This is a genomic window from Burkholderia sp. MSMB2157WGS (genome assembly GCF_001532755.1).
In the GTDB taxonomy this organism is placed as follows: domain Bacteria; phylum Pseudomonadota; class Gammaproteobacteria; order Burkholderiales; family Burkholderiaceae; genus Burkholderia.
The window spans coordinates 115,078-170,524 of sequence record NZ_LPJG01000002.1 but is presented as its reverse complement, the minus strand read 5'-3'; the positions used below and the strand labels follow the sequence as shown (position 1 = coordinate 170,524).

Genomic DNA, 55,447 nt, shown 5'->3' with positions numbered 1-55,447 from the left:
CGCCGAGCGTGCGCCGTACGCGTCGTTGATCGTGCGTGCGAGGTCGTACTCGGTGTGGCGCACGCCCGGCTCGCCGGTCTTCGCCCAGCGCATCGTCTCGGCGATCGCCGCGGAGCTGCGCGCGAACGCGTCGCGAAAGTGCGCGAGCACCGCCGGCGTCTTGCTCGCGCGCATCGCCTCGACCGGGTTGAAATCGGCATGCCGCGCGTGCGGCCACACCCGCTTCACCGCGTCGACGAGCGCGCAGTTCACCGATTCGAAGCCATAGCACACGTGCTCGACCGCGAACTGCGCGAGGAAGCGCTCGAGCGCGGCGACGTCGCGCCGGATCACGTGCAGCGCCGGATACGAAGCGAGCGCGACCTCGCAGCAGTCGCAGCCTTCCGGCAAAAACAGCGCCACCTGATCGCCGATCGCGAACAGGAAACCGAGGTGCGACGACGTATTCGGGATGTGATAGCCGCGGCTGTTCAGCAGATACGCGAGATCGTCCGACGCGCAGGTGAAGAACGCCGTCTTGCCGTCCGCCGCGCCGGTATGCGCGGCGAGCCGGCAGTTCAGCGCGTCGAGGTTCTGCGCGACGCTCACGCCGGTCACCGTTGCCGGGATCTCGAAGATCGGCCGCTCGACGTTCCAGCCCGGCAGCGCGATCGCGCGATCGATCTCGCGATCGGCGAGGCTCGCCCAGTCGAGCGACGCGGCCTGCGTCTCATCGAACAGCCGGTCGCGCTGCGCGACGCTGATCCGCCGCGCGTCGTAGCCGACCCGCGCGAGCTGGCTCGCGTGCACGACCAGCCAGTCGGCCATCGCCTGCCAGATCGTCACGTCGATGCCGAGCTTCTCCACCCGCACGCGCGCCGGATCGCACTGCTCGTCGGCCTGGAAGTGATAGCGGCCGTCGACGAACAGCACGAACGGCGGCACGCCGAGCGCCTGCGCGGTCGCCACGCTCAGGAAGATCCCGCAGCCGGCCGAGCCGTCGAAGCCGGACACCGCGTAGCGCGGGTTGTTGCTGCGCGGCAGGTACTCGGTCACGTATTCGTCCTGCGACGTGATCACCACCGCGTCGAGTCGCGCGGCATCGAGCAGGCGCGACAGGCCGGCCTGGGTCTCGGCGACGGACGCGTCGTACGGGGGAAGGCCGGAGAAGCTGTATTTCAGTCGATCGATCATCGGATGCCCGTTATTCATTGTTGTCGGCGGCTGGCGGCGCGTCGCGGCATCGCGCCTGCCCGCCCGCGCACGTCGCCGCGGCCCAGGTCGCGCCTGGCGCGACGCGCGGCCGGGCCGCGCCGCGGTTCCGGCGGCCGCCCTCGGGAAATTTTCGTCTCACTTAACTTTGTTTGATGCGCGACAGAATCTAGAGCAGGCCGAAATCGAGGTCAAGCCAAAATTTTCGTAGGACTAAAATCGGCGCGTGGCCTGCGGATTCCGGCACAACGCCGATTCCCGATTCGCGCGGCGATGCCGCGCGGTACAATGCGCCGGCCTCCGCCCCGGCGACCGCCCCGCCGCTGCGCCCGCGCCCCGACTCGTTGCCACGAAAGAGATTCATGGATTCAGACCTCATGCGTATCGGCCAGCGCATTCGCCGCCTGCGCCGGGAAGCGAAGAAGACGCTGCTGGAAGTCGCGACCGAGGCGAACCTGTCGGTCGGGTTCCTGTCGCAAGTCGAGCGCCATCTGACGGGCATCTCGCTGTCGTCGCTCGTCAACGTCGCGAAGGCGCTGGGCGTGCCGCTCGGCACGCTGATCGCGCAGCCGCGGCAGGCGCAGCCCGATTCGCACGAGGGCAGCCGCAAGCCGTATGCGCTCGACGCCGCGTCGCAGTGGTACGAGCGGCTGTCCACCACGTTCGACGGCAGCCAGATCAACGCACTGAAGGTGCAGATGATGGAAGGCTACCGGTCGGAATGGGTCGCGCACGGCGGCGACGAATTCGTGTACGTGCTGGCCGGCCGCATCTGCTACACGGTCGGCAAGAAGAATTACCCGCTGGCGCCCGGCGATTCGCTGCACTTCGACGCGCGCAAGCGGCATCGCGTGGCCAATGTCGGCGACGGGCCGGCCGAGCTGATCACCGTCAGCACGCTGCCGCTGTTCGACGACAGTTCGGCGGAATCCGTGTCCGCGACGGCGGAAATCAGGCAGTCGAAGCCCGGCAAGTCGCGCGCGGGCCGCCGCGCGCCGGCGCCCAAACGGGATGATCGCGACGCTGCCGCGGCACGGCCGTCCAAGGTCGACGCAGCCGACAGGAAGGTATCGGCGAAACCGCGCGTGGCCGCCGGCAAACGCCCGGCGGCCGCGACGCCGGCGCGCAACAAGAAACCGTAACGGCCGACGGGCGCACATGCCGCGCGCGCGGTCGCGCGCCGACTATTCGCCGATCGCGAGCGCCTGCGCGACGGCCTGGATCCGCGCGCGATGCACGGCTTCCTTGATCTTCTCCGTGTCGGCGCCGATGCCGCGCGCGATCGCGCCGGCATCGACGCTGCGCGCGGCCGCGAGCGCGACGCGCAACCGCTCGGCCTGCGGATACGGCTGCGCATCGAGCCCGAGCCGGCCGCGCGCATCCGCTTCGCAGGCCTGCAGCAGCTCGGCGAAGCGCGCCGGCTTGCGCAGCGCGTCGCTGCGCTCGAAGAGCCGCACCAGCGCGGCCGCGCCCATTTCCATCACGCGATGCAGGTTGCCGTGCTCGCGCGCGACCACCAGCGCGAGATCGCGACATTCGTTCGGCACGCGCAGCCGCTCGCACAACGGCTTGAGCAGCTCGACGCTGCGGCTTTCGTGGCCGACGTGGCGCGGCAGCACGTCCGCAGGCGTCGTCCCCTTGCCGAGATCGTGCGTGAGCGCCGCGAAGCGCACCGCCAGCGAGTAGCCCTGCTTCGCCGCGTAGTCGACGACCATCATCACGTGCACGCCGGTGTCGACTTCCGGGTGGTAATCGGCGCGCTGCGGCACGCCCCACAGCGCGTCGACCTCGGGCAGGATGCGCGCGAGCGCGCCGCAGTCGCGCAGCACCGCGAACATCCGCGACGGCTTCGCCTCCATCAGCCCGCGCGCGATCTCCTGCCATACGCGTTCGGGCACGAGCGCGTCGACCTCGCCCGCGTCGACCATCCGCCGCATCAGCGCGAGCGTTTCGTTTGCGACCGTGAAATCCGCGAACCGCGCGGCGAAGCGCGCAATGCGCAGGATCCGCACCGGATCCTCGACGAACGCGTCGCTCACGTGCCGGAACACGCGCGCGCGCAGGTCGGCCTGCCCGTCGAACGGATCGATCACCGGGCCGACCAGCGCACCCTCCGGGCTCACCTCGCGCGCCATCGCGTTGATCGTCAGGTCGCGCCGCGCGAGATCCTCGTCGAGCGTCACGTCCGGCGCGTAATGGAACTGGAAGCCGTGATAGCCGGCCGCCGTCTTGCGCTCGGTACGCGCCAGCGCGTATTCCTCCTGCGTCTGCGGATGCAGGAACACCGGGAAATCCTTGCCGACCGGCCGGAAGCCCTGCGCGGTCATCTGCTCGGGCGTCGCGCCGACCACCACGTAGTCGCGGTCCTGCACCGGCACGCCGAGCAATTCGTCGCGGATCGCTCCGCCTACTGCGTAGATGTTCATGGCTGGGGTTCGTATTCGGCGATCACGTTGGTTTCGCGGCGCGCGGCATCGATCCAGCGCTGCACCGCCGGCAGCGCCGTCACGCGCGCCGCATAGCCGGCCGCCTCCGGCGACAGCGCCGGCGCATACGTGTTGAAGCGCATCACGACGGGCGCATACATCGCATCGGCGATCCCGAATTCGCCGAACAGGAACGGCCCGCCCGATGCCGCGATGCATTCGTTCCACAGCGCGTCGATGCGCGCGACGTCGGCGAGCGCCTCGGGCGTCGCGCCGCGCCCCGGCATCGACGCGCGGATGCTCATGCCCATCTGCGTGCGCAGCGCCGTGAAGCCCGAATGCATCTCGGCCGATACGCAGCGCGCATGCGCACGCGCGAGCGGGTCGGCCGGCCACATCGGGAATTGCGGATAGCGCTCGGCGAGCGTCTCGGCGATCGCGAGCGAATCCCAGATCGCCATGCCGTGATCGTCGATCAGGCACGGCACCTTGCCGGTCGGCGAGTATTCGCGGATGCGTGCGGCCGAGTCGTCGCGGCGCAGCTCGACCACGATCTCGTCGAACGGGATGCCGAAATGCGCGAGCAGCAGCCACGGCCGCATCGACCACGACGAGTAGTTCTTGTCTCCGATGACGAGCCTCATGATGGGGTTCCGAAAAACGCAAAAAAAGAAAAGGGCCGACCCGCGGCGCCGCGCGCGGGCGCTAGCGACGCGAGCGGAACCAGTCGAACCGCGAGCGCCTGGTCGCTTCGCCGAGATACGCGGGCGCAATGCTTTCCAGACTCGCGGGCGAGATCCCGAGTTCCGGCGCGAGCGGCCCCGACAGCACGTTCGGCACCGACATCGTCGCGAGATTGTCGCGCGTGAGCACCGGCTCGCCGGGCAGGCATTCGAACACGCTCGCCTGCAGCCGCGCAAGCGCGTCGGGCAGCCGCACGATGCGTGCCTGCCGGCCGACCAGCGTGCCGCAATAGCGCACCAGTTGCTCGAGCGTGTAGACAGTCGGGCCGCCGAGTTCGTAAGTCTTGCCGTGCGCGGCCGCGAGATCGAGCGTGTTGACGAACGCGCGCACGACGTCGCCGACGAATACCGGCTGAAAGCGCGCGTCGGGCATCGCGAGCGGCAGCACGGGCACCGTGCGCTGCAGGTTCGCGAACGTGTTGAGGAATGCGTCGCCCGGGCCGAACACGACCGACGGACGGAAGATCGTCAGCGCGAGCGAATCGGTGGCCGCGACCGCATGCAGCGCGGCTTCGCCGTCGCCCTTCGAGCGCTGGTACATGCTCGCGCCGTGCGAATCGGCGCCGAGCGCGCTCATGTGCAGCACGCGCCGCACGCCGACCTCGACGCATGCCGCGGCCAGCGCGGCCGGCAGCGCAACGTGCGCGCGCTCGAAGCCCGGCCCGTACGGCGTGCCGCGGCCGCCGTGCAGCACGCCGATCAGGTTGATCGCCGCGTGCGCGCCGGCGACGAAGCGCGCGAGCGTGCGCGTATCGAGCGCATCGAGTTCGACGATGTCGACCGGCAGCATCTGCAGGTGGCGCGCGTGGTCGCGCCGCCGCGTGCCGATCCGCACGTGCTTGCCGGCCTCGATCAGCGCATTGACGAGCCGGCTGCCGATGAAGCCGGTGCCGCCCAGCAGCGCGACGGTGTGGCGATCCATGTTCGGGACCTCCGAGGGGCTGTTCACGCTAATAACGGGCTTGCGCTGGCCGCCAGAAGGGCCGAGCGCAAGGATTGCGACGAATCGAATACTCGACGTATTCGCAAGGAGCATGACGCAGCGAGCGGCCCTTCTGGCGGCCAGCCCCATTCATGATTTTTCCAGGTCAGGGGAACGAGCCTGGCCGACCGCATTGCGGCGTCGCGCGTCGCTTGTTTGGCTCGGCCAAACGACGCTCCTTGCTTCTTGCACTGCAACCGGCCAGGCTCGTTCGCAAGCCCGTTATTAGCGTGAACAGCCCCTTAAACACTGCCGCGTCTCGCGCGGCAATGTGAAGATTGCTTATCAGGGCGAGATCATGCCTAGACGTTTCTTCAACGACTGCGGTTTGCCCTCGAAGAGCGCCGCGTAGTAGACGGTGTTCGACAGCACGTTCTTCACGTAGTCGCGCGTCTCGTTGAACGGAATCGTCTCCGCGAAGATCGCGCCTTCGACCGGCTGCGTCAACACCTGGCGCCACTGGCGCGGCCGGCCCGGGCCCGCGTTGTAGCCGGCGGTGGCGAGCACCGGCGAGCTGTCGAAGTTGTTGTAGATGTCCGCCAGATACCAGGTGCCGAGCTGGATGTTGGTGTCGATGTCGTGCATCTGCGCACGCGAGATCGTGCCCAGGCCGAGCTTCTTCGCGACCATCTGGGCCGTCGCCGGCATCAACTGCATCAGGCCGCCCGCGCCCACCGACGAACGCGCGCTGATGATGAAGCGCGATTCCTGGCGGATCAGCCCGTACGCCCACTCGACGTCGAGGCCCGTCGATTGCGCGTAGCGCTCGACGGTCGTGCGGTACGGCGACGGATAGCGCAGCGTGAAGTCGTGCTCGGCCTTCGTGCGGTCGGCCGTGTTGACCGTGCGGTCGAGCAGCTCGACGCGCTTGCCGTATTCGGCGGCCGCGAGCAGCTGGCGATCGGTCATCCCGCGCAGCGGCCAGTTCCATTCGCGATTGCCTTCGAGGCGCAGGTTCAGCGCGTAGAAACGCTGCGCGAGCGCGAAGCCGGGGATCTTGCCCATCGCATCGATCTCCGCATCGCTCACCTTCGTGCGCGGCGGGATCGTCGTGCGCTGGCCGAGCTCTTCGCCGGCCAACTGCCCGTAGAAGTTGAACTGGCCGGCGACCTGCTCGAATTCCTGGTTCGCCTGCAGCGTGTCGCCGCTCTGCTTGAGCGCGCGCGCATGCCAGTAGATCCACGCCGGATCGTTGCGCAGCGACGGCGGCATCTGCTCGATCGACCAGCGCACCATCGGCCAGTTGCCGGCGAGCAGCGCGGCGCGCGTGCGCCATTCGTAGCCCGGGTTCGACAGCGGCGCGTTCGCCGATTTCGCATACCAGACCGATGCCATCGGCGAGCGCTTGATCGCGCCCTGGTAGCCGATCGCGCCCCACGCGATCGCCTGTTCCTGCTTGGTCAGCGAAGGCGCGACCGTCGTCAGCATCCCGGCGGCGGCGTCCGGATCGTTGCGCGCCATGCGGCCGAGCGCGATCAGCGCGAGCTGATGCGACGCGGCATCGGGGCCGACGCCGCGCGCGAGGTACAGCGGCGGCGCGCTCGTCGCCTGGTCGAAACCGGCCGGGCGCGGGCCGAGCGCATCGACGATCTTGCCGCCGAGCGTCGTGTAGTTCTGCTCGTACGCGAGGCGCGCCTGCTGCCACACGTCGTCGCTCGTGAACTGCTGGTTGACGGCGAGCGCGGTGATCAGGTCGACGCACGCATCGCCGTAGTTCTTCGGCTCGACGAGCAGCGCGCGCGCCGCGTCGGCGACGTTCTCGTTGCGCGCCGCGCGCGATTCGAGCGCATAGCACTTGACCTGCGTGTCGTCGTCGAGCACGAAGCGCTTGTACTGGTCGTCGAAATTGCGCCAGTCGTGGCGCGCGCCGAGCACGAGCAGGTAGTCGTTGCGCAGCCGATCGGCGATCGCCTGGCCGTCGTAGCGCTGCAGGAACGACTGCACGGGCGCGTCCGGCGCATCGACACGCGCGCGGCCCGTCGAATCGAACAGCTGCGGCTTGATCTGGAAATACTCGACGTAGGACGGAACCGGATAGTTCGGGATCATCGACGCGAGCTGTGCGGCCTTCGCGGCGTCGTTGCGGCGTGCGGCTTCGCGAAGCTGCACGAAGATCTGGTCATCCCCGGGGAGCGTGTCGTCGTTCGGTGCGGCGCACGCGGCCGTGCCCGCGACGAGCGCGCCGGCCGAAAGCATCAGCGCGACCGCGCGATATACTCGAAAAAGGCTGTTCGACATCGTTATGAATGGAGCACGAAGTGAGCGAAAGCATAGCACGCAACCCTGTGCCGAACCCGAAGGTTGCGCTGCGCAAAACGCTGTCCGGCGCCCGTCGCGACGCCGCGTCGCAGCCCGCCGCGAACGCCGCGCTCGACGCGCGGCTGCGCACGCTGCTCGACCGTCTGGCGCCGCGCACGGTCGGGTTCTACTGGCCGCTGCCGGGCGAATTCGATGCGCGCGACGCGGTGCTCGCCTGGTGCGCAGCGGGGGCCGGCCGGTGCGCCGCGTTGCCGGTGATCGGCGAGCGTCACACGCCGCTCGCGTTCCACGCGTGGGACACGCACACGCCGATGCGCGAAGGCCATCACCGGATTCCCGAACCGGCGTCGGGAATCGTCGTCGTGCCCGATCTTTTGCTGATTCCGTGCGTGGGATTCGATCCGCAGCGCTACCGGCTCGGCTACGGCGGCGGCTACTACGACCGCACGCTCGCCGCGTGGCCGGGCGACGCGCTGCCCGTGACGGTCGGCATCGCGTACGAAGCCTGCCGAGTCGATGCGCTGCCGGCCGAAGCGCACGATCTCGCGCTGCACTGGATCGTCACCGACGGCGCGCTTTATCCGGCCGCCGGATAATGCCGCTGCGGGCGCAGCGACCGTCGCCGCCGGCCCGCGAGCGCGGCGCGGCGCCCGAGCGTTTCCGCGAGCGTTTCCGCAAGCGCTTACAGCGATGCCGCCGCGCGCGCGGCCGTGTCGTAGAGGCCCGAGGCATGACGCAGCAACTGCGCCGCGTCGCCGATCTGCTCGTTGGTGAGGCCGCTGTCCTTCAGCGTCTCGATCAGGCAGTGCTCGCGGACCTCGCGGTACTTCAGGCACAGGTCGCGGCCCGCGTCGGTCGCGAAGAAGAACACTTCCTTGCCGCTTTTCTCGCTCTTCACGTAGCCGCGGGCGATCAGTTTTTTCAGCGCATAGGTCGCGACGTGCGTATCCTCGATATTGAGCACGAAGCAGATGTCGGCGAGCTTCTTCTTGCGTTCGCGATGGCTGACGTGATGCAGCAGCGAGACCTCGACCGCCGTCATGTCCTTCGCCCCCGCCGCCGACATGCAGCGGACCATCCAGCGGTTGAACGCGTTGCCGGCCATGATGAGCCCGTATTCGAGCTCCGACAGCTCCGCGCTCGAATCGGAAACGAGGTGTTCGGATGACACGATCTTGGTCGCAGGACGCTTCATGGAAAGGCGGCGCAAGCCGGATGACAGGATGTGCCCGAGTGTACGCCAGAAGCCCCGGCCGACGGGCTAGGCAAAAACGCTTATTGATAAGTTGTCGATATTTTGTCGACAATGTGCGCTAACATTGCCGTCCGAACCGTGCCAGTCCGATGACGCAACCCCGCATTTATCCGCTCGGCGATGCCGCCCTCGTCTGCGAGGTGCCGCCGCCCGCCACGCTCGATTGCCAGCGCCGCGTCTGGGCCGTGGCCGAGGCCGCGCGCGCGTGGCCCGACGTGATCGACGTCGTCCCCGGCATGAACAACCTGACCATCGTGTTCGACGCGCTCGCCGCGACGGCCGACTCGCTCACGCCCGCGCTGCGCGACGCTTGGGAGACGGCCGACATCGAGCACGCGGACGGCCGCGAGGTCGACATCCCGGTCGAGTACGGCGGGGCCGCCGGCCCCGACCTGGCCGCCGTCGCCGCCCACACGGGCCTGTCGGCCGACGAGGTCGTCGCGCGCCACGCGGGCGGCACCTACGTCGTGTTCTTCATCGGCTTCCAGCCGGGCTTCGCGTATCTCGGCGGCCTCGACGCGTCGCTGCACACGCCGCGCCGCTCGGCGCCGCGCCTCGAGGTGCCGGCCGGCTCGGTCGGCATCGGCGGCGCGCAGACGGGCATCTACCCGGCCACGTCGCCCGGCGGCTGGCAACTGATCGGCCGCACGTCGCAGTCGCTGTTCGATCCGGCGCGGCCGCAGCCGACGCTGCTGCTGCCCGGCGACCGCGTCCGCTTCACCATTGCGGGAGTCGACCCGCGATGACCCAGAGCCACGCACCGGGCACCATCGAGGTCGTGCGGGCCGGCCCGCTGTCGACCGTGCAGGATCTCGGCCGCCGCGGCACGCGCCATCTCGGCGTCGCGCAGGGCGGCGCGCTCGACGGCCTCGCGCTCGAGGTCGGCAACCGGCTCGTCGGCAACCGCCCCGACGCGGCGGCCGTCGAAATCACGATCGGCCCCGCCACGTTCCGCTTCACGCGCGCCACGCGCATCGCGATCACCGGCACCGAATTCGGCGCGACGCTCGACGGCAAGCCCGTGTACTCGTGGTGGAGCCTGCCGGTCCGCGCCGGGCAAACGCTCGTGCTGCCGGCCGCGAAACGGGGCATGCGCGGCTACCTGTGCATCGCGGGCGGCATCGACGTGCTGCCGATGCTCGGCTCGCGCAGCACCGATCTCGCGTCGCGCTTCGGCGGCCTCGGCGGCCGCGCGCTGCGCGACGGCGACCGGCTCCCGGTCGGCGTGCCGCCGGCCGGCGCGGGCTGCCTCGCGGCCGATGCGCCCGAATTCGGCGTGAAGGCGCCGGCGTGGTGCGCGTTCGTGCGCGTCGACGAGCCGCCGCGCCGCCACCGCCCCGCGCACGCGCCGTGGGCGATGCCCGTGCGCGTGCTGCCGGGCCCCGACTACGCGTCGTTCGCGGCCGATTCGCAGCAGGCGTTCTGGGACGAGGAATGGCTCGTCACCGCGAACAGCAACCGGATGGGCTATCGGCTCGCCGGCGCCGAGCTCGTGCGCGAGCGCCCGGTCGAGCTGCTGTCGCACGCGGTGCTGCCCGGCACGATCCAGGTGCCGCCGAACGGCCAGCCGATCGTGCTGATGCACGACGCCCAGACCACCGGCGGCTACCCGAAGATCGGCACGGTGATCCGCGCCGACCTGTGGAAGCTCGCGCAGGCGCGGCTCAACCTGCCGATCCGCTTCGTGCGCACGACGCTCGACGCCGCGCGCGCCGCCCTCGTCGCCGAACGGGCGTACTTGCGGCAGATCGACGTCGCGATCGAGATGCGCGAGGAAGCGCGCCGCGGCGCCCAATCGCGCGCGGCGTGACAATGACGGAAGCGGCACGAAGGACGCGCCACGCAACCAGTGGACGAGGAACATCATGGAAATCGATCTGAATGCCGATCTCGGCGAAGGATGCGGATCGGACGAGGCGCTGCTCGACCTCGTCACGTCGGCGAACATCGCATGCGGATGGCATGCAGGCGGCGCGAATGCGATGCGCGACTGCGTGCGCTGGGCCGTGCAGAAAGGTGTGTCGATCGGCGCGCATCCGAGCTTTCACGATCCGGAGAATTTCGGCCGCAAGGAAATGCAGTTGCCGGCCGGCGACATCTACGCGGGCGTGCTGTACCAGCTCGGCGCGCTGTCGGCGATCGCGCAGGCCGAGGGCGGGCGCATCGCGCACGTGAAACCGCACGGCGCGCTGTACAACCAGGCCGCGCGCGATCCGATGATCGCCGACGCGGTGGTGTCCGCGATCCACGACTTCGATCCGTCGCTCGCGGTGTTCGGGCTCGCGAACAGCGTGTTCATCGCGGCCGCGCGACATGCGGGGCTCGCGGCGGTGGAGGAAGTGTTCGCCGATCGCGGCTACCGCGCGGACGGCTCGCTGGTGCCGCGCAGCCTGCCCGGCGCGTTGATCGACGATGAAGAGGCGGTGCTCGCGCGCACGCTCGACATGGTGCGCAACCGGCAGGTGCGCGCATTGAGCGGCGAATGGGTGCCGCTCAATGCGCAGACCGTCTGCCTGCATGGCGACGGGCCGCATGCGCTGGCATTCGCGAAAAGGATTCGTGCGGCGCTCGAAGCGGCGGGCGTCGACGTCGTGGCGCCCGGCGCGCTGCAGGCCGACGAAGGGGCTTAAGTCGTTCCACCTCCACTGGCGCCTCTTGCGCCTACGTGCAGCGCTTCTCGAGCAAGGCCGCGTCACCCGCGAGCGTCGCATCGGAAGGGCATCCGGCGCGGCATGCCTTCGCCGGTTTGCGGATTCGTCGCATCGTCGAACGAATACACCGGATTTCGCTCCCCTCAACATCGAAGGCTCTTTTCGGCAAGCTCCGTCCTTCGAGAGCGCGGCACGTCGGCTCCTTGATTCCTTCGACCTGCATCGAAGCATCGATTCGCCGGACGGGGCGGCTGGCGCTCGCGTCGCCCGAGAGACAGCCCGTCTTCCGCCGAGTTATCTCGAAAAAACCGTGAGAAATTCCATATTTTCAGACGATTGAACCGCTGTTAAGTTTGGTGCCGAGACAGTCAATCGGAATGGCCGATCGGTTTTCTCTCATTCAAAGGAGACTTGACTCATGCGGGTTCTGACGAAGGACGAAATCAACCAAGCCAGCGGCGCGATTACCTGCACGCTCAATCCGAATCCGATCAATCTCGCCGACCTCGCGATCGCAACGGCATTGGGGGCGCTGGCCGGCCCTCAAATGGCGATTCTCGCTGGCGGCGGCAATTTCCTCTCCCAAAGCTGGATCTGCCGGTTCTGACCCAGATCGAAGCCCCGATCGCCCCGGTCGGGGCAATTTGCGTACTCGGCCAGATATGTTCTGAACCAAACCGCTCGATCCAATGAAACTCCGCACGGTCACCGATATCCTCAAGAGATACTGGGTCTATGGCGTTTTTCTTGCCCCTCTGGCTCCCCGTTTCGGAGGCGGCTGGAAAGGTATCGTCCTTGCCGCGATCATCCGGTCGGCAATCGTTTCGATACCGTATGCAATTCTGTTCCACGCATTCTCATCGGAAAATATCTTTGGATGGCTAATCGTCAGCTCGTCCGCACTTCTTTACTCGATCTGGCAGGAATTTCGCGCGAGCCCAAAAAATCGGCATTGACATCGCGCCCCGTCAGAATGCTCGAATCGACTAAAACCGACGAAAACCCAATCGCAATGGATGCAGTGAAACGATTCATGATCCGCTGGATTCATTTCAATCCACTTGCACACCGCTTCGGAGGCGGGTGCACGGGAATCGTCATGGCCGCCACAGCAAAAACCGCGCTGTTCGCAATCATCCATGCCGTCGTACTCGGCGTCACCGATATCGGAACACTTTCGTCGTGGCTCGCTTCCACTGCAGTGATGTTTGTCGTCATGCTGGCAGGCGAAGTGCTCGGCCAATGGGTTCATCGACGCTAACCCCGACACGCACCGACCGGCCCCAGGTTGGACGGCACCGCCGAAATCAGGCTCTGTCCGAATCGACCACGCGGTCCGTCAGGCAATGAAAAGCAAAACCCTCGCTGCAACCCTGAAAAAACTGGCTCGGCACGGCATCTTTCTCGGTCCGCTTGCTCCTCGCCTCGGAGGGGGATGGATCGGCATCCTGGCTGGCGGAGCAGTCAGAGGCCTCGTATTTTCCGTACTGTCCGCACTGGCGCTGTACATGCTCGGCACATGGGAACTGTTCAAATGGAGCGTGGGGACCGTCGGTTTCCTCCTGTATTCGGTCTTGCTTGAAATAGACCTCAGCCGGCAATGACGGTGCCGACTGCTCATCGACGTGCTCGTTCACCGCGACATCGCATCGCGCTGGCAGGCAACCGGTTCGTCCCGCCCACCTTCCCATCCCCGGCCCTGCCGTGCATCGATCATCCCGAGCGCGATCGCTCGCGTCATGGCGTGCGTGCGATTCCTGACCCCGAGCATCCGCATCACGTTCGCGATGTGATTGTCGACCGTGCCGACAGCCAGCGTCAGCGCCGTCGCGATTTCCTTCGTCGAATACCCGGCGCCGAGCAACTGCAGCACGTCCCGCTGGCGTCCCGTCAACCGCACGTCGTCCCCCGCGTGCGCAGCGATCTCCGGATACGCGGGGCGGCCGTCGAGCACTGACTGCAATGCGTCGGAGAAATCGCCGAGCGGCACACCCTTGGCAAGGTAGGCGATCATGCCGAGGCGCTTCGCCTCGGCGATCCACGACGGTCGCACACCCGCCGTGACGATCGCGCATCGATCGGCGACACCCGACGCATGAAACTGCCGCGCAAACGGCAGCCCGCCGCCAGGCACCTCAAGATCCAGAAGAATCCGGAACCACGCGGGCGCGCGATGAAACACTTCCATCGCGCCGCTCGCACTGTGACAAATCGTGACGTCGAGCCGGGCATCGAGGTCCACCAGCGCACCGCCTATCGCATTCGCAACGATCGGATGCGCATCGACCACCAGCACCGGCAGGCGCTCCCGTCCTCGTCCGTTCATCCGTCCGCCCCTGTTCGTTCGCCGTGGTAGGACGTAGACGGTGCCATCTCGGGCATCTCGACACAATCGCATAGCGTCCATTGTGCTGAACCCGGACGGGTGGCGCCGGCTCATCGGGCAGGCTCGATTCGGCTTGGGAAGAGACGCCCGCCCGAGATGGCAGGCGAAGGAGCGAGTGCCGGCGTGCCCGACAAGCGAGGCGGTAAACGGCACATCGAGCTGGGCACGATCACGACCGGAACACATCGGCCGCACCAAAGAAAAAAGCGCCCTCGTGGCGCTTTTCCGTTGGCGCAATCGCTGCGGCTTCGCCGTCTGTCGATTCGCCCCCCGAAACCGTCTTTCGACGGTGACCGGAAAACCATTCCGGATTAAAAAACGTCCGCCGCCGCCCGATCACTGCCTTCCCCGGTCAGACGACGGAACGTCGCTTATGTGCAAGTCGGCCTGCATGCATGTGTTTTCGACGACGATTGGCCCCGCCGTGCATGCAGACTCTCCGCGGCCGCCACGTGCTTCATGTGCCGGCGACGCTCACCCCGCGCTTTATTTCTGCTACCCCGTAGAACTTATCTATTCTTTTCATTTTTTCAACTTGTGGGGTGAAGAATAGATATCGGCCGAACGGGATGTCAATCGTTTTAAACGCTATTTTCCGACGATTCAAGGGTTTTCCTTATCGAGCGACGCCACCGCGCAGGCGCCGTGGGCCGTGCGCGCGACGTCGATCAAACAGGGGACGATCGATGCGGGCAGGCGGGCGCGATCAGTTCGCGTCGACCCGGTATCCTTGCTGGCGCAACAATTCGAGCACGCCGCGCGGGCCACCCAGATGCAGCGCGCCGATCGCGACGAACAGCGGCCGGTTCGGCGCGGCGATTGCCGTCATCCGTGCAACGAAGCGCCGGTTGCGCTCGTACACGATCTTGTTGTCGAGCGACGCCGACAGCGCCTTCGAACGCGCGAGCCGCTCGCTCTTCGCGACGGCCCATGCGGAGATCGCATCGGCGTCGCCAATTCGCCACAGCCGGTGCAGCGCCTTGATGTCGTCGGCGTTCTGCGCGGGCGTCTGCACCATGTCCTGCGCGAGCATCTCGCGCTGCTCGGCCAGCGTCAGCCCGGTGAACGCGCGCATCTGCTCGGCGAGCGTCTCGAGCCCGATCACGCGGCCGCCCTTCTTCTTCAGGAACACGTTCTGCAGTTGCGCCTCGGTGCCGTATTCGGTCTGCAGGCCCGCCGACAGCGAATCGTAGGTCTCGACGACGAGCGCCGCGAGCCACGGCCGCATCTTGCGGATCTCGGCGAGCGCGGCCGGATTGCCGCGCAGGCGCGCCGCGAGCCGCTCCCACAGCGGCTCGGGCAGCAGGCGCTGCAGGCACGGGTAGCGGCACACGCCGTACTTCGACACGTCGTCCTGCGATTCGAGCAGGTCGTCGGGCGACAGTTCGAGCGCGAGCGTCGGCGACGCGGCGAGCGCCGCGAGGATGCGCGGCCGGAACGGCTGCGCGCTCGGGTAATCGGACGGATCGCCCGTGTGCAGCGTGCCGAGCACGTAGAGCGTGACCTTGCCCTTGGTCGCGACGTAGAAAGGCATGCGCGCCGGCTGCACGCGCACGGTGCCGCGCGATACCGTGCCGTCCGCTCCGGCCGGCGCGTGGAAGCCCGGCAGGCTCATGCCGGGCGGCGGAACCTGCGACGGATGAATCGGCGAAGTCGCCGGCGCACGCCCTTCGGCTCGCGCCGGCTCGACGGGCACCACGACGCTGGCCGCCACGCACGCACCGGCCAGCGCCGCGCCCGTGACGGTGTGCACGCTCCAGCGCCGCGCGTAGCGGTACGCGCGCAGCGCGCGCGCGCTGCCGGCCCCCGCACGGCGCACGCCGGACACGCGCGCCGCCAACGCTTCAGGCATTCTCCTCCCCGACCTCCTCGGCGCGATGGCAGGCCACGCGCCGGCCGTCCACTTCGCGCAATTGCGGCTCCTCTACACGGCACCGCTCGATCGCGTACGGGCAGCGCTGGTGAAACGCGCAGCCCGACGGCGGATTGAGCGGCGACGGCAGCTCGCCCTGCAGCTTGATCTGCACGCGGCGGTCTTCCTCGAAGATCGCCGGCGTCGCCGACATCAGCGCTCGCGTGTACGGATGGCGCGGCCGTGCGTAGATCGTCGCCTTGTCGCCAAGCTCGGCGACGCTGCCGAAATACATCACCATCACGTCGTCGGCGACGTGCTCGACCACCGACAGGTTGTGCGAGATGAACACGTAGCTCGTCTTGAACTGCTCCTGCAGATCCATGAACAGGTTCAGGATCTGCGCCTGGATCGACACGTCGAGCGCGGACACCGGCTCGTCGGCGACGACGATGCGCGGATCGAGGATCATCGCGCGCGCGATCGCGACCCGCTGGCGCTGGCCGCCCGAGAACATGTGCGGATAGCGCTTCGCGTGCTCGGGCCGCAGGCCGACCGTGCGCATGATCTGCGCGATGCGGGCGGCGCGCTCGGCGGCCGTCAGGTTCGCGTTGATCTTGAGCGGCTCGGCGAGCGTCTGCTCGACGGTCTTGCGCGGGTTGAGCGACGCGAACGGGTTCTGGAACACCATCTGCACGCGGCGGCGCAGGTCGGCGATCGTGTCGCGGCTCGCGCCGGCCACGTTCTTGCCGTCGATCGTCAGGCTGCCCGACGTGGGCGTCTCGATCATCGTGAGCTGGCGCGCGAGCGTCGACTTCCCGCAGCCCGACTCGCCGACGACGGCGAGCGTCTTGCCGCGCTTCAGCGAGAACGACACGCCGTTCAGCGCCTTCACCGTGCCCTGCCCGAACATCCCGCGCTTGACCGAATAGTGCTTCGCGAGCGCGTCGGCGACCAGCACCGTATCGTCGTCGCGAGATGCGTGGCGCGTTTCGTGGACAGCATTCATCGTGCGCCTCCGTTCAGGTCGAGGGTGGAAAGATTGAGCGGCTTGATGCAGCGCGCGCGCATCGCATCGTTGCCCGGCACCAGCGTGTCGAGCGCCGGCCGCGCCTTGCGGCAATCGTCGACGACGTACTTGCAGCGCGGCGCGAACAGGCACCCGGACGGGCGATCATCGCGGCCCGGCACCATGCCCGGCAATGCGGCAAGGCGACGCGCCCCCTGATTGTGCTCGGGAATCGCCGCGAGCAGCGCTTCGGTGTACGGATGATGCGGCGCGCGGAAGATGTCGGGCACGCGGTTGGTCTCGATGATCTCGCCCGCATACATCACCGCGACGCGATGCGCGACCTCGGATACCACCGCCAGATCGTGCGAGATCAGCACGAGCGCCATCCCGCGCTCCTTCTGCAGCTTTACGAGCAGATCCATGATCTGCGCCTGGATCGTCACGTCGAGCGCGGTGGTCGGCTCGTCGGCGATCAGCAGCTTCGGGTTGCACGCGACCGCCATCGCGATCATCACGCGCTGGTTCATCCCGCCCGACATCTGATGCGGGAACGACGCGATGCGGTTCTTCGCATCGGGAATGCCGACCTGGTCGAGCAGTTCGAGCGCGCGCCGGTGCAGCGCGTCGCCGCGCAGGCCTTCGTGCAGCTTCAGCACCTCCTTGATCTGGTAGCCGACCGTGTAGCTCGGATTCAGGCTCGTCAGCGCGTCCTGGAACACCATCGCGATGTCCTTGCCGACGATCTTGCGGCGCGCCTTCGGCGACGCCTTCAGCAGGTCGACGCCGTCGAACGTGACCTCGTCGGCCGTCACCTTGCCCGGCGCGTCGATCAGGCCCATCAGCGCCATCATCGTCACGCTCTTGCCCGAGCCCGATTCGCCGACGACGCCCACCACCTCGCCCGGCGCGACAGACAGGTTGATCCGGTCGACCGCGGGCAGGCCGTTGAAGTTCACCGCGAGATTGCGGATAGTCAGTAGATTTTGGGTCATGCCATCCTCCGCCGGGCCGCCCCAAGGAGGATGACCGCCCCCTTGGGGGGCAACGAACGAAGAGAGTGTGGGGGTCGTTTCATATCACGCCATCCGCTTCAGTTTGGGATCGAGCGCGTCGCGCAGCCCGTCGCCGAGCAGGTTGATCGCGAGCACCGAAATCAGGATCGACAGCCCGGGCATCGTCACGATCCACCACGCGTTGTCGATGTAGTCGCGCGCGGACGCGAGCATCGCGCCCCACTCGGCGGTCGGCGGCTGCACGCCGAGGCCGAGGAAGCCGAGCGCGGCCGCGTCGAGGATCGCCGACGAGAAGCCGAGCGTCGCCTGCACGATCAGCGGCGCCGTGCAGTTCGGCAGCACCTGCGAGAACATCAGGCGCAGCGTGCCGGCGCCGGCCACGCGCGACGCGGTTACGTATTCCTTCTGCAGCTCGCCGAGCGCCGACGCGCGCGTGAGGCGCACGTAGGCCGGCAGCGCGACGATCGCGATCGCGAACATCGTGTTGGTGAGGCCCGGGCCGATGATCGCGACGACCGCGACCGCGAGCAGCAGCGACGGCAGCGCGAGCAGCACGTCCATGATCCGCATCACCGGCGTGTCGGCCCACTTCTGGAAGAACGCGGCGATCAGGCCGAGCACGATGCCGGGGATCAGCGCGAGCACGACCGACACGAAGCCGATCCAGAACGACATCCGCGCGCCGAACATCAGCCGCGAAAGGATGTCGCGGCCCGCTTCGTCGGTGCCGAGGATGAATTGCCAGTTGCCGCCGGCGAGCCACGCGGGCGGGATCTTCACGTAGTCGCGGTATTGCTCGACCGGGCTGTGCGGCGCGATCAGTGGCGCGAGGATCGCGACCAGGATCAGCAGCAGCACGACGATGCCCGCGCCGACGGCGCCGCGGTTGCGCGAGAAATTGGCCCAGAACTCGCGCAGCGCGAGCGCACGGCCGCCGGCCGGCGCGGATTCGCTCGGCAGGGTATTTTGCAGATTGCTCATGGAATTACCTCGTGTGGCGGATGCGCGGATTCAGCACGCCGTACAGCAGGTCGACGACCAGGTTCACGACGATCACGAGCGTCGCGATCAGCAGGATGCCGCCCTGGACGACCGGATAATCGCGGCGGCCGATCGCATCGATCAGCCACTTGCCGACGCCGGGCCACGAAAAGAGCGTCTCGGTCAGCACGGCGCCCGCAAGCAGCGTGCCGATCTGCAGGCCGATCACGGTGACGACCGGGATCAGCGCATTGCGCAGCGCATGCACGACGACCACGCGCACGGGCGACAGCCCTTTCGCGCGGGCGGTGCGGATGTAGTCCTCGCGCAGCACTTCGAGCATCGACGAGCGCGTCATCCGCGCGATCACCGCGAGCGGGATCGTGCCGAGCACGATCGCGGGCAGGATCAGGTGGCTCACCGCCGACTTGAACGAGCCTTCGTCGGGCGCGAGCAGCGCGTCGATCAGCATGAAGCCGGTCGGATGCGGGAAATCGTATTCGACCGCGATGCGCCCCGACACGGGCGTCCAGCCGAGGTACGACGAAAACACCATGATGAGGATCAGCCCCCACCAGAAGATCGGCATCGAGTAGCCGGTGAGCGCGGTGCCCATCACGCCGTGATCGATGACCGAGCCGCGCCGCAGCGCGGCGATCACGCCGGCCGGCAGTCCGACCACGAGCGCGAACACCAGTGCGCACAGCGACAGTTCGACGGTCGCCGGGAAGCGCGCGAAGAATTCGCCCGCGACGCTGGTGTTGGTGATGATCGACATGCCGAGGTCGCCATGCAGCGCCCGGCCGACATAGTGGAGGTACTGCAGCGGCAGCGGCTCGTCGAGCCCGAGGCGCTTCATCGCCTCTGCGTGCATCGCGGGATCGACGCCGCGCTCGCCCATCATCACTTCGATGGGGTCGCCCGGTATCAGGTGAATCAGCGCAAACGCCAGGATGGTGATGCCGATGAAGGTCGGGATCACCATCCCCACGCGGCGCAACACGAATCTGAACATGATGCGTCTCGTATTTTCTTGTGGGAAATGTGCGACCGGCGACGGGAAGCTTTTGGCCTCCCGCCGCCGGATGAGTTAGCCGGTCTTCGCGACAGCTTACGACAGGCGTGTTACTTCACGCTCACCCCGTCGAAGCGGGCATAGCCGAGCGGTTCGATACGCATGTCGACCACGTTCTTGCGCACCGGCTGATAGACCGTCGAGTTCGCGATCGGCGAGAACGGCAGCTGCTGCGCGAAGATCTGCTGCGCCTGCGTGTAGAGCTTCGTGCGCGCGTCCTGGCCCGTCGTCGTGCGGCCCTTCTGGACCAGCTCGTCGAACGGCTTGTAGCACCAGTGCGAGAAGTTGTTGCCCTTGATCGCCTCGCAGCCGAGCAGCGTGCCGAGCCAGTTGTCCGGATCGCCGTTGTCGCCCGTCCAGCCGATCAGCATCGTGTCCTGCTCGCCGCCGTGCGCGCGCTTGATGTACTCGCCCCACTCGTACGTGACGATCTTCGCCTTCACGCCGATCTTCGCCCAGTCGGCCTGGATCATCTCGGCCATCAGGCGCGCGTTCGGGTTGTACGCGCGCTGCACCGGCATCGCCCACAGCGTGATCTCGAAACCGTTCGGATAGCCCGCCTTCGCGAGCAGCGCCTTCGCCTTCGCGGTGTCGTACGCGGCCATCTTCAGGTTCTTGTCGTACGACCATTGGGTCGGCGGCATCGGCGCGGTCGCGGCCTGGCCGGCGCCCTGGTAGACGGACTCGAGGATCGCCTTCTTGTTGATCGCCATGTCGAGCGCCTGACGCACTTCGAGCTTGTCGACCGGCTTGTGCTCGACGTTGTACGCGAGGTAGCCGAGGTTGAAGCCGGCCTGCGACGGCATGTCGACGTTCGGATCGGCCTTCAGCGTCGCGATGTCGGCCGGGCGCGGATAGCTCATCACCTGGCATTCGTTGCGCTTGATCTTCTGCACGCGCACGCCCGGATCGGGCGTGATCGAGAAGATCAGCTTCGACAGCTTCACCGCACCCTTCTTCCAGTAATCAGGATTGCCATCGAAGCGGATCGTCGCGTCCTTCGTGTAGCTGCGGAAGATGAACGGGCCCGTGCCGATCGGCTTCTGGTTGATGTCGGCGGCCTTGCCGGCCTTCATCAACTGGTCGCCGTATTCGGCCGACAGGATCGACGCGAATTCCATCGCCATGTTCTGGATGAACGGCGCGTTCGGCTCGGCCAGCGTGAACTTCACGGTGTACGGGTCGACCTTCTCGATCTTCGTGATCAGCTTGTCGAGGCCCATGTCGGTGAAGTACGGGAACGACACCGGGTATGCCTTGCGGAACGCGTTGTTCGGATCGAGCATGCGCTCGAACGAGAACACGACGTCGTCCGCGTTGAATTCGCGCGTCGGCTTGAAGAAGTCGGTCGTGTGGAACTTCACGCCATGGCGCAGGTGGAACGTGTACACCTTGCCGTCGGACGACACGTCCCACTTCTCGGCGAGGCCGGGCTCGACCTTCGTGCCGCCGCGCTCGAATTCGACGAGGCGGTTGTAGACGGTGAACGTGGCGGCGGTGAAATCGACGCCGGTCGTGAATTGCGCGGAATCGAAACCCGCCGGGCTGCCTTCTGAGCAGTAGACGAGCGTTTTGTTCGGGATCTGTGCGAATGCAGAGCCCGCGACGCCGAGCGATGCCGCTGCCACGCCTGCCATGGCGGTAACACGCAGGGTGTGCAACAGACGGTTGTATTCCATGTTTCCTCCAGGTCTCCAGATCGGAACCGGCCCCGCCAGGGGCCGGCGTACGCGGATATTACTTGAGCTAACGATGCGGCAACAAGCTGGAGAAAAAACTCTTCTGGATGCCCGCCGGGTTTTTGCCGATTTTTAGTGTGGGTAAAAAATGCGACAACGCGCGCGAGCGACGATTCCGTTCATTTCGCGGCATGTTTCGTTCGACGACTAAACAATTCGGGTGCGAACACGAAAGGGGCGACGCCCCGTTTCCTCCGCATTCCGCAGCACATCATTGCGTTTTGCGAAACGATTCGATGACCGTCTTCGAATCGTCACGTCGTCACGCCGGCGCATCGAGATCGGCGCTGCGCGCGGGCACGAACGCGACCGCGACGATCGACAGCGCGAGCCCCGCCATCACGTAGTAGGTCGGCGCGAGCGGCGTGCCCGTGACCTTGATCAGCCACGTGACGATGAACTGGCCGAAGCCGCCGAACAGCATCACCGCGACGTTGTACGCGATCGACAGCCCGGTCGAGCGCACGTTGGCCGGGAACAGCTCGGCGATCATCGCGCCGAACGGTCCGTAGTAGCCCGCGAGCGTCACCGACAGCACGGCCTGTACCGCGATCAGCCGCCCGATGCTCGGCGCCGCATCGAGCCACGCGAACAGCGGATACATCAGCGCGAGCGTCAGCACGAGCGACCACAGCGACAGCCCCTTGCGGCCGATGCGGTCCGACCACGCGCCGGCGACCGGCGACAGCACCATCAGCAGCAAGTTGCCGACGATCACCGCGTAGAACGACTCCGCATAAGGCAGCTTCAGTTGCTTCACCGCGAAGGTCGGCAGATAACTGATCAGCACGTAGATCGTCACCGTGAGCGCGATCACCGAGCCGAGCCCGCACAGCACCTCGCGCGGATGGCGCGTGAATACTTCGCCGAGCGTCGCGCGGCGCGCGCTTTGCTGCGCATGCAGGAATGCTTCGGAATCCGCGAGATGGCGGCGGATGTAGAAGCCGATCGGGCCGATCACGAGCCCGAGGATGAACGGCACGCGCCAGCCCCAGCTGCGCAGCGCGTCGTGCGACAGCCCGCGCGTGACGGCTGCGCCGACGAGCGCGCCGATCAATAGCGCGGCCGCCTGGCTCGCCATCTGCCAGCTGCCGTAGAAACCGCGTTTCGAGAACGGCGCGGCTTCGATCAGCAGCGCCGTCGCGCTGCCGAATTCGCCGCCCGCGGAAAAGCCCTGCAGCAGGCGGCCGAGCACGATCAGGAGCGGCCCGCCGATGCCGATCGCCGCATAGGGCGGCGCGATCGCGAGCAGGAAGATGCCGGCCGTCATCAGCAGGATCACGAGCGACAGCGCGGCCTTGCGGCCCGCGCGGTCCGCGTACAGCCCGAACACGATGCCGCCGATCGGGCGCATGAAGAACGCGACGCCGAACGTCGCGGTGGTGAGCAGCAGCGACGAGTATTCGCTGGTGGTCGGGAAGAACAGCTCGGCGATCACGACCGTCATGAAGCCGAACACCGTGAAGTCGTACCACTCGAGCGCATTGCCGATCACGGCGGCCACCACCGCGCGCCGGTTCAGCGCACGCTCGGGCCGGGTCGCTTTCGTTGAATTCGCAATCGTCGCCATGCGTGCCTCGTCCTCGTGAATACGCCGTGTCGGGCGGTTCGGCGCGCGGCGTGCCGCGGCGCGCTGGTGTGCAGCGAGTGTAGAAAGCGACGGAACCGTTTTCAAGCAATAAAAAACGCCCGCCATCGAACGACGGCGAGCGTGTTGCGGTTTTCGCCACAATGCGGCATCGCACGACGCCGCACGGGACTCAACCCATCTTCGAGAACGCGCTGCACCAGCCCTTCGCCGACACCTGCTTGCCGGGGAACGCGCCGCACGGGCCCGAAGCCGAGCCCTTCTTGCCCTGATACAGCATGCAGGCCGCGCAATCCTGGCCCGCTGCGTATTTCGGGTACTTCGTCTTGTCGACCTTCGCGGCATCGGCCTTGTAGCCGAGCGCCGTCGCGGTCGGATCGGTTTCCGACAGCATCGGCGCATCGGCCAGCGCTTCGCGCGACAGCGCCAGCGCGGACACGGCGCCAATGCTCGTGATCAGGAAACTCCGACGGGATGTTTTCATGGGGGACTCGCTCCAACGTTATCGGTTTGAAAGCCGTTCTGGCGACGGCGTACGACAGAATAACGCCCAAGCGGATAAATGTGCGCGCCGAAATGCCGGAGATAAGGGATTTCACACGGGCTCGTCCGGCCGGCCCGCGCGGCGGCGGGCCGTGCGTCACGCGCGCGACACCATGTCGCCGACGCGCTGCGCGAGCGCGAGCGCGGCGGTGAGCCCCGGCGACTCGATGCCGAACAGGTTCACGAGCCCGCGCACGCCGTGCTGCGCGGCGCCCTGCACGATGAAGTCGGCCGGCGGCTCGCCGGGCCCCGCGACCTTCGGCCGGATGCCCGCGTACGCGGGCTGCAGCGCACCGTCGGGCAGGCCCGGCCAGAATGCGCGGATCGACGCGTAGAACGCGCCCGCACGCGCCGGATCGACTTCATAGCGCAACGAATCGCACCACTCGACGTCCGGGCCGAAGCGCGCCTGCCCGCCGAGATCGAGCGTCAGGTGCACGCCGAGCCCCGCGCGATCGGGCATCGGATAGATCAGGTGCGAGAACGGCGCACGACGCGACAGGCTGAAATAATTGCCGCGCGCGAGATAGAGCGGCGGCACCCAGCGCGGGTCGAGGCCGCGCGTGCGGCGTGCGAGCGCCTGCGCGCCGAGGCCCGCGCTATTGATCACGCAGGCGGCGTCGATCTCGGTCGGCGCGGCGCCGCCGGTGCGCACGATGAAGCGCCCGCCGCGCAGCACGTCGATCGCTTCGACCGGCGATTGCAGCGCGCACACGGCGCCGTCGCGTTCCGCATCGCCGAGCAGCGCGAGCATCAGCTGGTGGCTGTCGACGATACCCGTCGACGGCGAGAACAGCGCCTCCACGCATTCGAGCGCGGGCTCGAGCGTCTGCGCCTCGGCACGCGTGAGCGGCAGCAGGTCGAGCACGCCGTTTTCGGCCGCGCGCGCGGCGATCGCCTTCAACTGCTTCACCTGCGCGGCGCTCGTCGCGACGAGCAGCTTGCCCGTGCGCCGGTGCGGCACGTGATGGGTGTCGCAGAATTCGTACAGCAGGTCGCGCCCGTGCACGCACGTCACCGCCTTCAGCGACCCGCGCGGATAGTAGAGCCCCGCGTGAATCACCTCGCTGTTGCGCGAACTCGTGCTCGTGCCGATCGCGTCGGCCGCCTCGAGCACGATCGTTTCACGCCCGTGCGCGGCGAGTTCGCGCGCGATCGCCAGACCGACGACACCCGCGCCGATCACGACACAATCCGTCTGCTCCATGGCTTTTCGCGCTGCTCGCGCATCGAAGGGAGAGGGAAGAATTGTACGTCCCGGTTCGCCCGCTTGCCGAACGCGCGCGCATCGTGTCGCGACGCTGCGGCCGACCGCGCACCCCGCGCCACGCGCGCACGCCGCAGCCGTGCGCGCGTGGCCGCGTCAGAAGCCGATCGGCCGGCGCTTCGCCGCGCCTTCGTCGGCGCGGATATCGGCCGGCGCGATCGCGTCGCGGCCGTCGAGCCGCGCGGCGCCGAACGCGTGCAGCAGCGCGCGGCGCATCGTGCGCGGCGGCGTCGCGGCCAGCACGTCGAGCGCGTCGTCGCCGAGCGTATCGGGAAAGCGCCGCCCCCACGCATGCGACGTCCGGATCTCGTCGTAGATCGTCTGCGCGATCCGTCGCGCGCCGGCCGCATCGGGCGGCGCGATCTCGTACACGTTCATCCGGTTGAGCAGCGGCTCGGGAATCGCGTGCGCGTCGTTCGCGGTCGCGATCCAGATCACGTTGCCCGCGTTGATCGGCACTTCCGCGAATTCGTCGACGAACGCGCGCGCGGTGTCGTGCTCGAGCAACGCATACAGCGCGCCGAGCGGATCGTATTGCGCATCGCTGCCGGCCTTGTCGATCTCGTCGACCGCGATCACCGGGTTCGCGTAGCTGCCGTTCACGAGCGCGTCGAACACCTTGCCGGGCTTCGCGTTCTTCCATTGCGACGATGCGCCCGACAGGATCCAGCCCGCCGTCAGCGAACTCATCGGCACGTAGTGGTACGCGGTGCCGAGCAGTTGCGCGAGCGCCTTCGCGAAATGCGTCTTGCCGATCCCGGGCGGCCCGAGCAGCAGGATCGGCATCAGTTCGAGCCGGTCGTCCGTTTCGAGACACAGCGCGATCTGCTTGCGTACGTCGTCGAGCGGCTCGCCGAAATTCGGCAACGCTTCGCCAAGCGCGTCGAACGACGGCATCCGGTTCGGCTTCACGCAGAAGCGCAGATTCCCCGTCTTGAGCATCTTCTCGTAGGTCGAGCGCAGTGCGTCGCTTGCGCTCTCGTTCAGGTCGCCCAGCGCCGTCTCGACCTGCTCGAGGTCGTACACCGTGCTGAAGGACGCCACCGCCAGTTCCTGTTTCACCATCGCCGTCGTCATACCTACCTCGCTGCACTTGCCGTCACATACTCATCAGACCCTTACGATTTCAGTGTAGCGATCCCGCATCGCCATGCAAGCAAGCAGCCGGGCGCGTCTGCTGCTAACAGCGCACGCACACTGCATGGCCGCGCGCCGCGGCGTATGATCGAACGTTCACGAGGCTCGCGCCGGGCTCGCCGATGGCGCCCGCGCGCCGCGCACACGCTGCCGCGCACCTCGCCTGACGCCTCGCCCGAAGGGTTGCCGATGTCCATCCCCGCTGCTTCTCCGCGCGTCGACGCCGACGCGATCCGTTCCGTCGACGCCGCGCTCAAGTCGCGTCGTTCGGTCCGTGCGTTCCTGCCGACGCCCGTGCCGCGCGAGACGATCGAGGCGATCCTCGAAGCCGCGAGCCGCGCGCCGTCGGGCACCAACATCCAGCCATGGCGCGTGTACGTCGCGACGGGTGCCACGCGCGACGCACTCGCCGCCGCGCTCACCGCGGCCTACGACGATCCGGCGCGCGACGAGAAATACGTCGCCGAATACGACTACTACCCGCGCGAATGGGTGTCGCCGTACATCGACCGGCGCCGCAAGGTCGGCTGGGATCTGTACGGCCTGTTGAACATCCGCCGCGACGAGAAGGCGCGCATGCACGCGCAGCACGCGCGCAATTTCCGTTTCTTCGATGCGCCGGTCGCGCTGTTCTTCACGCTGGACCGGGTCATGACACACGGCGCGTGGCTCGATTGCGGGATGTTCCTGCAAGGCGTGATGACGGCCGCGCGCGCCCGCGGCCTCGATACCTGCCCGCAGGCCGCGTTCGTGCCGTTTCACCGGATCGTCGCCGACCACCTCGGCATTCCGCCGAACGAACAGTTCGTCTGCGGGATGGCGCTCGGCCATGCCGACCCCGACGCGATCGAGAACCGTCTCGTCACCGAGCGCGCGAGCGTCGCCGAATTCACGCGCTTTTTCGCTTGAAAACGCATGACGCGGCCTTACCTGTCGAGCAGGACCGCATCGTGCTGCGAACCTGCCGCGGCGCGTCCCGTCACATCGCGACCGAAATCGATCGGGCGTAAGATGTGCGTCCGTTCCCCGCTATCCCGCGTTTCCGGAGACGTTTCATGCTGAAACACGGCCTGGCCGTCCTGCTTGCGAGCGTCGTGCTCGCCGCCCATGCGCAGAGCCCCGCGCCGGCCGTCGTCGCATGGGAAATCCAGGTGGTGCGCGACGGTCAGACGATCGACACGTTCCAGCAAAACACCACCGTGGGCCAGTCCCGCACCGATACCCATCGTTATCCGGCCGCCGTGCCGGTGGGCTGCGGCAATGCCGCGCGCGTCGTGCCGACCGAGCGCTCGCGCTCGGTGACGGTCGCCCCGCTCGCCGTCGACGCCGGCGCGAACACCGTGTCGCTCGGGCTCGACGTGCAGGAAACGCTCGACGACGAAAGCGCGCGCGGCGATCCGTGCTTGCCCGCGTCGCCGCGGCAAATCGTCGCGAGCCACCCCGGTCTGTCGGTCGGCGGCGAAGCCTGGACCGACTGGACGCTCGTCGAGCAGCATCCGCATCTCGTCTACCGTGTGCGCGCGCACGTCGCGAAGGACTGAGCGTCATGTCCGCCGACGCCCTCTCCCTGCCGTTCGCCGAACCGCACGCCGCGCCCGACGAAATCACCGCCGTCAGCTGGAACCTGCACAAGGGCCGCTCGCCGCTCGGCTTCACCGCGTGGAACGCGATGCGCGACTGGATGCAGTCGACGCACGCCGACGTGTATTTCCTGCAGGAAGCGATGGCGCGCCGCATGCCGCGCCCGATGCTCGCCCCGGGCTTCGGCGCGCCGATGGACGACGCGGTCGACGACGTGTGGCATTGCCAGGCCACCGAGATCGCGCAGGCGCTCGACTGGCAGATCGCGCTCGGGCCCAACGTGTTCAAGCCGTCGTGGCGGCACGGCAACGCGATCCTGTCGCCGCATCCGCTCGACCTCGGCGGCCGCTGGGACATCTCCGCGCACCGCTTCGAGCGGCGCGGGCTGCTGGTCGCGCGCGCGACGCTCGCGGGCGCACGCCCGGTCACGCTGCTGTGCGCGCATCTCGCGCTCACGCGCGCCGCGCGGCTGCGCCAGATGCACTGGATCGCGCACTGGATCGTGCGCAACGCGGGCGACGGCCCGCTGATGCTCGCCGGCGACTTCAACGACTGGCGCAACGATTCGGTCGCGCTGTTCGGCGAGATCGGGCTGTCCGAGGTCGCGACGCTGCTCGGCGAATCGGGCCGCACGTTCCCGGCGTTCTCGCCGGCGCTCGCGCTCGACAAGATGTTCGTGCGCGGCCTGACGCCGCTCGAATGGCGCGCACCGTCCGGCGAGGCTGCGTGGCTGTCGGACCATCTGCCGTACATCGCGCGCCTGCGCCTCGATCCGCAGTAAGCCGCCCGGTCGGGCGTGCCGCCGGCCGCCGCGCCGCCGGAACGCGTCGGCCTCGGCGCGAAACGGGCGGCCGACCGATGAAAGTTCGTTGAAAGGATATGTTGCGCCAAATCCGCGCGGCCGCGGGGGTCAAGCCCGCGATCCGCGTCAACAGGGTAAAATAACGAGTTCCTCAAACGTCTGTCATCGAGAAGGCGCGTGTCCGACGCGCCGGCCGGCCGATCCGCGATCGGGCCGACGCACTCGGTTTTTTGCCCGTTTTTGGGCCCGTTACACGCGTCCGCTACGCGCGTCCGTTTTCAAAGCCATGAGCAAATACGACACCGCCACCGTCCAATCCGTCCATCACTGGACCGACACGCTTTTCAGCTTCACCTGCACCCGCGAGCCGAGCCTGCGCTTCAACAACGGCGAATTCACGATGGTCGGCCTCGAAGTCGACGGCAAGCCGCTCGCGCGCGCCTACTCGATCGTCAGCCCGAACTACGAAGAGCATCTCGAATTCTTCAGCATCAAGGTGCAGAACGGCCCGCTGACGTCGCGCCTGCAACACCTGAAGGTGGGCGACAAGGTGCTGATCGGCAAGAAGCCGACGGGCACGCTGGTGGCCGACAACCTGCTGCCGGGCAAGACGCTGTGGATGCTGTCGACGGGCACGGGCCTCGCGCCGTTCATGTCGATCATCCGCGATCCGGACATCTACGACCGCTTCGACAAGGTGATCCTGACCCACACGTGCCGCCTGAAGGGCGAGCTCGCGTACATGGACTACATCAAGCACGACCTGCCGGGCCACGAGTACCTGGGCGACATCATCAAGGAAAAGCTCGTCTACTACCCGACGGTCACGCGCGAAGCGTTCGACAACGAAGGCCGGATCACCGACCTGATCGCGACGGGCAAGCTGTTCACGGATCTCGGCGTGCCGGCGTTCTCGCCGGAAAACGACCGCGTGATGCTGTGCGGCAGCACCGCGATGCTGAAAGACACGACCGACCTGCTGAAGCAGGCCGGCCTCGTCGAAGGCAAGAACAGCGCGCCGGGCCATTACGTGATCGAGCGCGCGTTCGTGGACTGATCGATCCCCCAATTTGCGCGTCATCAAGAACCGGAGCGAAAGCTCCGGTTTTTTTTCGTCCCTACTTGGCGAATTCGTAACAAACTGGGACCATTCCATCTCAAATAGTTACATTTTGATACGTCATCGCAGGGTGCTCGGGCGTCAGTGTTTTTCCTACAACACCTTCATTCCGATTATTCACATTTACCCTTAAATGACCGCCTGACATGATCTTTCCGGAAATTTTGAGATATTATTCGGCGCGCGTGGTTGCCGTGCGGATGAGCGTGGAAGGGTCGGATGCAAGTGTTACAAGACGTAACTTTTGTTACTTCGGCATGGAGCGATTCCGTGGCGGCGACCGTCATCGAAACGGCAGCCAGCCCACGCAGCCAGCCGGTGTCTGAACCGCTTTCTGACAGCAGGGAGAGTCATGGATACGTCGCTTAACGCGCCCTTGGGCGCCCACGCCCCGTTCCCGTCGCGGCAGCGCATGCCCGGCTGCGCTGCCACTCCGCCCATGGCCGACGAAGCGTCGGGACGCAACGCGTCCGCCGCGCGGATCGCGGCACTTTCCGCCCAGCTTCTCGCCGCCGACGAAGCGGCCCGCCGCCATTTGGCCGGCGAGCTGCACGACGGGCTCGGCGCCGAATTGACCGCCGCCCGCTTCGCACTCGCAAACGTTCAAACATGGCTGCCGGCCGACGCGCCGGAAGCCTGCCTGCGCGCGCTGGCGCTGGCGCAGCAGGCGCTCGACGCCGCGACCGACGCGAATCGCCGGCTCATCGACGAGCGTGGCGCGCCGGCGCTCGACGCCGGCATGGTCGGTGCGCTGTCGTCGTGGATCGACACCCATGCGGCGCGCACCGGCCTGCGCACGAGCTTCGTGTGCGCGGCCGACGCCCGCCTGACGCAGCTCGCCGGCGCCGGCGCGCTCGCGGTGTTCCGCGTCGCGCAGGAGGCGCTGTCGAACGTCGCGAAACACGCGCGCGCGACGTCGGTCGACGTCCGGATCGTCACCGACGGCACGCATCTGTCGCTGAGTGTCGCCGACGATGGGACCGGTTTCGCCCGGCATCGCCGCAACGGCTACGGCCTGGCCGGCATGCGCGCCCGCTGCGAGTCGTTCGGCGGCAGCTTCGAGACGGCCACGCCGGCGACCGGGCGCGGCACGCGCGTCACCGCGCGCTTCGCGTGGGCTTCGCTGCTCGGGGTGCCCGGCGCGGCACGCCGCACGTCGCTTTCGTGAGGTCGCGATGAGCCTGAACATCCTGCTCGTGGACGATCACGCGATCGTCCGGCAAGGGATCCGCCAGTTGCTGATCGATCGCGGCGTCGCGCGCGACGTGACCGAGGCCGAGAGCGGCGGCGACGCGATGGCCGCCGTCGACAAGCAGGAATTCGACGTGATCCTGCTCGACATCTCGCTGCCCGACACGAACGGCATCGAGGTGCTCAAGCGCCTCAAGCGCAAGCTGACGCGCACGCCGGTGCTGATGTTCTCGATGTACCGCGAGGACCAGTACGCGGTGCGCGCGCTGAAGGCCGGCGCGGCCGGCTACCTGTCGAAGACGGTCAACGCCGCGCAGATGATCGGCGCGATCCAGCAGGTCGCGGCCGGCCGCAAATACGTGAGCCCCGCGATGGCCGAGGCGCTCGCCGAATACGTGTCGTTCGAGAACGAGCCGCTGCCGCACGAGAAGCTGTCCGATCGCGAATACCAGACGCTCTGCATGCTCGCGTCGGGCAAGCGGCTCACCGATATCGCGAACACGCTGTCGCTGTCGGTGAAGACGGTGAGCGTGTACCGGTCGCGGCTGCTCGAGAAGATGCGGCTGTCGAACAACGCGGAACTCACGTTCTACGTGATGAGCAACCGGCTCGTCGACATGGCGCCCACGGCCGGCGCCTGATCCGATCCCCGGCCCCCCTCGAATTCGTCCGATCCCGCGACGCGGCGCAGGCCGCGCCGCGCACAAACGCTTGTTTTATCGGACGATTTCGCGGCGCCCCGCTGCGCCGCAGCGGGGCTTGTACGCCAAATCGGCTAAAATTATCGGTTTTCACTCAGTTGGCGCGCCGTGCCTGCGCGTGCTGGCGATTCATCCGCAATGTCTCTCTTCCGCAAGAAAAACGTCGATCGCATGATCGCCGGCGCGCAAGCCGCCGGGCTCAAGAAAGCGCTCGGCGCGATCGACCTCACCTTCCTCGGCATCGGCGCGATCATCGGCACCGGCATCTTCGTGCTGACCGGCACCGGCGCCGTCCAGGCCGGGCCGGCGCTGATGCTGTCGTTCGTGATCGCCGCGATCGCGTGCGGCCTCGCCGCGCTGTCGTACGCGGAGTTCGCGTCGACGATCCCCGTCGCCGGCTCGATTTACACGTATTCGTACGCGACGCTCGGTGAGCTCGTCGCGTGGATCATCGGCTGGGACCTGATGCTCGAGTACGGCCTCGCGTCGTCGGCCGTGTCGGTCGGCTGGTCCGGCTACCTGCAGTCGCTGCTGCAGGGCTTCGGCCTCACGTTGCCGACCGTGCTCACCGCCGCGCCCGGCGCGGTGCCGGGCGTCGTCACGTGGTTCAACCTGCCCGCGTTCCTCGTGATGATCGTGATCACGACGCTGCTGTCGATCGGCATCCGCGAATCGACCCGCATCAACAACATCATGGTGTTCATCAAGGTGTCGGTCGTGCTGCTCGTGATCGCGGTCGGCCTGTTCCACGTGACGCCCGCGAACTGGAAGCCGTTCATGCCGCACGGCTGGAGCGGCGTGTTCGGCGCGGCCGCCGTGATGTTCTTCGCGTTCATCGGCTTCGACGCGGTGTCGTCGGCGGCCGAGGAAGTGAAGAACCCGAAGCGCGACCTGCCGATCGGCATCATCGCGTCGCTCGCGGTGTGCGCGGTGCTGTACGTGACGGTCGCCGCGGTCGCGACCGGCATCGTGCCGTCCGCGCAGTACGCGAGCATCTCGCACCCGATCTCGTACGCGCTGCAGATCGCCGGCGAGAAGTGGGTCGCGGGCTTCATCGATCTCGGCGCCGTGCTCGGCATGCTGACCGTGATCCTCGTGATGAGCTACGGCCAGACCCGCATCATCTTCGCGATGTCGCGCGACGGCCTGCTGCCGGCGGCGCTGTCGCGTGTGCATCCGCGCTTCGCGACGCCGTTCCTGACGACCTGGCTGGTCGGCCTGTTCTTCGGGCTGATCGCCGCGCTGGTGCCGCTCAATGTGCTCGCCGAGCTGATCAACATCGGCACGCTCGCGGCGTTCTCGATGGTGTCGATCGCCGTGCTCGTGCTGCGCCGCACGCACCCCGAACTGCCGCGCGCGTTCCGCTGCCCGGGCGTGCCCGTGGTGCCGATCCTCGCGGTCGCGTCGTGCCTGTTCCTGATGCTGAACCTGCAGCCCGTCACGTGGGCCGCGTTCGGCATCTGGCTCGTGATCGGCCTCGCGATCTACGCGCTGTACTCGCGACGCCATTCGAAGCTCGCGCACGGCCACCCCGACGCGCACTGAGCATCCGCGATGGCGCGCCTTCCGCGGTGCGCCATCGCGAGCACCCCACGCGGGACGGCACCGGCTCCGCACGCCCCGCTCTCCCGAACCCTCGGCCACCGCGCGATCGCTGTCCGATCGTCGCGATCTCTTGCCCGATTCTCCGGATTTGCCTGCGCGGCCGGCGCGCCGCCTGCACGCGCGCGCCGGGCGGTTCATAATCCCGCCATCGAACGACGGCGCCGCACGACGGGCCGTCCGGCAACAGGAAAAACGATGGAAAGCGTCGATCTCGATGTACTGAAATCCAGCGCGCGCTGGCTCGAAGAAGGGCGGCGCGTGCTGCTCGTGACGGTCGTGAAGACGTGGGGCTCGTCGCCGCGCCCCGAAGGCGCGATGCTCGCGGTGCGCGAGGACGGCCTGGTGGTCGGCTCCGTGTCCGGCGGGTGCATCGAGGACGACCTGATCGCCCGCGTGCATGCGAGCGGGATCGCGGCCGATGCGCGCCCGGAAGCGCTCAAGTACGGCGTGACGGCCGAGGAAGCGCACCGCTTCGGGCTGCCTTGCGGCGGCACGATCCAGCTCGTGCTCGAACCGCTCACGCGCGACAGCGGGATCGCCGCGCTGTGCGCGGAAGTCGAGGCCGGCCGCCTCGTCACGCGCACGATGACGCTCGCGACCGGCCGCGCGTCGCTGTCGCCCGCGCAGGCGACCGACGGGCTCGCCTTCGACGGCGAACGGCTCGTGACGATCCACGGGCCGCGCTACCGGATGCTCGTGATCGGCGCCGGCCAGTTGTCGCGCTATCTGTGCCAGATCGCGGTCGGGCTCGACTACCAGGTGACGGTCTGCGATCCGCGCGAGGAATACACGGATGCGTGGGACGTGCCGGGCACGCGCGTCGTGCGCACGATGCCCGACGATACGGTGCTCGACATGAAGCTCGACGCGCGTTCGGCCGTGATCGCGCTCACGCACGACCCGAAGCTCGACGATCTCGCGCTGATGGAAGCGCTGAAGACGCCCGCGTTCTACGTGGGCGCGCTCGGCTCGCGGCGCAACAACGCGGCGCGGCGCGAGCGGCTGCGCGAATTCGATCTGAGCGAAGCGGAGCTGGCCCGGCTGCACGGGCCGGCCGGCATCTACATCGGCAGCCGGACGCCGCCGGAAATCGCGATCTCGATCCTCGCGGAGATCACCGCCGCGAAGAACAACGTGTCGCTGCCGACGATCCTGCAGGTCGAAGGCGCGAAGGCCGCACGCGAAATCGCGGCGAACGGCGGCGCGGCCTGCGGCCTCTGACCCACGGCGGCGGGCGGCCGCGCTCGCGCGGGGCGCCGGCGCCGGCCGGCGCGAACGTCGGTCAGGCCAGGCCGGCCGCCAGCGCGGCGGCAACCGAACCGACCACCAGCACGACGCCGACCGTGCGGCGCTTGTTCAGCTCGGTCCACAGCAGCACGCCCGTCAGCGACAGCAGGATCAGCGAGCCTGCGATCGTGTCCATCAGCAGCACCCAGCCGAGCTTCATCCCGACGCCGCGATGCAGGTTGTTCAGTGTCGTCAGGAACGTGTTGCCCGTGCGTTTCACGGACACGTAGCCGTTGCCGACCCAGTACTCGCCCTGCAGGTTCTGGTGCGGCCCGAACACGCCGAATTGCCAGTGTTCGGGCTGCATCACGCGCTTGTCGCCCCACGCGACCGCCTGCGCGGGCTCCTTGCGCATGCGGCCCGGCTTGCCGTCGAAATGCAGCTCCTGTTGCAGCCACTTCGTCATCGCGGCAGGCGTCTTCGGCACCGGATCCGGCAGCGCGATCTGCATTTCCTCGACCTGCGGCTCGCCGGTCGAAATCTTCAGCGGCGGCGCGCGGTGATTCAGCAGCACGCCCGTCACGCCGAACAGCAGCCCGAGCACCGCGCCCCACAGCCCGACCCAGCCGTGCACCTTGCGCAGCCACTTGATGAAGGTCGCGCGGCGCGAGCGCTGGCGGCGCGCGGCCAGTTCGTCGTCGGTCAGCGGGCGGCCCGCCGGGTGCAGCACGGTGACGCCGGCGAGCGGCAGGCCCGTCTCGGGCGGGTCGATCGTTTCGGGCGCGTTCACGCGAAAGTTTCCATTCGTTCAAAACGACGGGCGGCGCGCAGGGTGTGCGCGCCGCCCGGGCAGCATGAAAATGAGAATGGATATCATTACATAAATCGGAAGCCGGCTCAATCCGTGCGCATACGGAGCGGGAGGCACGGCGCACGCGCAAATTCGGACGAAAGGCACACGTTGCAATCCGAAGGCGAACGATGGGTGGAAAATACCGGCAGAACGATCCCGCAAGCCACGGACAGCCTTTCGTAAGAACCCGCCCGTCGGCAGACCGCTCAGCGCAGCGGCGGCAGCGGAAAACGCGGCGCGGCGGCGTCCGGCGCGGGGTCGGCGCGATCGAGCGCGTACAGCCACGCGAGCAGGTCCGCGACCGCCTGATAAAGCTGCGGCGGAATCCGGTCGTCGAGATCGACCTGCATCAGCAGCGACACCATCTCCGGCGCCGTATGCACGTACAACCCCGCATCGTGCGCGCGCGCGACGATCATCTCGGCGAGCACGCCGTAGCCCTTCGCCACCACGCGCGGCGCCGCATCGCCGCCTTTCGGATCGTAGACGAGCGCGGCCGCGCGCTTGCGGGACGTCATGCTCATGGCAGCGCCTCGTCGTCGTCGCCCGGCACCCGCGCGTCGGGGCCGCCGGCCGCGCCGCGCGCGTACGCGGCGGCGGCGGCCTGCGCGGCGAACAGGTCGAAGCCGTCCGGCCCGTCGTCGACCGCGCGGATCGACAGCCCGCCCACCCTGAGCCCCGATCCTTCGAGCCGCTGCCGCAGCGCGGCTTCGTGGCGCGCGAGACGGTCGGCGCCCGTCTGGTTCGCGCGCAGCCGCGCGACGAGCTGCGCGCCGTTCAGCACCAGTTCGGCATCGACCGTGCCGAGCGACGGCAGCGTCAGCGTCAGGCGCGTGCGCCACGCGATGCCGTCGCCCGTGTCGTCGCCGCCGCGCGGGGCGCGATGGCCCGGCTCGTCGGGCTCGATCGTCCAGTCGAGCCGCGCGCCCGGCCACGCCTCGCCGGTCCAACGGAACTGGTCGGTCGCGAGCGCGTCGAGCTGTTGCCGCACGAGCGGCACGGCGGCCGGATGCACGGTCGCGAGCGGCTGCGCCTGCGGCTCGGACGATGCGGCGGCCAGCTCGGCCCGCGCGGGCGTCCAGCGCGTATCGGTGTGCGCGGCCAGCGGATCGGCGGGGTCGAGCGGCGACGAAGCGCTCTGCCGGGCGGCCGCCGGCGCGGCCTGCGCCGGGTCGCGTGCAGGCGCGCCGCCGCCCTGGGGCGGCGGGGGCGCGCTGGCCCGTGCGGTGGCCGGCAGCGGCGGGCGCTGCGCGAGCAGTTCGTCGAGCACGTCGGTCGGCTCGTGCGGAACGGCTTGCGGGTCGGCCGGCGCGAGCGCGGTCGCGAGGCGCGCCTGCGGCTCGCGCAACAGCGCCGCGAGCGGCCGCTGGCCGGCCAGCCACTGCGCGAGATGGGATTCGTAGAAGAGGCCGCTTTCGCTCACGGCCTGCGCGAGCGCCGCGCGCAACGCCGCGACCGGCGGCGGCGCGGCCGCCTCGCGCGCCGCCGCGGTGGACGACGCTTCGGCGGAAGCGGGCGTAGAGGACGCCGCGGGACTGGACGCAGCCGGCACGCGCGCCGGCGCGGGCGTATCGGCGAGCAGCACGGCGGGATCGGCCAGCAGCGGCAGCCGACCGACGATCGCCGGCGTCGCATCGCCGCCCGAGCGCGAAATCGCGTCGAGCACGCGCCCGACCTCGGACAGCGCGGTCTGCGTGGAAGCCGGCGGCGCGGCGCTCGGGCCGCCGGCCGGCGGCGAGGACGATGCGCCGGCGCCGGGCGTGCCGACCTGCGAGGTCGCGCCGCCGCCAGCGGGCGCCGATACGGTGCCGGTCAGCAAGCTGTCGAGGCGGCTCGCCAGCAGCGCGGCCGCAACGGAGTCGATACCGGTCATGATCGGAGCCTGCTCACCTTGGGGTCCGTTTGCATCGGCGAACGGACCGACACATCGTTGCGAATCCGGCGCGGCACGCCGGCGCCGCCCGCGGGAACGGCGCGCGCCGCGTGCGGCGCCGGGCCCGGGCGCCTCGCGCCCGTCTCCCGGACGACGGCCCTACCCGCGCGCGCGGTAGAGATCGGTCAATACCTGGGTCGAGCGCCGCGCCTCGAACAGCGCGGACAGCCGCGCGACGTCCGGGCTCACGAGATCGCGGATCGCGGCGTCGTCGGCCAGGATGCGGCGGATCAGGTCGAGCTTGCGGCCGAGATCCGATTCGTCGAGCGCGACGCCCGGATCGGCCTCCTTCAATCCGTCCACGAGCTGCATGAATTCGGCCTGCAACCCCGGCAACGCGTTCCAGTCGGCGCCGCGCGCGGCGCACAGCATCCGGCTCGACACGGCGGCGAGCGCCTCGTAACGCGCGAAGTATTCGGCCTTGTGATTCATCGTGATGCTTCCGCTGCCTGTTGCGCGGCCATCCGCGCGACTTCCGGGGCGATGCCCGTCCATGCTTCCTCGAGCGTCGCGAGCAAGCCGTCGACCTCGACCAGCATCGCGTCGCTCGCCTGCGCGTTCGCTTCCAGCAGGCGCCGGCCGATATACGCATACAGCGCATGGAGCCGGTCGGCGATCTCGCCGCCCGCATCGCGGTTCAGCGACGCCTGCAGGCCGCTCTCGACGATCCGGATCGCCTTGCCGATCGCTTCGCCGCGCCCGGCTACGTTGTCTTGCTGCAAATGCATGCGCGCCAGCGCGATCGCCTGCCGCGCCCCCTGGTACAGCATCGCGATCAGCCGATGCGGGGAGGCGCCCATCACCCCGGTCTCGACGCCGACACGCGCGTACGCACTGGCTCCAGCGTGTCCTGGGGAAAACATGCGCTTCTCCTTTATTTGCCTTGGCTATGCGGGAGCCGCCGCCGTGCGTCGCACGGCGCGGCCTTCACCGGAGTTATCGGAAGGGATTTGAAAAGCTTTAGGTGCGCCGGGGCTGCCGGCGGGCCAGCGTCGCCGGCCCGTTGGCCCCGTTCCGCAAGCGCCGGATCGTCGTCGGAAGGCCGCGCCCGGATGCCCGTCGTCGGATAGCCGCCCCCGGATGCCCGTCGCCTCACACCGACATCTGCATGATGTCGTTGTAAGCGCTCACTAGCTTGTTGCGGACCTGGAGCCCGAACTGGAAGCCGATATTGGCTTTCTGCATGTCGACCATCACGTCGTTCAGCGAGATGTTCGGCGCGCCGACCTCGAACGCCTTCGCCTCGCCGAGCGCGCGCTGCTGGTCGCCGCTGATCTTGTCGAGCGACGCCTTCATCGCGCTCGCGAACGTGCCGGCCGTCGCCGCGCCCGAGCCGGCCAGCGCCGCCGTCGGGCTCGCGACGCCGCCGGACGCCTGCGCGGCCATCGACTGCATCTGTTGCAACACCGAACCGATTCCGCTGACGTTCGCAGTCATGCTGTCCCCAGACCTAGAGAAGTGACCCGGACGCGCCGGGCGTTTCCGCCGGCGCCGCACCACGCGCACCATGCCGGATCGCGAAAAAGGATAGCAGCGCGGCGCGCGTCAAAGCCGAGAAAGTACGGGGGAAACCCCGCTCTTTTCGGTCGATCGGAGTGCGCCGCGGGTCACGATAATCGCATCGTGTCATTGTCCGCCCGCTCGCCCGAGCGAGCTCAGTCGCCCCGCTCCGGAGAAACTCGACGCATGGATTCGCAGGCCAACTCGCTGATCAACCCAGACGCCCGCGCGGGCCTCAGCCCGGCGTCCGGCGCCGCCGCGGCCGCCGCGTTGCCGGGCGCGGGCGGCGCAGGCGCGGACTTCGGGCTGGGCGGCTTCGCCGAACGCATTCCCGGCATCTCGCGGATGAAGGGCAACCCGAAGCTGCCGTTCGTGATCGCCGTCGCGTTCGCGATCGCCGCGATCACCGCGCTCGTGCTGTGGAGCCGGGCGCCCGACTACCGCGTGCTGTACAGCAACCTGTCGGACCGCGACGGCGGCGCGATCATTGCCGCGCTCCAGCAGGCAAACGTGCCGTACAAGTTCGCCGATGCCGGCGGCGCGATCCTCGTGCCGTCGAACCAGGTGCACGAAACGCGGCTGAAGCTCGCCGCGATGGGGCTGCCGAAGGGCGGCTCGGTCGGCTTCGAGCTGATGGACAACCAGAAATTCGGCATCAGCCAGTTCGCCGAGCAGATCAACTACCAGCGCGCGCTCGAAGGCGAGCTGCAGCGCACCATCGAATCGATCAACGCCGTGCGCGGCGCGCGCGTGCATCTCGCGATCCCGAAGCCGTCGGTGTTCGTGCGCGACAAGGAAGCGCCGAGCGCGTCGGTGTTCGTCGACCTCTACCCGGGCCGCGTGCTCGACGAGGGCCAGGTGCAGGCGATCACGCGGATGGTGTCGTCCGGCGTGCCCGACATGCCGGCGAAGAACGTGACGATCGTCGACCAGGACGGCAACCTGCTGACCCAGACCGCGTCCGCTTCCGGCCTCGACGCGAGCCAGCTCAAGTACGTGCAGCAGGTCGAGCACAACACGCAGAAGCGCATCGACGCGATCCTCGCGCCGATCTTCGGCGCCGGCAACGCGCGTTCGCAGGTCAGCGCGGATCTCGATTTCTCGAAGATCGAGCAGACGTCGGAAAGCTACGGCCCGAACGGCACGCCGCAGCAGGCCGCGATCCGCAGCCAGCAGACCAGCAGTGCGACCGAACTCGCGCAAGGCGGCGCGTCGGGCGTGCCGGGCGCGCTGTCGAACACGCCGCCGCAGCCGGCTTCCGCGCCGATCGTCGCCGGCAACGGCCAGAACGCGCCGCAGACGACGCCGGTCAGCGACCGCAAGGACCAGACGACCAACTACGAGCTCGACAAGACGATCCGCCATACCGAACAGCCGATGGGCAGCGTGAAGCGGCTGTCGGTCGCGGTCGTCGTCAACTACCAGCCGGTCGCCGACGCGAAGGGCCACGTGACGATGCAGCCGCTGCCGCCCGCGAAGCTCGCGCAGGTCGAACAGCTCGTGAAGGACGCGATGGGCTACGACGCGAAGCGCGGCGACTCGGTCAACGTCGTGAACAGCGCGTTCTCGACCGCGAGCGACCCGTATGCCGACCTGCCGTGGTGGCGCCAGCCCGACATGATCGCGATGGCGAAGGAAGCCGCGAAATGGCTCGGCATCGCGGCGGCCGCGGCGGCGCTCTACTTCATGTTCGTGCGCCCGGCGATGCGCCGCGCGTTCCCGCCGCCCGAGCCGGCCGCGCCGGCGCTCGCGGCGCCGGACGAAGCGGTCGCGCTCGACGGCCTGCCCGCGCCGGAAAAGGCGGCGGAGGAAGCCGATCCGCTGCTGCTCGGCTTCGAAAACGAGAAGAACCGCTACGAACGCAACCTCGACTACGCGCGCACGATCGCCCGCCAGGATCCGAAGATCGTCGCCACCGTCGTGAAGAACTGGGTGTCCGATGAACGCTGAAGGCTTGACCAAGAGCGCGCTGCTGCTGATGTCGATCGGCGAGGAAGAAGCCGCGCAGGTATTCAAGTTCCTCGCGCCGCGCGAGGTCCAGAAGATCGGCGCCGCGATGGCCGCGCTGAAGAACGTCACGCGCGAGCAGGTCGAGGACGTGCTGCAGGAGTTCGTGAAGGAAGCCGAGCAGCACACCGCGCTGTCGCTCGATTCGAGCGAGTACATCCGCTCGGTGCTGACGAAGGCGCTCGGCGAGGACAAGGCCGGCGTGCTGATCGACCGTATCCTGCAGGGCAGCGACACGAGCGGCATCGAGGGCCTCAAATGGATGGATTCGGGCGCGGTGGCCGAACTGATCAAGAACGAGCATCCGCAGATCATCGCGACGATCCTCGTGCACCTCGACCGCGACCAGGCCTCGGAAATCGCGTCGTGCTTCACCGAACGGCTGCGTAACGACGTGCTGCTGCGGATCGCGACGCTCGACGGCATCCAGCCGGCCGCGCTGCGCGAGCTCGACGACGTGCTCACGGGCCTGCTGTCCGGCAGCGACAACCTGAAGCGCAGCCCGATGGGCGGCATCCGCACCGCGGCCGAGATCCTGAACTTCATGACGAGCGTGCACGAGGAAGGCGTGCTCGAAAGCGTGCGCCAGTACGACGCCGATCTCGCGCAGAAGATCATCGACCAGATGTTCGTGTTCGAGAACCTGCTCGACCTCGAGGACCGCGCGATCCAGATGGTGTTGAAGGAAGTCGAGTCGGAAACGCTGATCGTCGCGCTCAAGGGTGCGCCGCCGGCGCTGCGCCAGAAGTTCCTGGCGAACATGTCGCAACGCGCGGCCGAACTGCTCGCCGAGGATCTCGACGCGCGCGGCCCGGTGCGCGTGTCCGAAGTCGAGACGCAGCAGCGCCGCATCCTGCAGATCGTGCGCAACCTCGCCGAGAGCGGCCAGATCGCGATCGGCGGCAAGGCGGAAGACGCGTATGTCTGATTCGGCGAGCGAGCGCGTGGGCACCCTCACCGCGTACCAGCGGTGGGAGATGGCGTCGTTCGACCCGCCGCCGCCCCCGCCGCCGCCCGACGACGCGGCCGCCGCCGCCGCCGCGCTCGCGGAGGAACTGCAGCGCGTGCGCGACGCCGCGCACGCCGAAGGCCATGCGGCCGGCCACGTCGAAGGCCAGGCGCTCGGCTACCAGGCCGGTTTCGAGCAGGGCCGCGAACAGGGTTTCGAGGCCGGCCGGGCCGACGCCCGCGAACAGGCCGCGCAGCTCGCGGCGCTCGCCGCTTCGTTCCGCGAAGCCGTATCGGCGGTCGAACACGATCTCGCGTCCGACCTCGCGCAACTCGCGCTCGACATCGCGCAGCAGGTCGTGCGCCAGCACGTGAAACACGACCCGGCCGCGCTGGTCGCCGCCGTGCGCGACGTGCTCGCGGCCGAGCCCGCGCTGTCCGGCGCGCCGCATCTCGCGGTGAATCCGGCCGACCTGCCGGTCGTCGAAGCGTACCTGCAGGACGAACTCGACACGCTCGGCTGGAACGTGCGCACCGACGCGTCGATCGAGCGCGGCGGCTGCCGCGCGCACGCCGCGACCGGCGAGGTCGACGCGACGCTGCCCACCCGCTGGCAGCGCGTCGCCGCCGCGATCGGCAAGGTGAGCGCGTGGTGACGCGCGTGCCCGACGCGCTCGCGCACGACGGCATGACGCCGCTCGAACGCGAGCTCGCGCTCGCGTCGTTCGGGCCGGCGGCCGCGCACGATCCCGCCCACGACACCGCGCCGCATCCAGCGGCCGCAGCCGTCGCCCCGTGCGCGCCGCACAATCCGCATCTCGCACACTGGCGCACGCACCTGAACGGGCTCGCCGCGCGCAGCCGCCACGCGCTGCCGCTGCGGCCGTGCGGACGCCTCACGCGCGCGGCCGGCCTCGTGCTCGAGGCGATCGGGCTGCGCCTGTCGGTCGGCGCCGAATGCACGATCGAACTGCCGCCCGGCAGCACGCTGCCGCACGCGGAAGCCGAAGTCGTCGGGTTCGCCGGCGACCGCCTGTTCCTGATGCCGACCACCGACGTCGCCGGCGTCCTGCCCGGCGCACGCGTGTGGCCGCGCGAAAGCACGCCCGTCGCCGATCCGCTCGCGGGCGCGAAGCGGCTGCCGGTCGGCTGGGAGATGCTCGGGCGCGTCGTCGACGCGTCGGGCCGCCCGCTCGACGGCCTCGGCCCGCTCGCGTCGAAGGTCGACGCGCCGCTGTCAGCGCCGTCGATCAACCCGCTCGATCGCGAGCCGATCCATCACGTGCTCGACGTCGGCGTGCGCGCGATCAACGCGCTGCTCACCGTCGGCCGCGGCCAGCGGATGGGCCTGTTCGCGGGCTCCGGCGTCGGCAAGTCGGTGCTGCTCGGCACGATGGCGCGCTACACGAGCGCGGAAGTGATCGTGATCGGCCTGATCGGCGAGCGCGGCCGCGAAGTGAAGGAATTCATCGAACAGATCCTCGGCGAGGACGGGCTCGCGCGCTCGGTCGTCGTCGCGGCGCCGGCCGACGTGTCGCCGCTCTTGCGGATGCAGGGCGCCGCGTACGCGACGTCGCTCGCCGAGTATTTCCGCGACCAGGGCAAGCACGTGCTGCTGCTGATGGATTCGCTCACGCGCTACGCGATGGCGCAGCGCGAGATCGCGCTGGCGATCGGCGAGCCGCCCGCGACGAAAGGCTATCCGCCGTCGGTGTTCGCGAAGCTGCCCGCGCTCGTCGAGCGCACCGGCAACGGGCCCGAAGGCGGCGGCTCGATCACCGCGTTCTACACGGTGCTGACCGAAGGCGACGACCAGCAGGACCCGATCGCCGATTCGGCGCGCGCGATCCTCGACGGCCACATCGTGCTGTCGCGCGCGCTCGCCGAGGCCGGCCACTATCCCGCGATCGACATCGAGGCGTCGATCAGCCGCGCGATGACCGCGCTGATCGACGAAACGCATCTCGACCACGTGCGGCAGTTCAAGCAGATGCTGTCGCGCTACCAGCGCAATCGCGACCTGATCGCGGTCGGCGCCTACGCACCCGGCCGCGACGCCCAGCTCGACCGCGCGATCGCGCTCTACCCGCGCATCGAAGCATTCCTGCAGCAGGGCTTTCGCGAATGCGCGCCGTTCGCATCGAGCCTCGCCGCGCTCGATGCGCTGTTCGACGCTTACGGAGGCTGATCCCGATGGCTCACGGCTTTCCCCTTCAGTTGCTGCTCGACCGCGCGCAGGAAGACCTCGATTCGGCCGCGAAGCAGCTCGGCACCGCGCAGCGCGACCGCACCGCGGCGGCCGAACAGCTCGACGCGCTGCTGCGCTATCGCGACGAATATCACGCGCGCTTCGCGCAATCGGCGCAGAGCGGGATGCCGGCCGGCAACTGGCGCAATTTCCAGGCGTTCATCGACACGCTCGATGCGGCGATCGCGCAGCAGCGCACCGTGCTCGCCGCGGCCGAAGTCCGCATCGACGAGGCGCGCCCGAACTGGCAGCAGAAGAAACGTACCGTCGGCTCGTATGAAATCCTGCAGGCGCGCGGCGTCGCGCAGGAAGCGCGGCGCGACGCCCGGCGCGAACAGCGCGACGCCGACGAACATGCCGCGAAGATCCTGCGCATGCGGGCCGACGCGGCCCGTTCGTCGTAACCGACCACCGCATTCGAACGAGAGAACCGCCATGCCTCCCCTGCCCCTGCTCGGTGCGCTGCTCGACACCGCCGGCGCCGCACTCAAGGCCGCCCGCGGCTCGAGTGCGTCCGCCGCCAGCGATGCGTCGGCCGCCGCGAGCGCCGTGCCGTTCGCGCAGACGCTGAAGCAAAGCGTCGCCACGCGCGGCGATACGGCCAACGCCGGTACGCCGGACGTGTCGACCCAACAGGTTTCGTCGAAGCCGGCCGCCGGCGCGAAGCCGTCCGGCACGAACGACGACGACGCGACCGACGATACGACCGCGAACGCCGCCGCCAACCCCGATGCCGCAGCACTCGCGGCCGCCGCCGCCGTACAGGCGCAACTGCAGGCACGCCCGGACCCTGCGACGCCGGCCGATGCGGCGAGCGCCGCTGCCGCCGCTGCCACGACGCAAAAGACGGCCGTGTCCGGCCAGCCGGACGCCACGGCGATGCTCGCCCACCACGCGAGTCAGGACGCTGCCGCCGAGCCGAGCGATCCGGCATCGAGCCGCGACGCACTGCAAGCGGCGCTCGCCAAGCTGACGGGCGGCGCGGGCGCGATCGCGATGCCGGTGACCGGCGCGGCCGCCTCCACCACGCCGACGGCGCCGGCAGCGACCGCGTCGACCGCCGCCGCGCCGCCGACACCGAAAGTGCCGACCTTCGACCGCACGCTCGCCGATGCGAAAGGCGCGCTCGCCTCCCAGCAGACGCCGACTCAGCTCACGCCGCAAGCGCTGCAAGCCGACGCGAACGCGCAGTCCGGCTCACAGCACGCGCTCGCGGCGGCCGGCAACGCGACGGACCCGGCCGCCAGCGCGACGCTCGCGGCCGGCGCAACGGCTGCTGCCGCCGCGCAGGCGAACCTGCAACTGTCGCCGGCCGCCGGCGCGATCGCCGCCGCCAACGCGCACGCGCTCGCGCCGCACGTCGGCACGGCCGACTGGACGGATGCGCTGAGCCAGAAAGTGGTGTTCCTGTCGAATGCGCACCAGCAGAGCGCCGAGCTGACGCTCAACCCGCCCGATCTCGGGCCGCTGCAGGTCGTGCTGCGCGTCGCGGACAATCACGCGCACGCGCTGTTCGTGTCGCAGCACGCGCAGGTGCGCGACGCGGTCGAAGCCGCGCTGCCGAAGCTGCGCGAGGCGATGGAAGCCGGCGGGCTCGGGCTCGGCAGCGCGACCGTCAGCGACGGCGGCCTCGCTTCGCAGCAACAGCAGCCCAACCCGCAGCAGACCTTCGCCGGCGGCCAGTCGTCGCGACGCGGGACCGGCGGACCGTCAGCCGTCGATGCACCCGCCGACGCCGCGCCATCCGCACCGGTCGCCGCACGCGCGAGCCGCGCCGGCCTCGTGGATACGTTTGCCTGAGCATGACCGCCGCCGTGCGCGCCGCGTCTAGCGGCCGTGCACCGCGGCAGCCGCCTCGCCGCGCGGCACGCCGCTGCGCCGCGCCGCGACGATGAAGTCTGCCGCGCGTTCGCCGATCATCACCGACGGCGCATTCGTATTCCCGCCGATCAGCGTCGGCATCACCGACGCATCCACCACGCGCAGCGCGTCGACGCCGCGCACGCGCAGTTGCGGATCGACGACCGCGCGCGCATCCGAGCCCATCCGGCAGGTGCCGACCGGGTGATAGATCGTGTCCGCATGCGCGACGATCGTCGCGCGCAGTTCCGCTTCGCTCTGGTCCGGCCGCGTGTACAGCTCGCGCCCGCCCTGCGACGCGAGCGGCGCCTGCGACAGGATGCGCCGCATCGCCTGCGCGCCGCGCACCAGCAGGTCGAGATCGCGCGAATCGCTGAAGAAGCGCGGATCGATCAGCGGCGCGTCGCGCGCATCGCCGCTCGCGAGCGCGACCGTGCCGCGGCTGAACGGCCGCAATGCGCACACGTGCAGCGAATAGCCGAAACCCCAGTGCATCTTGCGGTTGTGATCGTCGACGAGCGCCGTGCAGAAATGCAGTTGCAGGTCCGGACGCTCGAGCGACGGATCGCTCTTGATGAAGCCGCCGGCCTCCGCGACGTTGCTCGTCATCATCCCCGTGCGGCTCGAGAAATAGCGCGCGAGCGCCGGCGTCATCTTCGCGATGCCGCGCAGGCACACGCCGACCAGCTCCGACGAATTCACGCGCGTGTTGATGATGAAGTCGATGTGGTCGATCAGGTTCGTGCCGACGTCCGGCGCATCCTGCACGACCGCGATCCCGTGCCGGCGCAATTGCTCCGCCGGGCCGATCCCCGAGCACATCAGCAGTTGCGGCGAATTGAACGCGCCGGCCGACAGGATCACTTCCGCGCGCGCGCCGAGCGTCTCGATCCGCCCGTTGCGCGACACGACGACGCCGACCGCGCGCTTGCCGTCGAACCCGACGCGCAGCGCCGTCGCATCGGTGATCACGTGCAGGTTCGGCCGGTTGCGGCCGTAGATGTACGCGCGCGCCACGCTGCAGCGCGAGCCGTCGCGATGCGTGACCTGATAGAAGCCGACGCCTTCCTGCGTCGCGCCGTTGAAGTCGTCGTTCAGCGGATAGCCGGCCGCGTGCGCGGCCTGGATGAATCGTTCGGAGAACGGATTGCGAAAGCGCAGATCCGACACCGACAGCGGGCCGTCCGCGCCGTGCCACGCGTCGGCGCCGCGCTCGTTGCCTTCCGCGCGGCGGAAATACGGCAGCACGTCCTGCCAGCCCCAGCCCGTCGCGCCGAGTTGCGCCCACTCGTCGTAGTCGCCCGGGTGGCCGCGCGTGTAGATCATCGCGTTGATCGCGCTCGAGCCGCCCATCCCGCGCCCGCGCGGTTGATACCCGCGCCGCCCGCCGAGGCCCGGCTGCGGCACCGTCTCGTAGCCGTAGTTGGTGCCGAGCTTGAACGGCACCAGCGCCGCGATGCCGACCGGCATGTTGACGAGCAGGTTGCGCTCCGTATGCGAGCCGGCCTCGATCAGCGCGATCGTCGCATCGGGGCAGGCATCGGCGAGACGGCCGGCGAGGCTCGAGCCGCCCGAACCGCCGCCGACGATGATGTAGTCGTATTGCATGTCACGTCTCCGTCGTGTCATGGAAGGCGCCCGGCACCGCCGCGCGACCGCGTCTCCTCTTGTGTTCGGGCATTGTAGGAATGGCCGTCGCGTGCGCGGCGCGCGGATTCAAGAGCGATTCCTCTAAACGCCCGCGTGAACTAAATTTAAGATGTACCGATACGCTTCGCGCGATGTACCGGCCACGAGAAGCCGATTCGTCGCGAAACGGGAGGAACGACGATGCAGCGCCGGATTCTGCAGGCCGCGTGTCGACCGGGTGATCACGAGGTCGCGCGCGCGGCCCGTATTTCATTTCAAACGACGGCCCACGCGACGATGCTCGGCATCATGCGTGCGGTCGGTCGAAATCGAACGGCGCGTGTCGTCGTCGACCGTTTGGACGGTGAGTCGGCGCCGCTGCACGATGCACGGTGGCGCGCGGTCGCATACGCGTCGCGCTACCCGGTCGCGGTGCGCGGGCAGACGATCGCGAGAAGGTATCGCGTGCCCGCTCGTCACCGTATCGAGTCGCGCGCGCAGGCCGTGCGACACGATTTTCGGGCGCGCGCACCGTCGCGCGGATACGACGCCTGCCGCGTGCCGCCACCGGTTTTCGAGCACCCGTCGCATCCGGCCCCGTGCCGCGCGACACGCATCACCCGATCCGCGTCGCCGCGCTCGCCGAGCGTGCGCGTGCGGCGTGACGGCCGGCCGATCGGCCAGGCCCAACTGGAGGAGACGACATGAAGAACGACCTGCCCGAACTGGCCCCGCAAGCACTGCCGTCGGTCGATGCGCTGACGTCGCTGCTGCACGACCAGCGCGCGGCGTACCTGCGCGCACCGTACCCGGCATGGGACACGCGTGCGCAGCACCTGCGCGCGCTGCGCACGATGCTGATCGACCACGCGGACGCGCTCGCCGACGCGATCAGCGCCGATTTCGGCCATCGCGCGAAACAGGAAGTGCTGCTGTCGGAAATCTGGATGGCGAAGGAAGAGATCGACGATGCGCTGAAGCACGGCAAGCGCTGGATGAAGCCGATCCGCAAGCCGATGAACAAGTGGCTGCGCCCGGCGCGCGCGAAGGTGATCCCGCAACCGCTCGGCGTGGTCGGCATCGTCGTGCCGTGGAACTACCCGGTGCTGCTCGCGGCGGGCCCGCTGATCTGCGCGCTCGCCGCCGGCAACCGCGCGATCGTCAAGATGTCCGAACTGACGCCGCGCACGTCGGCGCTGTTCGAGCAGCTCGTCGGCAAGACCTTCGCGCGCGACCACGTCGCGGTCGTGAACGGCGACGCGGAGGTCGGCGCCGCATTCAGCGCGCTGCCGTTCGATCATCTGCTGTTCACCGGCTCGACGCACGTCGGCCGCCACGTGATGCGCGCGGCCGCCGACAACCTCACGCCCGTCACGCTCGAGCTCGGCGGCAAGTCGCCGGCGATCGTCGGTCCGAATGCGCGCTTCGACGCGGCCGTCGACGCGATCGTCGCCGGCAAGACGCTGAACGCCGGCCAGACCTGCATCGCGCCCGACTACGTGCTGCTGCCGCGCGGGATGGAAGGCGCGTTCATCGAACGCGCGCGGACCCGCTTCGCGAAGCTGTATCCGGACCTGGCGGCCAACGGCGACTACACGACGATCGTGTCGCCGCGTCACTACGCGCGCCTGCAGCAACTCGCGAGCGACGCGCAGGCAGCCGGCGCGCAATTGCATCCGCTGTCCGACGCGCAGTCCGATCCCGTGTCGCGCCGCTTCGTGCCGTGCGCGGTCACGCAGGCGCCGGCCGCGTCGTCGCTGATGCAGGAGGAGATCTTCGGGCCGCTGCTGCCGCTCGTGCCGTACGAGCGGCTCGACGAGGCGATCGCGTACGTCAATGCGCGCCCGCGTCCGCTCGCGCTGTACCTGTTCGACGAGGATCGCGGCACGATCGACCGCGTGATGCGCGAAACGGTGTCGGGCGGCGTATCGATCAACGAAACGCTGATGCACATCGCGTGCGGCAGCTTGCCGTTCGGCGGCGTCGGTGCGAGCGGCATGGGCGCGTATCACGGCTACGACGGCTTCGTGACGTTCTCGAAGATGAAGCCGGTGCTCACGCAGGCGCGGCTGAACGCACGCAACCTGCTCGCGCCGCCGTACGGCAAACGCTTCGCCGCGCTGATCAAGCTGATGCTGAAATTCTGAGCCGGCCGGGCCGCACGCATCGCGTCGCGGCCCTTGCGTGCCTGATGCGCGGCACCACGCCACGCCGCGCACGCAGCCGTCACACCGGCCAGAGCGGCCCTTCCTGCATCGCGCCGATTTGCTCGCGCAATTCGAGCACACGCGCTTCCCAGTAACGATGCGTGTTGAACCACGGGAAGGCGGCCGGAAACGCGGGATCGTCCCAGCGCCGCGCGAGCCACGCCGCATAGTGGATCAGCCGCAGCGTGCGCAGCGCCTCGACCAGATGCAGCTCGCGCGGCTCGAATTCGCAGAAATCCTCGTAGCCGGCGAGCAGGTCCGCCAGCGCGCGCGACGCGCCTTCGCGATCGCCCGGCAGCAGCAGCCACAGATCCTGGACGGCCGGCGCCATCCGGCTGTCGTCGAAGTCGACGAAATGCGGGCCGGCATCGGTCCACAGCACGTTGCTCGGATGACAGTCGCCGTGCGTGCGCAGCAGGCGAACCGCTCCGGCGCGCTCGAACGCGGCCTCGACGCCTTCGAGCGCGAGCGCGACCGCGCTCGCGTACGCCGGTCTTACGTCGTCCGGAATGAAATCGTGCGCGAGCAGATAGTCGCGCGGCTCGTAGCCGAACGTATCGATGTCGAGCACGGGACGCGCGACGTACGGCTGCGTCGCGCCGACCGCATGAATACGGCCGATGAAGCGGCCGAGCCATTCGAGCGTGTCGCTGCGGTCGAGATCGGGGGCGCGGCCGCCGCGCCGCTCGAAGATCGAGAAGCGGAAACCGTCGAACGCGTGCAGCGTGCGGCCGTCGAACGATCGCGCGGGCACCGCCGGAATCTCGCGCGCGGCGAGCTCGGCGACGAACGCATGTTCTTCGAGAATCGCGTCGTCCGACCAGCGCGCCGGGCGATAGAACTTCGCGACGACCGGCGGGCCGTCTTCGATACCGACCTGGTAGACGCGGTTTTCGTAACTGTTGAGGGCGAGCAGGCGCCCGTCGGTGCGCAGGCCGGCCGGCATCAGCACGCTGTCGAGCGCGTCGAGCACGCATTCGGGCGTGAGGCCGGCGAACGGCGGGCTGGCGGGAGAAGCGGGAGCGGAAGTGGCGTCTGTCATGCCCCGCATTGTGCCGTCAGCCGGACCGAAAGACGAGCGTCCGGTGCGATACGCCAGGGCATGTTCACGCTGATAACGGACTTGCGCCGGCCCTTGGATGAATTTCTCCAAACGGGAGAACGCGCCTTTCCGCCCGCATGGCGGCGTCGTTCGTCGTTGCAATGGCGACGGCTATTGCGCCTCCTCTCTTCTTGCACGCACCCGAAGGAAGTCCCCTTGGGGGACGGGTGCAAAGGTGCGTTCGCAAGCCCGTTACAAGCGCGAACAGGCCCTAGTGAAGCGCCGCGCCGGCCGGCAGGACGGATTCGCCGGTGTCGATCAGATCCTCGAGAAAGAAGGGCTCGGTGTTGAGTTCTTTCGACTCGCCCGGCACGCCCGCGTACCAGGTCACCATGGCCATGTCGCCCAGGATGCGCTGGACGATGCCGCGCGCGCCTTTCGGCACCGCGATATGGGTAGTGCAGACGATCGACCCGATATGCATGATGGTTCCCCACTCTTGAATCTTGAAACCCGGCCCGCTGGCGAGCCGGCAAATGCACGATCCGCGCCGCTCTCGGCGGAGCGTCGCGCGTGATCCCATTGTTCACGGTTTATCGAAGCACGAAAAGAAGAAGAAGCAGGCGAAGTGCCGCGAATTCGTCGAATGTCTCCAATCAACCACTGCGCCGGGCGCGTACTTGTCCACCCGGTTACCCCCATCATACCCTGTCGAATGTGACCGCCCGCCGAAACCGCCCGGCACCGCCGCGCGCACGGTTTGACGCCACGTGCGTACCGCTTCGCTTCTTCCGTGCGGGATCGTCGGCACACGCGCCGCGATCGGCGCCGACTTCGCGTCGCGCGCGCCGCATGCCGACCGCTTTTCACCCGTTTGCGCATGCTCGCGTGCGCAGCGGCCGGCGCACCGGCGTCGGCCCGTATCGACGCAACATGTCGCTCGCGACAGGCAGCCGCCGACAGGCGTTGCGTTCGGCGGTTGTCTTGCGGTACCTTAGGCTTTCGTTCGCGTTCACTCGCATTCCGACACGATGCATCCGTTCACGTCCGCCCTCGCCCAATCCCGGCCGCAGTTCGACTCGCGGCCGCAGGCGTGCGCGCATCCGTCGGTCCTTCCCCCTCCTGTCGCACCGCCGCCCGTCAGCGCTGCGCCGCCCCCGCCGGCGGCACGCGTCGGCTGACCGGCCGGCTTCCGTTTTCGTCTTCCATTCGCCTCGTTGGCTGCAGGTGCGTGCGTCGTGACGCACGGCATGTTGCTGCGCGCGCGAATGGAACGTTTCGATCCGTTCGACAGGTGGATTCACATGGTTTCGTTCAAACGCGCGCTTGCCGCGCATGGCGCGACGTCGCTCTTCGTGCTGCTGTGGAGCAGCGGGGCGATCTTCGCTGAACTCGGTCTGCGTCACGCATCCGCGTTCGCCTTTCTCACTGCCCGTTTCGCGCTCGCATCGCTCGTGCTGCTCGCGCTGGCCTTCGTGCGCAGGCGCTGGCTGCCGCCGCGCGGCGAGCGGCGCATGGCCGCGCTGACCGGCTTGCTGATGATGGGCGGCTATTCGATCTTCTACCTGCTCGCGCTCGAGCGCGGCATCGCGCCCGGCGTGCTCGCGACGATCCTCGGCGTGCAGCCGATCCTCACGCTCGCGATCGTCGAGCGTCGCTGGCAGCCGGTGCGCATCGCGGGACTCGCGCTGTCGCTCGCCGGCCTCGCGCTCGTCGTCGGGCGTGGCGTGAGCGACATGAGCGGCGGGAAGGGCGGCCTGTCGGCTGCCGGCATCGCGTGCGCGCTCACGGCGCTCGTCGCGCTGACCGTCGGCTCGCTGCTGCAAAAGCGCGTCCGCGCGGCGCCCGCCGACGTGCTGCCGCTGCAGAATGCGATCGGCCTCGCGCTGTGCATCGCGATCGCGCCGTTCCGGCCGGTGTCGTTCGACACGAGCTGGGCGTTCGTCGTGCCGCTGCTGTGGCTCGGCATCGTGATTTCGGTGATCGCGCAACTGCTGTTCTACCGATTGATGCAGCGCGGCGATCTCGTGAACGTGACGAGCCTGTTCTATCTCGTGCCCGTCGTCACCACGCTGATGGATGCCGTGTGGCTCGGCAACCGGCCCGAGCCGCTCGCGCTCGCCGGCATGGGCGCGATCGTCGCCGGGCTCGCGCTCGTGTTCCGCACGCCGGCCGGCCGCCCGCACCCCGAGCGCGCGTGAGCGGGCGGGCCGCCGCGCCTGCGGGGGCGGCGGCCCGCATCGGACACATACGACGATTCCGCGAAAATCGAAAGGAACGGGAAAGATGCGTGCAAGGCGTTCGTCTTGCTTGCACGAAAAACGCGTGCTTCTCGGGGTTTTCCGCTGATTTTTAATGGTTCGGATAGCGAAAAACGCCGCCGGTTGCCTATACTCGAATGGACGGCCTGCACGTAACGGGCCGGACCCATACTAGAAACGCCCGGCATGGGACCGGGGTGAGCGTACGCATGCCGACTTCGGCCGACATCCCGCGAGGATGGAGCCCAGGCAAGCACCGAAACGCCCACTTCGGTCGACACTGGAGACACGCATGACGACCTATTTCACGATCGGCGACTTCATCCTGTTGATTCCGATGGCGCTGGCCGGAGCGCTATTTCTCGGCGCGGTGCCGTGCGCGACCCAATTCCGTCACAACCTGCTGCGCGTACTCGGCGTCATTCTCGGCGTCGGTGTCGCGGTGCTGCTCGTTGAAGGCCTGCCTGCGCTGATCTAGCGCGCCGCCGGCGCGCGACGTGCGTCGCTGCGTCGCCGCGACGCGACGCGACGTACGGTCCGCGGGCCGGCGACACGGCACGCGATGTTTCGCATGCCGTATCGACTCGCGATCAGATCGCCTGATCGGTGGACGGCTTTTCCCACAGATTGATGCCGCCTTCCGTCGCGTAACGATCGATCTCCGCGAGCTCCTCCGCCGAGAATTCGAGGTTCTTCAACGCACCGACGTTCTCGCGCACCTGCTCCGCGCGGCTCGCGCCGATCAGCGCGGACGTCACGCGACCGTGACGCAGCACCCACGCCAGGGCCATCTGCGCCAGGCTCTGCCCGCGCCGTTCGGCGATCGTGTTGAGCTTGCGCACATGCTCGAGATTGTCCGCGCTCAGGTGTTCCTGCTTCAGCGAGCCGCCGCCCGGCTTGTTCACGCGCGCGTCGGCCGGCACGCCATTCAGGTACTTCGACGTCAGCAAGCCCTGCGCGAGCGGCGTGAACGCGATGCTGCCCGCGCCGACGTCGTCGAGCGTGCCGAGCAGGTCGCGCTCGATCCAGCGGTTCAGCATGTTGTACGAAGGCTGGTGAATCAGCAGCGGCACCTTGTATTGCGCGAGCAGCTCGGCCATCTCGCGCGTCTTCGCGGCCGAATACGACGAGATGCCGATGTAGAGCGCCTTGCCCTGCTGCACGGCCGACGCGAGTGCGCCCGCCGTTTCCTCGAGCGGCGTGTGCGCGTCGAATCGGTGCGAATAGAAGATGTCGACGTAGTCGAGCCCCATCCGCTGCAGGCTCTGGTCGAGACTCGCGAGCACGTACTTGCGCGATCCGCCGCCGCTGCCGTACGGCCCCGGCCACATGTCCCAGCCGGCCTTCGTCGAGATCAGCAGCTCGTCGCGATACGGCCGGAAATCCTCCTTCAGCAGCCGGCCGAAATTGATTTCGGCGCTGCCGTACGGCGGCCCGTAGTTGTTCGCGAGGTCGAAGTGGTTGATGCCGAGGTCGAACGCGGTGCGCAGGATCTCGCGCTGCGTCGAGATCGGCGTCGAGTCGCCGAAGTTGTGCCACAGACCCAGCGACAGGGCGGGCAGTTTGAGCCCGGATTTGCCGCAGGTGCGGTATTGCATGTCGGCATAACGTTCGGAAGCTGCTTCGTAGGCCATGAGTCTGTTCCGTCAGGACATCGGGGGAAGGGACGCGCGCCGGCCGCGCACGTGGCGCGACGGCGGCGAAGGAGTCATACGACGACTATGGTAGCGAAAGCGGCCGGATCGCGCACGGCGGCACGGCGATGGACGCGACCGCGGCCGTCGCCTACACTGCGGCGTCTCGAATCACCGTTTCAGCGAGGTTGGTATGTCCCGGGTCATCTCGGTTGCACTGCTCGTCGGCGGCATCGTGCTGCTGTATTTCGGCGGCCAGTCGTTCCATTCGATCAACGACAACGTGTCGCGCTTCTTCACCGGCTCGCCGGCGACGAAGACGATTCTGCTGATCGTCGGCGGCGCCGTCGCATCGTTCGCCGGCCTGATCGGCCTCGCGATGCCGGGCAGCAAGCGCTGATCGCTGCGCATCGCGACGCCCGCACGCCCAACCTCACGCGCGCGGGCCGCACCAAACGAAACGGGCGGCCACGCCGCCCGTTGCTTCATTCGCCCGCGACGCGCCGCATCGCGTGACCGGAGGCGGCAACACCCTGCCGCCCCGATCCCGACCTAGAACTGCACTTCCGGCTTCGACGCCGAGCGTGTGCCGGGCACCGGCCGGTTGCTTGCGCCGTGATACGTGTACACGAGCGAGAACTTCACCTGGTCGGAACGGTTCTGCCCGGCCGAATGCAGCGTGTTGCAGTGGAAGAACACGACATCGCCCGTTCCCAGCGACGGACACGTGGCCGCGTCGATCATCCTGCGGTTTTCCGGCAGATCGCCGCGGAAGAACTTCGCGTCGTCGAACGCTTCCGGCCCGAATTCGGCCGTATGCGAACCGGGCACGAGCCACAACGCGCCGTTCTCGTTGGTTTCCGGCCCGAGGGCAAGCCACACCGACACCATGTCGGGGCGCTCGAACGCCCAGTAGCGGAAATCGCGATGCCAACCGGTCAGGCTGCCGTACGCCGGGTGCTTCGTCATCATGCAGTTGTGATGCGCGCGCGACAGCA

The 55,447-nt window shown here is 68.5% G+C and carries 55 protein-coding genes (2 of these 55 running past the window's edge); 26 read left to right on the top strand and 29 right to left on the bottom strand.

The genetic code is table 11. From position 1 onward, the window contains the following. Positions 1–1,173: the 5' portion of a M24 family metallopeptidase gene (locus WT53_RS01255; protein WP_060258201.1), read on the bottom strand. It extends 678 nt beyond the left edge of the window; only the first 1,173 of its 1,851 coding nucleotides appear in the window; it begins with the start codon at positions 1,171–1,173; the stop codon falls past the left edge of the window. A 187-nt stretch (positions 1,174–1,360) separates the two neighbouring features. Further along, positions 1,361–1,555, bottom strand: a complete 195-nt coding sequence (locus WT53_RS33285) for a hypothetical protein (RefSeq protein WP_155294482.1) — start codon at positions 1,553–1,555, stop codon at positions 1,361–1,363. On the opposite strand from WT53_RS33285, the gene WT53_RS01250 reads away from it, so the two are divergent. Next, complete coding sequence (locus tag WT53_RS01250; RefSeq protein WP_060258197.1) at positions 1,554–2,333, top strand: helix-turn-helix domain-containing protein; 780 nt, start codon at positions 1,554–1,556, stop codon at positions 2,331–2,333. The genes WT53_RS33285 and WT53_RS01250 overlap by 2 nt on opposite strands. Positions 2,334–2,375: 42 nt before the next feature. On the opposite strand, the gene WT53_RS01245 is transcribed toward WT53_RS01250, so the two are convergent. The 4 genes from WT53_RS01245 to WT53_RS01230 form a co-directional block, all read right to left on the bottom strand. Then, the gene (locus WT53_RS01245) at positions 2,376–3,617 is read right to left on the bottom strand and encodes a multifunctional CCA addition/repair protein (RefSeq protein WP_060258194.1); all 1,242 of its coding nucleotides are present in this window, start codon (positions 3,615–3,617) and stop codon (positions 2,376–2,378) included. Further along, a complete protein-coding gene (locus WT53_RS01240) occupies positions 3,614–4,261 on the bottom strand; it encodes a glutathione S-transferase family protein (protein WP_060258191.1) in 648 nt (215 codons plus the stop codon). The genes WT53_RS01245 and WT53_RS01240 overlap by 4 nt, the downstream gene beginning before the upstream one ends. Positions 4,262–4,322: 61 nt before the next feature. Continuing rightward, positions 4,323–5,282, bottom strand: coding sequence for a complex I NDUFA9 subunit family protein (locus WT53_RS01235; RefSeq protein WP_059780798.1), 960 nt, complete (start codon positions 5,280–5,282; stop codon positions 4,323–4,325). Between the two features lie 345 nt (positions 5,283–5,627). After that, entirely contained in the window at positions 5,628–7,580 is a 1,953-nt protein-coding gene (locus WT53_RS01230; RefSeq protein ID WP_059780797.1) for a lytic transglycosylase domain-containing protein, read from the bottom strand. Between the two features lie 8 nt (positions 7,581–7,588). On the opposite strand from WT53_RS01230, the gene WT53_RS01225 reads away from it, so the two are divergent. Further along, positions 7,589–8,197 (top strand): 5-formyltetrahydrofolate cyclo-ligase, encoded by a 609-nt coding sequence (locus WT53_RS01225; protein ID WP_059780796.1) that lies wholly within the window; start codon positions 7,589–7,591, stop codon positions 8,195–8,197. A gap of 86 nt (positions 8,198–8,283) precedes the next feature. On the opposite strand, the gene WT53_RS01220 is transcribed toward WT53_RS01225, so the two are convergent. Continuing rightward, positions 8,284–8,796: a winged helix DNA-binding protein gene (locus WT53_RS01220; protein WP_011546427.1), complete on the bottom strand. Its 513-nt coding sequence runs from the start codon at positions 8,794–8,796 to the stop codon at positions 8,284–8,286. A gap of 149 nt (positions 8,797–8,945) precedes the next feature. On the opposite strand from WT53_RS01220, the gene pxpB reads away from it, so the two are divergent. The 6 genes from pxpB (at position 8,946) to WT53_RS01190 (ending at position 13,111) form a co-directional block, all read left to right on the top strand. Next, positions 8,946–9,602, top strand: a complete 657-nt coding sequence (pxpB, locus tag WT53_RS01215) for a 5-oxoprolinase subunit PxpB (protein ID WP_060258188.1) — start codon at positions 8,946–8,948, stop codon at positions 9,600–9,602. Continuing rightward, positions 9,599–10,666: a biotin-dependent carboxyltransferase family protein gene (locus WT53_RS01210; protein ID WP_060258185.1), complete on the top strand. Its 1,068-nt coding sequence runs from the start codon at positions 9,599–9,601 to the stop codon at positions 10,664–10,666. Before pxpB ends, WT53_RS01210 begins: the two co-directional genes overlap by 4 nt. A 55-nt stretch (positions 10,667–10,721) precedes the next feature. Further along, positions 10,722–11,486 (top strand): 5-oxoprolinase subunit PxpA, encoded by a 765-nt coding sequence (gene pxpA / locus WT53_RS01205; RefSeq protein WP_034208618.1) that lies wholly within the window; start codon positions 10,722–10,724, stop codon positions 11,484–11,486. A gap of 439 nt (positions 11,487–11,925) precedes the next feature. Continuing rightward, a complete protein-coding gene (locus tag WT53_RS01200; RefSeq protein ID WP_034208619.1) occupies positions 11,926–12,114 on the top strand; it encodes a hypothetical protein in 189 nt (62 codons plus the stop codon). A 270-nt stretch (positions 12,115–12,384) separates the two neighbouring features. Then, the gene (locus WT53_RS33280) at positions 12,385–12,768 is read left to right on the top strand and encodes a hypothetical protein (protein WP_155294483.1); all 384 of its coding nucleotides are present in this window, start codon (positions 12,385–12,387) and stop codon (positions 12,766–12,768) included. 85 nt (positions 12,769–12,853) lie between these two features. Beyond that, positions 12,854–13,111: a hypothetical protein gene (locus WT53_RS01190; protein WP_034208621.1), complete on the top strand. Its 258-nt coding sequence runs from the start codon at positions 12,854–12,856 to the stop codon at positions 13,109–13,111. Positions 13,112–13,140: 29 nt separating this feature from the next. On the opposite strand, the gene WT53_RS01185 is transcribed toward WT53_RS01190, so the two are convergent. From WT53_RS01185 to WT53_RS01135, 11 genes are all read right to left on the bottom strand, one after another. Then, the gene (locus WT53_RS01185) at positions 13,141–13,803 is read right to left on the bottom strand and encodes a response regulator transcription factor (protein WP_230624937.1); all 663 of its coding nucleotides are present in this window, start codon (positions 13,801–13,803) and stop codon (positions 13,141–13,143) included. Between the two features lie 796 nt (positions 13,804–14,599). Next, the gene (locus WT53_RS01180; protein WP_034208623.1) at positions 14,600–15,745 is read right to left on the bottom strand and encodes a TraB/GumN family protein; all 1,146 of its coding nucleotides are present in this window, start codon (positions 15,743–15,745) and stop codon (positions 14,600–14,602) included. Beyond that, a complete protein-coding gene (locus tag WT53_RS01175; protein ID WP_060258182.1) occupies positions 15,738–16,754 on the bottom strand; it encodes a peptide ABC transporter ATP-binding protein in 1,017 nt (338 codons plus the stop codon). Before WT53_RS01175 ends, WT53_RS01180 begins: the two co-directional genes overlap by 8 nt. Continuing rightward, complete coding sequence (locus tag WT53_RS01170) at positions 16,751–17,749, bottom strand: ABC transporter ATP-binding protein (RefSeq protein ID WP_034208625.1); 999 nt, start codon at positions 17,747–17,749, stop codon at positions 16,751–16,753. Before WT53_RS01170 ends, WT53_RS01175 begins: the two co-directional genes overlap by 4 nt. Before the next feature lie 84 nt (positions 17,750–17,833). Then, a complete protein-coding gene (locus WT53_RS01165) occupies positions 17,834–18,751 on the bottom strand; it encodes an ABC transporter permease subunit (RefSeq protein ID WP_034208626.1) in 918 nt (305 codons plus the stop codon). Positions 18,752–18,755: 4 nt separating this feature from the next. Next, positions 18,756–19,766 carry an ABC transporter permease subunit gene (locus WT53_RS01160; protein ID WP_034208627.1) on the bottom strand — a complete coding sequence of 337 codons (1,011 nt, stop codon included), beginning with the start codon at positions 19,764–19,766 and terminating at the stop codon, positions 18,756–18,758. Positions 19,767–19,876: 110 nt separating this feature from the next. Further along, on the bottom strand, positions 19,877–21,505 hold the full coding sequence (locus WT53_RS01155; protein WP_034208628.1) for an ABC transporter substrate-binding protein: 1,629 nt from the start codon (positions 21,503–21,505) through the stop codon (positions 19,877–19,879). A 322-nt stretch (positions 21,506–21,827) separates the two neighbouring features. Continuing rightward, positions 21,828–23,135 carry an MFS transporter gene (locus tag WT53_RS01150; protein WP_034208629.1) on the bottom strand — a complete coding sequence of 436 codons (1,308 nt, stop codon included), beginning with the start codon at positions 23,133–23,135 and terminating at the stop codon, positions 21,828–21,830. A gap of 190 nt (positions 23,136–23,325) precedes the next feature. After that, a complete protein-coding gene (locus WT53_RS01145) occupies positions 23,326–23,637 on the bottom strand; it encodes a high-potential iron-sulfur protein (RefSeq protein ID WP_034208630.1) in 312 nt (103 codons plus the stop codon). Positions 23,638–23,793: 156 nt separating this feature from the next. Then, positions 23,794–24,903, bottom strand: a complete 1,110-nt coding sequence (locus WT53_RS01140) for an NAD(P)/FAD-dependent oxidoreductase (protein WP_034208631.1) — start codon at positions 24,901–24,903, stop codon at positions 23,794–23,796. Between the two features lie 156 nt (positions 24,904–25,059). After that, the gene (locus WT53_RS01135) at positions 25,060–26,040 is read right to left on the bottom strand and encodes an AAA family ATPase (RefSeq protein WP_034208632.1); all 981 of its coding nucleotides are present in this window, start codon (positions 26,038–26,040) and stop codon (positions 25,060–25,062) included. Positions 26,041–26,289: 249 nt separating this feature from the next. Between WT53_RS01135 and WT53_RS01130 the strand changes: the two genes are divergently transcribed. From WT53_RS01130 to WT53_RS01095, 8 genes are all read left to right on the top strand, one after another. Further along, the gene (locus WT53_RS01130; RefSeq protein WP_034208633.1) at positions 26,290–27,009 is read left to right on the top strand and encodes a nitroreductase; all 720 of its coding nucleotides are present in this window, start codon (positions 26,290–26,292) and stop codon (positions 27,007–27,009) included. 146 nt (positions 27,010–27,155) lie between these two features. Further along, complete coding sequence (locus WT53_RS01125) at positions 27,156–27,641, top strand: hypothetical protein (RefSeq protein WP_034208634.1); 486 nt, start codon at positions 27,156–27,158, stop codon at positions 27,639–27,641. Between the two features lie 5 nt (positions 27,642–27,646). Then, positions 27,647–28,462: an endonuclease/exonuclease/phosphatase family protein gene (locus WT53_RS01120; RefSeq protein WP_034208635.1), complete on the top strand. Its 816-nt coding sequence runs from the start codon at positions 27,647–27,649 to the stop codon at positions 28,460–28,462. 307 nt (positions 28,463–28,769) lie between these two features. Next, entirely contained in the window at positions 28,770–29,540 is a 771-nt protein-coding gene (locus tag WT53_RS01115) for a ferredoxin--NADP reductase (protein ID WP_034208636.1), read from the top strand. Between the two features lie 415 nt (positions 29,541–29,955). Next, positions 29,956–30,771: a quorum system sensor histidine kinase RqpS gene (rqpS, locus tag WT53_RS01110; protein ID WP_034208637.1), complete on the top strand. Its 816-nt coding sequence runs from the start codon at positions 29,956–29,958 to the stop codon at positions 30,769–30,771. A gap of 7 nt (positions 30,772–30,778) precedes the next feature. Further along, positions 30,779–31,435: a response regulator transcription factor RqpR gene (gene rqpR, locus WT53_RS01105; protein ID WP_034208638.1), complete on the top strand. Its 657-nt coding sequence runs from the start codon at positions 30,779–30,781 to the stop codon at positions 31,433–31,435. 198 nt (positions 31,436–31,633) lie between these two features. After that, positions 31,634–33,040, top strand: a complete 1,407-nt coding sequence (locus WT53_RS01100) for an amino acid permease (protein ID WP_034208639.1) — start codon at positions 31,634–31,636, stop codon at positions 33,038–33,040. 255 nt (positions 33,041–33,295) lie between these two features. Then, the gene (locus WT53_RS01095) at positions 33,296–34,321 is read left to right on the top strand and encodes an XdhC family protein (protein WP_034208640.1); all 1,026 of its coding nucleotides are present in this window, start codon (positions 33,296–33,298) and stop codon (positions 34,319–34,321) included. A gap of 61 nt (positions 34,322–34,382) precedes the next feature. Here WT53_RS01095 and WT53_RS01090 read toward each other — a convergent pair whose 3' ends face one another. The 6 genes from WT53_RS01090 to fliE form a co-directional block, all read right to left on the bottom strand. Further along, entirely contained in the window at positions 34,383–35,117 is a 735-nt protein-coding gene (locus tag WT53_RS01090) for a PepSY-associated TM helix domain-containing protein (protein ID WP_034208641.1), read from the bottom strand. A gap of 269 nt (positions 35,118–35,386) precedes the next feature. Continuing rightward, positions 35,387–35,704, bottom strand: a complete 318-nt coding sequence (locus tag WT53_RS01085; protein WP_034208642.1) for an EscU/YscU/HrcU family type III secretion system export apparatus switch protein — start codon at positions 35,702–35,704, stop codon at positions 35,387–35,389. Continuing rightward, positions 35,701–37,053: a flagellar hook-length control protein FliK gene (locus tag WT53_RS01080; RefSeq protein ID WP_034208643.1), complete on the bottom strand. Its 1,353-nt coding sequence runs from the start codon at positions 37,051–37,053 to the stop codon at positions 35,701–35,703. Before WT53_RS01080 ends, WT53_RS01085 begins: the two co-directional genes overlap by 4 nt. Before the next feature lie 159 nt (positions 37,054–37,212). Further along, positions 37,213–37,545: a flagellar protein FliT gene (locus WT53_RS01075; protein ID WP_034208644.1), complete on the bottom strand. Its 333-nt coding sequence runs from the start codon at positions 37,543–37,545 to the stop codon at positions 37,213–37,215. Then, positions 37,542–37,976, bottom strand: coding sequence for a flagellar export chaperone FliS (gene fliS, locus WT53_RS01070; protein ID WP_034208645.1), 435 nt, complete (start codon positions 37,974–37,976; stop codon positions 37,542–37,544). The genes WT53_RS01075 and fliS overlap by 4 nt, the downstream gene beginning before the upstream one ends. Before the next feature lie 229 nt (positions 37,977–38,205). Further along, a complete protein-coding gene (gene fliE, locus WT53_RS01065) occupies positions 38,206–38,550 on the bottom strand; it encodes a flagellar hook-basal body complex protein FliE (RefSeq protein ID WP_034208646.1) in 345 nt (114 codons plus the stop codon). Between the two features lie 249 nt (positions 38,551–38,799). Here fliE and fliF point away from each other — a divergent pair, with 249 nt between their 5' ends. From fliF to WT53_RS01035, 6 genes are read left to right on the top strand one after another with little or no spacing between them, the layout of a single operon-like run. Continuing rightward, positions 38,800–40,563 (top strand): flagellar basal-body MS-ring/collar protein FliF, encoded by a 1,764-nt coding sequence (gene fliF / locus WT53_RS01060; RefSeq protein WP_034208647.1) that lies wholly within the window; start codon positions 38,800–38,802, stop codon positions 40,561–40,563. After that, on the top strand, positions 40,553–41,548 hold the full coding sequence (fliG, locus tag WT53_RS01055; protein ID WP_034208648.1) for a flagellar motor switch protein FliG: 996 nt from the start codon (positions 40,553–40,555) through the stop codon (positions 41,546–41,548). The genes fliF and fliG overlap by 11 nt, the downstream gene beginning before the upstream one ends. Beyond that, on the top strand, positions 41,541–42,224 hold the full coding sequence (gene fliH / locus WT53_RS01050) for a flagellar assembly protein FliH (RefSeq protein WP_034208649.1): 684 nt from the start codon (positions 41,541–41,543) through the stop codon (positions 42,222–42,224). Before fliG ends, fliH begins: the two co-directional genes overlap by 8 nt. A gap of 32 nt (positions 42,225–42,256) precedes the next feature. Beyond that, positions 42,257–43,756, top strand: a complete 1,500-nt coding sequence (gene fliI / locus WT53_RS01045; protein WP_373558440.1) for a flagellar protein export ATPase FliI — start codon at positions 42,257–42,259, stop codon at positions 43,754–43,756. A 5-nt stretch (positions 43,757–43,761) separates the two neighbouring features. After that, on the top strand, positions 43,762–44,220 hold the full coding sequence (gene fliJ / locus WT53_RS01040) for a flagellar export protein FliJ (RefSeq protein ID WP_034208651.1): 459 nt from the start codon (positions 43,762–43,764) through the stop codon (positions 44,218–44,220). A 31-nt stretch (positions 44,221–44,251) separates the two neighbouring features. Beyond that, the gene (locus tag WT53_RS01035) at positions 44,252–45,616 is read left to right on the top strand and encodes a flagellar hook-length control protein FliK (RefSeq protein WP_034208652.1); all 1,365 of its coding nucleotides are present in this window, start codon (positions 44,252–44,254) and stop codon (positions 45,614–45,616) included. A 27-nt stretch (positions 45,617–45,643) separates the two neighbouring features. On the opposite strand, the gene WT53_RS01030 is transcribed toward WT53_RS01035, so the two are convergent. Further along, positions 45,644–47,284: a GMC family oxidoreductase gene (locus WT53_RS01030; RefSeq protein WP_034208653.1), complete on the bottom strand. Its 1,641-nt coding sequence runs from the start codon at positions 47,282–47,284 to the stop codon at positions 45,644–45,646. A 725-nt stretch (positions 47,285–48,009) separates the two neighbouring features. On the opposite strand from WT53_RS01030, the gene WT53_RS01020 reads away from it, so the two are divergent. Beyond that, on the top strand, positions 48,010–49,452 hold the full coding sequence (locus tag WT53_RS01020; RefSeq protein ID WP_034208655.1) for a coniferyl aldehyde dehydrogenase: 1,443 nt from the start codon (positions 48,010–48,012) through the stop codon (positions 49,450–49,452). Positions 49,453–49,531: 79 nt separating this feature from the next. Here the strand turns inward: WT53_RS01020 and WT53_RS01015 are convergent, their stop codons facing one another. Both WT53_RS01015 and WT53_RS01010 read right to left on the bottom strand, forming a co-directional pair. Beyond that, on the bottom strand, positions 49,532–50,554 hold the full coding sequence (locus WT53_RS01015; protein ID WP_080747826.1) for a serine/threonine protein kinase: 1,023 nt from the start codon (positions 50,552–50,554) through the stop codon (positions 49,532–49,534). 271 nt (positions 50,555–50,825) lie between these two features. Further along, positions 50,826–51,038 (bottom strand): hypothetical protein, encoded by a 213-nt coding sequence (locus WT53_RS01010; protein WP_006477514.1) that lies wholly within the window; start codon positions 51,036–51,038, stop codon positions 50,826–50,828. An 820-nt stretch (positions 51,039–51,858) separates the two neighbouring features. Between WT53_RS01010 and WT53_RS01005 the strand changes: the two genes are divergently transcribed. Together WT53_RS01005 and WT53_RS01000 are read left to right on the top strand one after the other, a co-directional pair. Next, a complete protein-coding gene (locus WT53_RS01005; protein WP_034208781.1) occupies positions 51,859–52,755 on the top strand; it encodes a DMT family transporter in 897 nt (298 codons plus the stop codon). Positions 52,756–53,107: 352 nt separating this feature from the next. Beyond that, positions 53,108–53,293 carry a hypothetical protein gene (locus WT53_RS01000; RefSeq protein WP_006482800.1) on the top strand — a complete coding sequence of 62 codons (186 nt, stop codon included), beginning with the start codon at positions 53,108–53,110 and terminating at the stop codon, positions 53,291–53,293. Between the two features lie 112 nt (positions 53,294–53,405). Here the strand turns inward: WT53_RS01000 and mgrA are convergent, their stop codons facing one another. Beyond that, positions 53,406–54,449 (bottom strand): L-glyceraldehyde 3-phosphate reductase, encoded by a 1,044-nt coding sequence (mgrA, locus tag WT53_RS00995; RefSeq protein ID WP_034208657.1) that lies wholly within the window; start codon positions 54,447–54,449, stop codon positions 53,406–53,408. A 193-nt stretch (positions 54,450–54,642) separates the two neighbouring features. Between mgrA and WT53_RS00990 the strand changes: the two genes are divergently transcribed. Next, positions 54,643–54,849, top strand: a complete 207-nt coding sequence (locus WT53_RS00990; protein ID WP_034208658.1) for a DUF3185 family protein — start codon at positions 54,643–54,645, stop codon at positions 54,847–54,849. A gap of 152 nt (positions 54,850–55,001) precedes the next feature. Here WT53_RS00990 and WT53_RS00985 read toward each other — a convergent pair whose 3' ends face one another. Then, positions 55,002–55,447 carry the 3' portion of a phytanoyl-CoA dioxygenase family protein gene (locus WT53_RS00985; protein WP_034208659.1) on the bottom strand. Its footprint extends 328 nt past the window's final position, so only the last 446 of its 774 coding nucleotides appear in the window; its start codon lies beyond the right edge, outside the window; its stop codon occupies positions 55,002–55,004.

What these genes read in the sequence shown, in the direction of transcription:
- WT53_RS01085 (WP_034208642.1), bottom strand. Translation starts at nt 35,704, where the DNA reads ATGAGCATGACGTCCCGCAAGCGCGCGGCCGCGCTCGTCTACGATCCG.
- WT53_RS01190 (WP_034208621.1), top strand. Translation starts at nt 12,854, where the DNA reads ATGAAAAGCAAAACCCTCGCTGCAACCCTGAAAAAACTGGCTCGGCAC.
- WT53_RS01000 (WP_006482800.1), top strand. Translation starts at nt 53,108, where the DNA reads ATGACGACCTATTTCACGATCGGCGACTTCATCCTGTTGATTCCGATG.
- WT53_RS01080 (WP_034208643.1), bottom strand. Translation starts at nt 37,053, where the DNA reads ATGACCGGTATCGACTCCGTTGCGGCCGCGCTGCTGGCGAGCCGCCTC.
- WT53_RS33285 (WP_155294482.1), bottom strand. Translation starts at nt 1,555, where the DNA reads ATGAATCTCTTTCGTGGCAACGAGTCGGGGCGCGGGCGCAGCGGCGGG.
- WT53_RS01145 (WP_034208630.1), bottom strand. Translation starts at nt 23,637, where the DNA reads ATGAAAACATCCCGTCGGAGTTTCCTGATCACGAGCATTGGCGCCGTG.
- WT53_RS01210 (WP_060258185.1), top strand. Translation starts at nt 9,599, where the DNA reads ATGACCCAGAGCCACGCACCGGGCACCATCGAGGTCGTGCGGGCCGGC.
- WT53_RS01100 (WP_034208639.1), top strand. Translation starts at nt 31,634, where the DNA reads ATGTCTCTCTTCCGCAAGAAAAACGTCGATCGCATGATCGCCGGCGCG.
- WT53_RS01180 (WP_034208623.1), bottom strand. Translation starts at nt 15,745, where the DNA reads ATGCCTGAAGCGTTGGCGGCGCGCGTGTCCGGCGTGCGCCGTGCGGGG.
- WT53_RS01005 (WP_034208781.1), top strand. Translation starts at nt 51,859, where the DNA reads ATGGTTTCGTTCAAACGCGCGCTTGCCGCGCATGGCGCGACGTCGCTC.
- fliS (WP_034208645.1), bottom strand. Translation starts at nt 37,976, where the DNA reads ATGTTTTCCCCAGGACACGCTGGAGCCAGTGCGTACGCGCGTGTCGGC.
- WT53_RS01035 (WP_034208652.1), top strand. Translation starts at nt 44,252, where the DNA reads ATGCCTCCCCTGCCCCTGCTCGGTGCGCTGCTCGACACCGCCGGCGCC.
- mgrA (WP_034208657.1), bottom strand. Translation starts at nt 54,449, where the DNA reads ATGGCCTACGAAGCAGCTTCCGAACGTTATGCCGACATGCAATACCGC.
- fliE (WP_034208646.1), bottom strand. Translation starts at nt 38,550, where the DNA reads ATGACTGCGAACGTCAGCGGAATCGGTTCGGTGTTGCAACAGATGCAG.
- WT53_RS01030 (WP_034208653.1), bottom strand. Translation starts at nt 47,284, where the DNA reads ATGCAATACGACTACATCATCGTCGGCGGCGGTTCGGGCGGCTCGAGC.
- WT53_RS01120 (WP_034208635.1), top strand. Translation starts at nt 27,647, where the DNA reads ATGTCCGCCGACGCCCTCTCCCTGCCGTTCGCCGAACCGCACGCCGCG.
- WT53_RS00990 (WP_034208658.1), top strand. Translation starts at nt 54,643, where the DNA reads ATGTCCCGGGTCATCTCGGTTGCACTGCTCGTCGGCGGCATCGTGCTG.
- WT53_RS01155 (WP_034208628.1), bottom strand. Translation starts at nt 21,505, where the DNA reads ATGGAATACAACCGTCTGTTGCACACCCTGCGTGTTACCGCCATGGCA.
- WT53_RS01230 (WP_059780797.1), bottom strand. Translation starts at nt 7,580, where the DNA reads ATGTCGAACAGCCTTTTTCGAGTATATCGCGCGGTCGCGCTGATGCTT.
- WT53_RS01220 (WP_011546427.1), bottom strand. Translation starts at nt 8,796, where the DNA reads ATGAAGCGTCCTGCGACCAAGATCGTGTCATCCGAACACCTCGTTTCC.
- WT53_RS01200 (WP_034208619.1), top strand. Translation starts at nt 11,926, where the DNA reads ATGCGGGTTCTGACGAAGGACGAAATCAACCAAGCCAGCGGCGCGATT.
- WT53_RS01140 (WP_034208631.1), bottom strand. Translation starts at nt 24,903, where the DNA reads ATGGAGCAGACGGATTGTGTCGTGATCGGCGCGGGTGTCGTCGGTCTG.
- WT53_RS01225 (WP_059780796.1), top strand. Translation starts at nt 7,589, where the DNA reads ATGGAGCACGAAGTGAGCGAAAGCATAGCACGCAACCCTGTGCCGAAC.
- WT53_RS01245 (WP_060258194.1), bottom strand. Translation starts at nt 3,617, where the DNA reads ATGAACATCTACGCAGTAGGCGGAGCGATCCGCGACGAATTGCTCGGC.
- pxpB (WP_060258188.1), top strand. Translation starts at nt 8,946, where the DNA reads ATGACGCAACCCCGCATTTATCCGCTCGGCGATGCCGCCCTCGTCTGC.
- WT53_RS01115 (WP_034208636.1), top strand. Translation starts at nt 28,770, where the DNA reads ATGAGCAAATACGACACCGCCACCGTCCAATCCGTCCATCACTGGACC.
- WT53_RS33280 (WP_155294483.1), top strand. Translation starts at nt 12,385, where the DNA reads ATGGCTAATCGTCAGCTCGTCCGCACTTCTTTACTCGATCTGGCAGGA.
- WT53_RS01015 (WP_080747826.1), bottom strand. Translation starts at nt 50,554, where the DNA reads ATGACAGACGCCACTTCCGCTCCCGCTTCTCCCGCCAGCCCGCCGTTC.
- WT53_RS01125 (WP_034208634.1), top strand. Translation starts at nt 27,156, where the DNA reads ATGCTGAAACACGGCCTGGCCGTCCTGCTTGCGAGCGTCGTGCTCGCC.
- fliI (WP_373558440.1), top strand. Translation starts at nt 42,257, where the DNA reads ATGACGCCGCTCGAACGCGAGCTCGCGCTCGCGTCGTTCGGGCCGGCG.
- WT53_RS01240 (WP_060258191.1), bottom strand. Translation starts at nt 4,261, where the DNA reads ATGAGGCTCGTCATCGGAGACAAGAACTACTCGTCGTGGTCGATGCGG.
- fliF (WP_034208647.1), top strand. Translation starts at nt 38,800, where the DNA reads ATGGATTCGCAGGCCAACTCGCTGATCAACCCAGACGCCCGCGCGGGC.
- rqpS (WP_034208637.1), top strand. Translation starts at nt 29,956, where the DNA reads ATGGATACGTCGCTTAACGCGCCCTTGGGCGCCCACGCCCCGTTCCCG.
- WT53_RS01020 (WP_034208655.1), top strand. Translation starts at nt 48,010, where the DNA reads ATGAAGAACGACCTGCCCGAACTGGCCCCGCAAGCACTGCCGTCGGTC.
- WT53_RS01010 (WP_006477514.1), bottom strand. Translation starts at nt 51,038, where the DNA reads ATGCATATCGGGTCGATCGTCTGCACTACCCATATCGCGGTGCCGAAA.
- rqpR (WP_034208638.1), top strand. Translation starts at nt 30,779, where the DNA reads ATGAGCCTGAACATCCTGCTCGTGGACGATCACGCGATCGTCCGGCAA.
- pxpA (WP_034208618.1), top strand. Translation starts at nt 10,722, where the DNA reads ATGGAAATCGATCTGAATGCCGATCTCGGCGAAGGATGCGGATCGGAC.
- WT53_RS01160 (WP_034208627.1), bottom strand. Translation starts at nt 19,766, where the DNA reads ATGTTCAGATTCGTGTTGCGCCGCGTGGGGATGGTGATCCCGACCTTC.
- WT53_RS01250 (WP_060258197.1), top strand. Translation starts at nt 1,554, where the DNA reads ATGGATTCAGACCTCATGCGTATCGGCCAGCGCATTCGCCGCCTGCGC.
- WT53_RS01150 (WP_034208629.1), bottom strand. Translation starts at nt 23,135, where the DNA reads ATGGCGACGATTGCGAATTCAACGAAAGCGACCCGGCCCGAGCGTGCG.
- WT53_RS01130 (WP_034208633.1), top strand. Translation starts at nt 26,290, where the DNA reads ATGTCCATCCCCGCTGCTTCTCCGCGCGTCGACGCCGACGCGATCCGT.
- WT53_RS01175 (WP_060258182.1), bottom strand. Translation starts at nt 16,754, where the DNA reads ATGAATGCTGTCCACGAAACGCGCCACGCATCTCGCGACGACGATACG.
- WT53_RS01135 (WP_034208632.1), bottom strand. Translation starts at nt 26,040, where the DNA reads ATGACGACGGCGATGGTGAAACAGGAACTGGCGGTGGCGTCCTTCAGC.
- WT53_RS01170 (WP_034208625.1), bottom strand. Translation starts at nt 17,749, where the DNA reads ATGACCCAAAATCTACTGACTATCCGCAATCTCGCGGTGAACTTCAAC.
- fliG (WP_034208648.1), top strand. Translation starts at nt 40,553, where the DNA reads ATGAACGCTGAAGGCTTGACCAAGAGCGCGCTGCTGCTGATGTCGATC.
- WT53_RS01235 (WP_059780798.1), bottom strand. Translation starts at nt 5,282, where the DNA reads ATGGATCGCCACACCGTCGCGCTGCTGGGCGGCACCGGCTTCATCGGC.
- fliH (WP_034208649.1), top strand. Translation starts at nt 41,541, where the DNA reads ATGTCTGATTCGGCGAGCGAGCGCGTGGGCACCCTCACCGCGTACCAG.
- WT53_RS01075 (WP_034208644.1), bottom strand. Translation starts at nt 37,545, where the DNA reads ATGAATCACAAGGCCGAATACTTCGCGCGTTACGAGGCGCTCGCCGCC.
- WT53_RS01095 (WP_034208640.1), top strand. Translation starts at nt 33,296, where the DNA reads ATGGAAAGCGTCGATCTCGATGTACTGAAATCCAGCGCGCGCTGGCTC.
- WT53_RS01165 (WP_034208626.1), bottom strand. Translation starts at nt 18,751, where the DNA reads ATGAGCAATCTGCAAAATACCCTGCCGAGCGAATCCGCGCCGGCCGGC.
- fliJ (WP_034208651.1), top strand. Translation starts at nt 43,762, where the DNA reads ATGGCTCACGGCTTTCCCCTTCAGTTGCTGCTCGACCGCGCGCAGGAA.